Genomic DNA, 57,671 nt, shown 5'->3' on the forward strand with positions numbered 1-57,671 from the left:
TGCCGGTCGCCGCGGTGGTGCCGCCGGCGGTGCCGTTATAGATGACGTTGCTGCTGGCGGTGGCGCTGGCAAAAGAGGTCGTGCCGCGCAGGTCGGCCGCCGTCGCACCGGAGATCGTGGTGGAGACATTCGACTTGGTGGAGTAACCGACCGTGGTCTGCAGCGCCTGGTTGGCGATCGACTTCGCGGAGTCGACGAGCTTCTGCAGCGAAGTGATGCCGGTGTTGGCAGCCTGCAGCACCTGCACGCCGTTGCCGATGTTGTCGAGCAGGTTGTTGATGTCGCTGGCGCGGTTGTCGAGCGACTGGGCGGTGAAGAAGTTGGTCGGATTGTCCAGCGCCGAGTTGACGCTCTTGCCCGTCGACAGACGGTTCTGCGTGGTGGCGAGAAGATCAGCGGTGGACTGGAGGGAGAGCAGGTTCTGACGAACCGATGCGGAAAGAACGATACCGGACATGGGGTGTTACCTTTCTGGTAAACGACGCTACTGTTACGCGTCCTGGGGATCTTGATGACCCAGCGACCGGCGGACGGTGGCCCCGAGACTCTAACGAAGCATGAAATGAAACCGGCACTTTCGGCGAGTCGCGGCGTGATTCGGCTCGCCGAAGCGGTGGCCGCGCCACGCCGCCAGGCAACTTAATCATTGATATGATTGCGCTTTTTCCCAGCCACGACCCGGATTCAGAACTCATTAACTAATGTTGAGGGAGTATTGCGCCCTGATCCGCCACAACTCACGCTCGGTTACGAAAGCGTTGATGGAGAACAGGCAAAATGGCCCTCAAGGTCGAGCTCAGGCCGCACGAACGCATCATTGTCGGTAATTGCGTCATCACCAACACCGACCAGCGCGCCCGCCTTCTGATCGACGGCGAGAACGTGCCGATCCTGCGCGAGCGCGACATCCTCACGCCCGAGACCGCCGATACGCCGGCCAAGCTCGTCTATCTGGCCGTCCAGCTGATGTACATCTCGCCGGATCCGCAGAGCCAGCACGGCACCTATTTCAACCTGGTCCGCGACATCATCACCGCCGTGCCCAGCGCCTGGCCGATCATCGAAAGCATCAACAACAACATCATGAGCGGCGATCTCTACCGGGCCCTGAAGGACGCGCGCAAGCTCATTGCCTACGAAGACAAGCTGCGCGAGCAGTTCGAGGCAACTCATCCCAAAACTGATGCCAAGAACGACACCAATACCGAGCCCGGCAAGAGCGACGTAAGCACGGCGGCCTGATCCGCGCACTCCAGCCCAAACGACGACGGCCCCGGATCATCTCCGGGGTCGTTGTCGTTTCAGCCGTTATCGTTTCAGCCGTTGACGATCACTGCGACGCAAGTGGAGGCGCCTGGACCTCGATCAGTCCACCGGTCCGCTTTGCACCGAACTTGATCACCGCCGACACCAGCGCGTCGATATCCATCTCCGCGGTGCGATGATTGACGATTGCCGCGCGGATCGCGAACTTGCCGTCGAGCGTCGTGCCCGACGGCACGGAGATGCCGGATTCCTGAACGTCGGCGACAATCTCGCGATTGACCGCATCGCCGGCGCGGTAGCGGAAGCAGACGATGTTGAGATTGACGGGCGCCAGCAGCTCGAGCCGCGGCTCAGCGATCACGCGCGTCTCCAGATATTTTGCCAGCGCGCAGTTTCGCGCGATCACTTCACCGAGCCTGATGGTACCGAACGTCTTCAGCGTGAACCAGGTCTTCAGCGCCCGGAAGCCGCGCGACAGATCCGGACCGAGATCGCAAGGCCAGACGCTGCCGGCCGCAAGCCCCCTCGCCTCGCGGCTCAGATAGGCCGCCGGCTGCGCGAAGGCCTGCCGATGACGTTCGCCGTCACGCACCAGCAGGAAGCCGGCGTCGTAGGGCACCTGTCCCCATTTGTGGAAGTCGAGCGCGATCGAATCCGCGAGCTGGATGCCCTCGAGCAACGGCGCGAGCTCCGGCGAGAAGATTGCGAGCGCACCGAAGGCGCCGTCGACGTGAAACCAGATGTCCTCCTCGCGGCACAGCTCTGCGATCGCTTTGAGATCGTCGATCGCACCGATGTCGACGGTGCCCGCCGACGCCGTGACGAGGAACGGTCTGAAGCCGACCGCGCGATCAACGGCGATCTGCGCGCGCAACGCGGCGACGTCGATACGGTGATCGGCATCGACCTCAATCTTGCGAAGCGCATCGGTGCCGAAACCGGCGATGTCCATCGCGCGGGAGATGCAACCATGTGCAGCTTTCGACGCATAGGCCGTGAGCAGCGCGCCGTCATGACCGATACCCTGCTGCCGCACCATCGTGCCGAGCGCGTTCGTACGCGCCACCAGCACCGCCATCAGATTGGCCGACGAGGTGCCGGTGACGAAGATGCCGCTCGCGCCTTGCGGAAAGCCGAACAGACCGCGCATCCATTCGACGATCTGGCGCTCGACCTCGATCGGCATGTGATCGCGTCCGCCGAGATTGGCATTGAGGCCAGCTGCGAGCATCTCCGCGACCATACCGACCGCAGTGCCGCCGCCATGCACCCAGCCCATGAAGCCGGGATGAACATTGCCTGTCGCGTAAGGCGCGACATGCTCGGAAAATTCGCGATAGACCTCGGCGAGATCGGTTGCCTCACGCGGCACGTCGGTTCTGACTGAAGCGCGAACCTCATCCGGAATCGGCTGCCAGACCGGCCGCGCGCGAACATTGGCGATGCCGTCGATCGCCTCGTCCAGCATGCGGTGAGCAAGTGTACGGAACGCGTTCCAGTCCTGGGGGTCGAGCGATCCGTCCGTGACGCCGGCTTGCGGCCTGCGGATGAGCTCGTTCATGCCGCGCTCCCCAGGCTCGCCTTCGCATGTCCCTTGGCATGCCGCGACAGCATCGCGGTGAACGCGGCAAAGATCTTACGCATCTGCGGCGGCTTGTATGGAAACACAACAGGTGAATCCATGTTATGCACGACGGCGGTGTTGTCGGCCTCGAACACCAGAAGCTCGCCATTCTGGTTCTCGGCGCAATCGACGATGAAATAATCGAGACCGACGCGCCGGCTCATCTCGTCGAGTGCGTGTCTGTGGCGAGCCGCGAAGGCACGATCGAAGTCTTGCATGAAGACGGCTTCTTCAGCGCGCTTCTCTTCGCTGAACGCCATGTAGGCATTGAGATACCAGATGTCCCAGCGATCGGCAATCGCCATGTGGCACGCATAAGGTTTGCCGTCGACCATGGTGAGCCGGATCTTGCGATAGAGCCCGTCGGGGCTTGCATAGTTGACGAAGCGCGCAACGAAGAAGTCCTGCTCCTGCCGCTCGGCAAGATAGGCGACGAGCGCCGCCGCATCGTCGAGCTTGGCAAGCCCGACGCCGGCGTGGGTGCCGCGCGGCCGTGCGATCATGGGAAAGTGCAATTCGCCCGTGATCTCCGTGCAGGCAATACGGCCTTCCGCGAGATCAGACAATTGCGCGCGCGTCGCGTGCGCGGTCACGGGAATGTCGAGGCCGGGGATGCCGGCCAGCAAACGGAACAGCTTGTCGCGATCGAGATTGGCGATCAATTCAGGCCGATTGAGCAGCGGCCGCGGCCAGTTCGGCGCGGCCCTTTCGATCAGTGCAAGCGCTTCGCGGCACTCCTCTGAATCGGATGCGACCACGATGGCGACGTCGTGCTCAGGCAGCGCTTCCGGCAGCCCCTTGTCCTTGGTCACATACAGCGTCAGGAGCTCGATGTCGGATCCCTCGAGCAGAAATTCGATCGGGGTGTTGCCGCCCATGTCGATGTCGGCCGCAAGCGCGAGCACGCGCAAGCCCGGCTTCAGGACCGCCGCGGGCGTGCGAAACAATTGGTGGAAGGAGAGCACCTCGGACTGGATCACGAGCCCTGCTTCCTTCTCGCCCATCAGCTGAGCGATCAGCGACAGATCGAGCCCCTCGCCCGCCTGCGCCGTCCCCTCCGCGATCCGCGCCAGCAACTTGTCGCGCAACGGATGCAGATCGACACCCTCGAACGCCTGACGCGTCAGATGCGCAAAGCCGATGCGATCGGCATAATCAGGCGCGGCAAGCGGATTCAACATCTCACACCTCGAATACAGGCTACGCCGGCACGGCGGCGGTACGGTCAAGCAGCAGTTCGATCTTCACCAGGACATGGGCGATGCGATCGAGAATGTGCTGCACATTACGTTGCGCTTGCGCGCTGTCGGCCGACCAGGCCTCGGTGACGAGCCGCGCGCCGACACATAGCCGCAACGCAGCCTGCGGCACACCGTCCGGCCGCTCCAGCCGGACCGGCTGACCAACGAGCGAGCGCTGCGCTGCGACCTGGCGGTCCGCCGTGCTGCCGCCGATATCATCGCCCATGTCGCGCGCGAGCGCGCGATAGACCACGCTGGTATCGGAGATCGACACCGGCTCATTGTGGCGCAAGAGGGTGAACGGAAAGATCGAACGCTGCATAAACTCTTCATCATCGGCATCGGCGGCGTCGGCCGGTGCCGGTACGGCGCGCAGCGACGGTGACAGCGTGATCATGCTGTCGATGCCGGCGGCGAGCTCGGTCATTGTCCCGGCACGGAACGCGCCCGGCACCGCAAAATAGCTGGCGATCTCGGCCAGCGCGGCTTCCCAGCGCAGCCATTGGCCGAAATTCGGACGGCGCTCGAAGCGCGAACGCAGCCCCGTCCACGCCATCGGCCAGTCGCAGCGGCCTGCATAGTCGAAGTAGCCGGGCGCGATCCGATCGATCCGGTCGATCGCCCGCGACAGCCCCTTCGGCACCAGCAATGCACCGCTGAAGGCAGGCCCGCCGAAGAATTTTGAGCCCGTCACCAGCACCATGTAGCCGCGGTCGAGATAGGAGCGCAGCCGCCGTCGGCCGAGCCGTGCCTGGCAGGCATCGACGACGACCTGAACCTTGCGCGGCCAGCGCCGCGCGATCTCATCGAGACAGGCGGCACTCGGAGCACGCCAACCAAGCTTTGACGAATCCATGATGTGCAACAGAACCCGCCGGCCTTGCGCGAGGCTGTCTTCGATTGCACGCATCACCGCAGCATCCGCATCGATGCGCATTGCGAGTCCGGATGTAACGTCGCGCAGCGGCACGGCGATGGAGTCGCCGGCCAGGCCCGCGATCGCAGCGTCCTTACGCACCGCAACACCGCTCGCCGTCCTCGTGCTGAAATGGTGCCCGCGCGCGGTCTGCGCCGTACCGCTGCCGGTCTGGTCGGCGCCGACCACGATCGTCATCGGCGCAGCGCCGAGCACGGCGCCGGCCAGGAACAGGGCATGAAGCTGCGAGTCCGTGCCCGATGGCGAGAACACCACATCGACGCGCGGCGACAGCTGGAAGTGACTGCGCAGTTCATCGCGCATGTCCTCGCAACGCCGGTCGAAGGCGATCTCGACCTCGTCGAACAGCGATTTGTGGACCAGCTCCTCGCGCGCCAGCGCGGCGCGGTCATAGGCAGCCTGGGAGATCGTCGATGCGGTGGACGAGGCGAAATTCCAGATCCCGGGCTCGGGCGACGGCGCGCAGCCATAGGCGTTGACGCGCTCGTTCGGGTCGAGCGCCAGCCGCCCATCTCCGCCGGAGGCGAGCAGCGTGTCCAGCGGCGTGAACAGATCGCGCAGGCGATAGCGCGAGCCGCCCTGGGACGCTCGCTCGATGTCTGACAGGCGGGATGCGCCGATGCTCATCCCGGCAGGCTCACGCCGCGTCGGCGGCCGCGGCCACCGGGGCCGGCGCGAACTGCGAGGCGATGTCGCCGTGGAACACCGACGGGCCGACATGGTCGAGCGAGCTCTGGATATCTGCCCAGATCTCGCCGCCGATATCGGTCCAGCGCTTGCAGAAGGCGAAGTCTTCGGAAAGGTAGGTGCCGGTGGCCGGATCGATCATGCACTCGAACAGCGCGAACCGGTTCGGGCTCGCAACGAGCGTGTCATGCGAATGTTCGCGGAAGAACTGCAGATTGGCATAGTCCGGATGGCGGCACATCGCCTCCAGCGCCTGGCGGCGGATCATCAGGAATCCGGTGCCGGCGTAGCGGACGCGAGTGAAGCCGTTGACCACCACGATGCGATCGGGATCCGCGATCTCGAGCACGTAGTCGAGCGAGGCCGCGGTCACGTCGGTCCTGCCGGCCTGGATCGCCCGCCGCGCCTTGTCCCAGTTGACCCGCTTGATCGGATAGCAGCCGGCGACGACGTCGGCGCCGCATTCGATCAGCCGGAACACCTGCTCCGGCTTGAAGCCGATATCGGCGTCGATGAACAGGAAGTGCGTCGCCTCCGGGTCATCCAGGAACATCGCGACCAGATTGGCCCGCGCCCGCGTGATCAGCGCGTCCCCGTCCCGCAACAGCACCTTGAGCCCGAGGTTGGACATGCCGTGCACGGCGCGCTGGAGCGCGAAGATGGAGCTCGCGTAAATGCTCGACACCTGCCCACCGAAGCAGGGTGTCGCCACCACCAATTGCATCTTGTCCGACATCGACAGCTCCGCCCGCCCAAATCCTCTCCAAGAGGTAAAGAGGCATGGTTAACGGCGCCTTAATGCGCCGTTACAGGTACTTGACCAGCGAGAGATCCGCGAGCTTGGCGGTAGTCTGGTAGGACGCCTGTAGCGCGTTCTGGAGCGACAGGATCTCGCTCGCGACCTGATCGGGCGAAGCCGACTCCGCCTGGTCGATGATGGTCTGGAGCTGCGCCTTGGCCTGGGTCTGGCGCGTGCTCGCGTCCTTCATCGTGTTCTGCGCCATTGCGATGTCGGTCTGGATGTCCTCGATCTTCTGCTGGCCGGGCTGCGGCGTCAGCGCCTGCGTGGTGCGCAGGCTCAGCGCCGCCACCTGCCCCCCCGCATATTGGCCGGTCGGCGAGGTCGAGAACGTGCCGAACACGGCGATCGCCTGCAACTGCTTGCGGATCGCGTCCTCGTCGGCCTGCGCGCCATATTGCACGGTGACGGAATCATCCACCCGCGCCACCGCGGTCGAGCGCGCCGAGCCCGGCCCGTCATTGCCGGTGTACCATTTCACCGTATTGGCCGTGCCGTTCACCAGCGTCGTCGCCGAACTCGCCGGCGAAGGCACGCGCAAAGGCGGCGTTGCCGCCGTGACGGGCGACGTCGTGAAGCCGAGCGCCGCGAACGCCGCGCCGTTCGAGCTCGTGATGTTGAGGCTGCCGGGATCGTCGGTGTTGATCGTGATCACGCCGCCATGGATGGTCGACGGCTTGGTGGTGCCGGTGATCTGATCGATCTTGCTGAGCAGAGTCGAGACGCTGTCGGTAATATTGATCTGGTTTGGGCCTGACGCGCCCGAGGCGACAAAGGTCAGCGTCTGACCGTTCACCGTGATCGTATCGGGGCTGACCGCAGGCGGACCCGCCGACCCCGCCTGGAACGAGGTTGAGAGGACTTCCGGGCCGCCCGTGGTCGCAGGGCCGCTCAGCACCGTTGAACCGGTGATCGGAGGCGTGGTCAGCGCGCTGCCGCGCGTCACGCTGCTGAGACCGAGCGCCGTGACCGCCGCGCCGCCCGTGACGGCCACGTCGGCGGCGGTGCCGGTCGCGATCTGGATATTGCCACTGGCGTTCAAAGTGACGTTAGCAGCGGGGACGCCGGCGGCTGTGGCGATCGCATTCAGGATATCAGATACCTTCGCGGCGCTGCCCGAAGCCAGTCCGATCGTGGTATTGGCGCCGGCCGTCGTGACCGTGGTGGCACTAGGGTCGAAGGTGATGGTGTGGGCGCCATTCGCGCCGGTGATGGTCAGGGTGGTGCCGGTCGGAGCGTTGGCGAGCGCGCTGAGAGTGGCTCCGTTGAGATGGGGTGTCGCAGAAGGATCGAGCGACGTGGCCGTCGACGCAGCCGCCGATGCGCTGTCCTGCAACGCGACCGAGCCCGTCCCGGTCGTCGAGGTATAGGAGCGCAGATTGCCGGCGGGCGCCACATTCGCGGTGGCTGATCCCACCGTATTGAAGAAATTGTCGCCGGCCGTAACCGCGGACGCCGCCACCAGCGAAGTGCCTGCGAGCTTCTTGATCGCGGTGTTCAACGCGGTGTTGAGGTTCGAGGCGGTGATGTTGGGGTTCGGGGGAACCGGCGGAACGGCGTTGGGATTGCCGGGGTCGATCGCAAAGCTGCCGACCGGCGTCGGCGTCGCAGTGGACGCAGTCAGGTTGATCTGCTCGCTCGAACCATCAGGCAGCGTGAACTGCACACTGAGCGTATCGCCATTGCTCGGATTGACGCCGTTGAGATCGACCGAGAAGGACACCGGCGATCCGCTCGGGCCGGTGACCGTCGCAGTCGGCATCTTCGAGGACACCGCGGCGATCTTCAAGCCGAACGGCGATCCCGCGACGTCCTCCGACACCTTCACCGAGCTCGCCGTCGGCTGCGACTGCACCAACCGTCCCATGCCGTTGGCACCGAGGTCGGCGGCCTGACGCTCCGCCATGACCTGCTTCAGCCCCGCCTGCGTGGTGGTGCCGTTGATGATGGTGCCGGCATCGGCGACCGACTGGGTGTTGTAGGCGGTGCCGGAGAACAGATAGCGGTTACCCGACTGCGTGTTGAGCACGCCGACCATCGAGCCGAACTGCGCCGCCGCGGTGTTCTGCGCGATCGTCTGTCCGTTGACGTTGAGATCCTGTGCGGTGCTGGCCGAGCCGGTCTGCACCGTGTTGCGGATCGTCGTCAGCGACTGCAGCGCGGTATTGGCGAGGTTGATGTTGACGTTGACGTTGGTGATCGTGTCCGTATAGGCGGCGATGTTCGAAAGCTGCGCGCGCCCGGCGATCGCGAAGCCCTCGTTCGTGCCCATGCCGGAATAGTTCTGCGACAGCTTGCCGGTCGAGAGCTGTGTCGACAGGTCCGTGAGCTGCTGATTGATGTTGCGGATCTGCGCGCCGAGGACTGACGAGCCGTAATTGATGCTGCTGATTGACATGTTTTCAGAGCCCTACTGATTACCCTTGAGCCTGGAGTAACGTGTTCATCATGCTCTGCACCACACTCATCACGTGCGCGTTGGCAGCATAGGCATTCTGAAGCTGGATCAGGTTCGACATCTCCGAGTCCAGGTTGACGCTGGAGGTCGAGTTGAACTTGGCCTGCAGCGTCGAGACCACGACGCTCTGGCCCTGCTGGAGCTGGGTCGCCTGGGTCGAGGCATTGGCCTGCACGCTCAGGAACTGCTGCAGATAATTCGAGACGCTGCCGGTAAACGGCTGGCTCGCCGAGCCGAGACCGGTCTGCGGCGAATAGGAATACACGGCCGTGGTGAGCTGCGAGTAGAGATAGTCCGAGCGAGTGGTGTCGCCCGTCGGGGTCACCGGCGATGTGCTGTAGATCGACAGTCTGGTCGGATCGGCGGTGAGCTGCGTGTTCACGGCGATGCGGCCGGCAAGGCCGGTCATCTGCGAACCGGAGCCCGTGATCGCGCCGGTATAGAGCGCCTGCCCGCCGTCGGTGAACAGCGGCAGCTGCGGACCGCCTGATGTCAGCGACGAGACCGTCTTGGTGCTCGATGCGGAGTTGATCTTGACGAGGCCGCTGTTGTCGTCGGTGACGCGCAGCGTCGTCGCGGTCGCCGGCGATGGCGCTGCGGAGAACGACACGTGCGAGCCCGGCAGCGCGGTGTTGAGCGCGGAGGCGATCGCGCCCATGCCGCTGGAGAAATTGACGCCGATCTGGATCGGGTTGGCGTTGGTGGCGTTCTGCAGCGGCAGCGCCGTCGGATCGGTCACGTTCACCAGCGTAATCTGGCGCTGCGTGTTGGTGGAATCGGTATAGGTGATGTTGACGGTGTTGCCGGGCTGCGCGCCGGCGAGATCGATGTCGAAGCCGGCGGGCGAACCGGAGACGGGCGTGCCCGCCGTGGTCTTGTCCGACATCGCGCTCGACATCGTCGCGGCGAGCTGATCGACCTGGTTCTGCGCCTGCACCAGGGTCTGGTCGCGCAGCTTCAGGTCGGCCGCAATCTGGCCGGAGGAGACGACGTTGTTGCCGGCGACGTCGATGGACGAGCCGTTCGGCAGCTTAATGGTGAGCGCACCGACCCCGGACTTGGACGGATCGATGTTGTAGAGCGAGGTCGCGCCCAGCGCGCCTGCAGACGTGAAGGAGAATTGCGAGGCGAGCCCCGCGCCGACCAGCTGGATGCCTGTCGTGGTATAGATGTTGGTCTGGTTGGATCCGTCGGTGGTGACGCGGACGTCGACATATTTCGACAGGCTGTTGATGGCCTGGTCGCGCTGATCCATCAGGGTTGCCGCGGCGGGATCGGTCGGCGCGAGGCCCTGCAGCTTGGTGTTGATGTCGGCGATCTGGTTCAGCGCCGCGTTGGCAGCTTGCGAGGAGGTGGCGAGATCCTGCTCGACGTTCGAGCGCAGCGACTGGATGCCGTTGGTAGTGACGTTGAGCTGCGTCGCCAGCGTCTGCGCGGCGCCGAGCGCGACCCTCTGCGCCGACGACGAACCCGCATTGGTGGAGAGCGCCTGGAGCGACGTGGTGAAACTGTTCAGCGCGTTTTCGAGCGTGCCGCTGTTGCCGGGCGTGCCGTAGACACTCTGAAGCTGCTTCAGAATGTTGGCCATCTGGTCGGCATAGCCGCTGCCGCCGGTCTCGGTGCGCAGCTGGTTCTGCACATAGCTGTCGATGTCGCGGCTGACGCCGGTCGTCTTCGCCGTCGAGCCGAAGTCACCGGTGGTAACTTCGATCTGGTTCGGCGTCTGGGCGACGTAACCCGGCGTCTGCGAATTTGCGACGTTCGACGAGACGATCGAGAGCGCGGCCTGGTTGGCACGCAGACCGCTCATCGCACTGGCAAGGGCTGAACTCAAACCCATCTTACTTGCCGCCTTTGGTTACGTTGGGCGCCGATCAGCGCAACACGTTGAGGAGGTCCTGGACCATCGAATTCGCCGTCGTGATCACCTTGGTGTTGGCCGAATAGGCCTGCTGGGTCACGATCAGCTTGGTGAACTCGTCGGCGATGTCGGTGTTGGATCCCTCCAGCGACGAACCGCTAATGGTGCCCGAGGCGCCCGCGATCGCCGGGCCCGACTGGTCGGTCACGGCGTAGGCGCCGCCGTCCATCGCCTTGAGATAGTTGGTGCCGTTGAAGTGCGACAGCGTCACCTGGGCGAGGTCGAGGTTCTGGCCGTTGGAGAAGGTGCCGACCACGAGACCGTTGTTGCTGACGGCGACGGAGCGGAGCTGACCGGCGGCGTAACCGTTCTGGGTGATGGTGTTGATGGTCACCGCGCCGCTGTTGCTGGCATATTGCGTCAGTGCGCCCGAGGAGATGTTGAGGGCGACCGAGCCGAGCGATTGACCGCTGACGGTGACGTTGCTGAGCGTGATGCCCGAGCCGGCCGGCGAGGTCAGCGAGCCGTCCGCGGCGAAGGTGAAGGACTGTCCGGCGTTCACCCAGCCGACCGTCGTCCCCGTCGCATTCGGGTCGGTCTGGTAGAACAGGTTCCAGGTGTCGGCATGGCCGTTGCCGAGCGAGGCGCTGTCCGTCTTGGCCCAGCGCAATTGCAGATTCACCGGCGTGCCCGCAGCATTGTAAGCCGTCACCGCGCCACCGCTGATCGACTCCTTGGTGAAGGTGGCGATGTCGTTGCCGATCACGCCGCCGGTGCCGGACGTGCCGCCACCGCCGCGGTTCTTCTGGATCGCCGACGTGAAGCCGAGCGCGGCCAGAGCGTTGCCGTTTGAGCTGGTGATGTTCAGCTGGGGACTGGCGGTACCGGTCTGCAGCGTGATGACACCGTTGGAGATCGAGGAACCCGAGGCCCCGCTCAGAGCATCGATCTTGCCGAGCAGCGTTGTGATGTCATCGCCCACGTTGATCTGGTTTGCACCGGACGCACCCGACGCCATGAAGGTCAGCGTCTGACCGTTCACCGTGATCGTATCGGCGGCGACGGCAGGCGGACCCGACGATGCCGCGTGGAAGCCCGACGAGAGCACTTCCGAGCCGCCCGGCGTCGCAGCGCCGCCCAGCAACGTTCCGCCGGTGATCGCCGGCGTCGACAGCACGTTGCCGCCGCGCGACACACTGCTGATACCGAGCAGGCCGGCCGCCGTGCCGGCCACGGTGATATCAGCCGTGGTGCTGGTCGTGATCTGGATATTGCCGGCGGAATTCATGACCACGTTGGCGGGGGGAACGCCGGCGGCCGCCGCAACCGCGCTGAGGATACTGCCCACCGTTGCGTTGGTGCCGTTTTGCAGACCGATCGTGGCCGGATTTCCCGCCGTGTAGCCGGTCGCGCCAGAGGTAAAGTTAATGACCTGGGTGCCGTTGATCGTCAAAGACTTGCCGTCCAGGCTGCTGAGAAGCGTGGTGTTGAGGTGCGTGGGGACCGCGGTCGCATCGAGCGGGGTCGCGCTGGTGGCCGCCGCTGAAGAACTGTCCATCAGCGCGACCGTGCCCGTCGCGGTTGTGGCCGTGTAGGCTGAGCGGAGATTTCCCGTCGCCGCCGCGCCGGAGACTCCCACGCTGACAAAGGGCGGCGGGGGCGTGCCGACAATCATCGGGTTGGCGGCGAAATCGGATGGATTGAGGCCGCCGGCCGCAAGCAGCGTACCGCTCACCGCGGTCGACTTCGCCACGGTGTTCGGCACCGACGGCAGGTTCGCCGCGTACTGGATCGAGGTCGTCGCCTGCGCCGGAACGAAGTTGTTCTGGAATTGCAGCACGGTCGGCACGCTGCCGGTCGGGTTGCCAGTCTTCGGGTCGACCGCGACGCCCATCAGGTAATAGCCGGCGCCATTGACGAGGTTGCCGTTGGCGTTGACCTGGAAGTCGCCGCGACGGGTGTAATAGGAGACGCCGTCGAACACCGGCACGTTGTCGACGACGCCGCTCGCCTTCTGCACGGCGAAGAAGCCGTCGCCGGTGATCGCCATGTTGGTGGCGACGCTGGAGGACGAGATCGTGCCCTGGGTGGTGATGGTCGCCTGAGCATGGGCGGTGACGCCGCCGGCGACCTGCTTGCTCGGCACGGACGCGTCGGGGATGAGATCTTCGAATGAGGTCCCGATGCCCTTGTATCCGGTGGTGGACGAGTTCGCGATGTTGCCCGAGATGTTCTGAAGCGCGTAGGACTGCGCCTGCAGACCACCCACCGAGGTGTTCATTGCATCGAAGATACCCATAACTTTGTCTCCAAATCCGGTCTCGGCGGCGGGTCGACCCATGGCCGCAGTCGGGGAGACAGTCGCAAGGCCTATGCCAATGCGGGTATGTGTGTAAAATCAGATACTTAAATAGAAATGCCCCGGTCACATGACCGGGGCACAATTGCCGGTCCGGCAATTCTTGCCGGGACCATACGTCAAGTCGCCGACGGCGTTGCCGGGTGGAAGACCAGCCCGAAACCATCGATGCAATAGCGCAAGCCGGTCGGCTTCGGACCGTCGTCGAAGACGTGGCCGAGATGGCCGCCGCAGCGCCGGCAGTGCACCTCGGTACGCACCATGCCGAAGGTGCGGTCCTCGGTCTTGCCGACATTGCCCTCGATCGGCTGGTAGAAGCTCGGCCAGCCCGTGCCGCTCTCGAACTTGGTCTCGGAGGAAAACAGCGGCAGGTCGCAGCCGGCGCAGGCGAAGGTGCCCTTGCGGTGCTCGTTCAGCAGCGGGCTGGAACCGGGCCGTTCAGTGCCCTCCTTGCGCAGGATCTCATATTGCTGCGGCGTCAATTGCGCCCGCCACTCGGCGTCGGTCTTCTCGATCTCGAATTTCTGCGCGGCTTTCTCTCCAGCCTGCGCCGGACTTGCCCTCAGCCAGCGGAAGGCCGAAAGGCCGAACAGGCCGGCGACAGTCGTTAGCAGGATGCGGCGGTCAAACATCTCATTCTCCGTGCGCGGGGACCACGCCCTGAGATACGGGCTCTAACGGCTGACGTTACACTTCCAGGCGGGATTTTTCTCAACTTATTGCGAGACGCCCTGCTCGTGGGAGGCCGGTTCCGCGGCCTTCGTGGCCGCCGGCTGCGGCGGTGGGGCCACCCGCGGCCGCACTCCGGGCGCCGGACGGCGCGGACCGGTGCCGGCGGCCCTGTTGGCCTCGGCCAGACGCGCCTCGCGCTCCCTGTCCTTCACCCGCGCTCGTTCGCGGTATCGGGCCAGCGACCCCGCGGCGGCGGAACTCGCCCTGCCCCAGATGCCGACCAATTGGCCCGCGACCCGCCCGGTGGTGCCGCCTGCCCAGACCAGTTCGAACGGCGAGAACAGCTTCCAGCGCTCGTCGCCCGAAAGGATGCTGCGCGCGATCAGCTGCCCGGCCATCGCCGAGGTGTTCATGCCCTGACGCCCGAACCCGCTCGCCACCCACAGCCCTTTGCGCAGCTGGCCGATCTGCGGCATGCCGTGCACAGTGTGGCCGGTCGCGCCGCCGAACGTCTCCGCAATCTCCACGTTCCCGAGTTCTGGGAAGATCGATTGAATCCTCCGCCTGATGGGACCGGCAAAGCGCTGCGGACGCGCCGCCCAGGTGGTTTCCGGACTTTCCCACATCAGGCGATCACCATCGACAATACGGAAATGATCGACACCGTCGGAATCCATCACCGAGCCCTTGAAGGCGATGATCTCATGCAGGCGCTCGCCGAGCGGCGCGGTGATGCCGGCATAGCGCCAGACCGGCAGCAACGTCTCCGAGAGCCGACGCAACGGGGCGCCGAGATGGATGTTGCCGGCGAGCACGATGTGGGTGGCGCGCAGCCGTGCCGATGGGGTGACGATGCGTTTGCGGATGCCGGAATGATCGATGCTGACGACCGGCGTGTCCTCGAAGATGCGCGCGCCGGCGCGGCGCGCCAGCGCCGCCAGGCCATGGACATATTTGCGGCCGTCGACCTGGAACGCCCTGGGATAATAGACGCCGTGGAAGTAACGATCGGTCCTGAGCGCCGCGCGGACGCGATCGACCTGCCAGCCCTCGGCTTCGGTGTCGAAATCCTCGTTCAGCATCTGCAGCTGGCTGATCAGCCGGTCGCCGGCATCGACATTGGAGACCTCGAGCACGCCGTCGGTCAGGCCGATGCCAGGGATATTCTCCTCAGTGGCGTTGGTCCGCACGAACTCGGCGCCCTCCTTCGAGAGCGTCCATAACTCACCGGCATCCTCGAAGCCGATCCGCTCGATCAGCTCGGTGAGCGGCAGCGCGAAGCCCGGCATCACAGTGCCGAGCTGGTTGCCCGAGGCGTTCCAGCCGATATGACGGCCCTCGAGCACCGCGACGCTGGCCCCGAGCCGGGCCGCCTCCAGCGCGACGGAAAGGCCGGCGAGCCCTGCCCCGATCACGCAAATGTCGGCGTCGAGATCGAACGACAGACGGGCACGTTCTCGAAAGCCCGCTTCTTCCTGGGACACGCTTGTGAAAGTCTCGCTCATGGCGTTTTCTTAGAGCATGATCCGGAAATCCGTGCAGCGGTTTTGTCACCTTGTCCTCAGCCGGCACCGGTAGATTATTCTGGACCTGGAACGATTCGAGAATGCCATGCGCCGTTTGATGCTGCTGCGTCACGCCAAGACCGAGACCGACGCGCCGAGCGGCCGCGACCAGGACCGCCGGCTCGACGACCGCGGCGATCGGGATGCCGCCGAGATGGGCGACTGGATCGCCAACCATCCGCCTGCCCCCGATCTCGTGCTGGTGTCGCACGCCGTCCGGGCGCGGCAGACATGGGACATCGCCTGGCAGGCGATGAAGGACCGCGTCGCAGCGCCCGAGGTCGAGATCTTGCCGGAACTCTACGGCGCCGATCCCGCGCAAATCCTCGAAGCCATTCGCACTGCAACGATCCCGGCCAACCCAAGGCAGTTGCTGCTGGTCGGTCACAATCCCGGCATGCACGAGGCCGCCCTGATGCTGATGGGCAGCGGCGATCCCGCCAGCGCCAAGGCGCTCGCCGACAATCTTCCCACCGCAGGGCTTGCGATCCTCGACTTTGACGTCAAGGATTGGGGTGACGTGGCCTACCGCCGCGGCAACCTGGTGCTGTTCGTCAGCCCCAAGCTGCTTCGACTGGGATGAGACGCGGAAGCGTCCTCTCCAGGTTGATCCAGCCTGGTCATTAGGGAGGCGCAGATGTTCAAGTCCATTCTCGTGCCCATCGACCTCGCCGACACCGACCTGGCGAAGCCTGCGATCGAGACCGCGGCCACGCTGTCGCAGAACTGGGGCGGGTCGATCCGGCTGCTCAACGTGCTGCCGATGACGCCAGTGATGCTGGCCGAATACGTCCCGGCCGATTTCGACGAGCAGCAGCGCCAGACGTCGGAAGAGGCGCTCGCGATCGTCGCCCGCGAATCCGGCATCGACCCCGCCCATATCTCCAGCGTGGTGCGCCAGGGCGGCATCTATCACGAGATCCTGGAGGAAGCCGCCCACATGAAGGCCGACCTGATCGTCATGACCTCGCACAGGCCTGCGATGCGCACTTATTTCCTCGGCTCGAATGCCGGGCATGTGGTGCGCTACGCCAAGTGTTCGGTGCTGGTGGTCAGGCACTAAACAGGAGCAATGACGTGGAGCGATGGTGGCGAAAATGGACCTACGAGGTCCCGCTCGCGATCGGCGATGCATTGTGGGAGGTGCTGGTCGTGCAATTCGCCGCATGGCTCGACGGGCTGACGATACGGAAGGTCATCGCCTTCATCCCCGTCGTCATCCTCATCGGCGCCTACTATCACAGCATCCCGCTTCCGCCGGAGCTGATGCTGATCGGCGACTTCCTCGCCTATATCGACGTCTTCTCGGTGCTGATCCTGGTCGGCCTGCTGAGCCGTATCAGCACGGTCCTGTTCGTCGTCAAACAGGCGATGGCGCGGATGGCGGCGCTCGCCGCCTGCGTCATGGCTCGGATGCAGCGCCTGGATGCCAGGCATCGGCGGCAGCGCACCGCTTCGACCCGGCCTCGCCCCAAGCCTGACCGCTCCGAGGACGACCGAGCATATGGCAGTATGTGGGGCCAGATCGCGCTGGCTTGACCTACGACACCTTGCGTTACCTGACCACTGCGCAGGGAAGGCCGAATGTTGCGGCTTTACCTGTACGGTGCTGTGCAGCCTGTTTTTGCAATTTCGCACAGTGGACCCCAGGTGCCAGTCGGGCACCCGGTCTTCCCTGCGCCCTCTTTCAGATGAGGGTAAAGAGATCAGCAAAGCTCGGGCGAATGCGCCGCGAGGATGCGAAGGTGTGTCTGTTCCCGAAACCAAAATCCAAGTGCCACCACATGCACAAATCTTCGACCCTCAGCCTGAAGGGCTCTCTATGCGACGCAACGCGTCGGGTGGAGAGCCTCGAAGGGTGACGGCCCGGCTGCATTTCGGCCGTTCATCCTTCGAGGCTCGGCTTGCGATGCTGTCGCATCACAAGCCTCGCGTTTCAGGATGACGGAATACCAGGCCCGCATGACGATGTGGGAGCGATATATGTCACCACGCTTGGAGCTATCGGGCCTCGTGAGACGGCACTCACAGATACCGCGTCAGCTCGGCCTTGAACTGACCGTAGACCGCGTCCTCGATCTGGCTGCGGGTGATGCCGATGTCGCGAAGGGCGCGGTCGTCGAGCTCGTTCAGCGTCTTGACCGCGGAGCGGCGCTCCAGGCGGTCGAACAGCGCAAAGGCGGCATTGACGAGCGTGCCAAAAAATCCGCTCGAGGAGGATGGGCGTAAACTCCGCCCGGCAGTTTGCGAGATCGTGGTCATGTTTCTTCTCCGGCCTTGTGTGCCGCGCGGCGAAGCAGGTGCCGTTGGCGCAAACGCTTTCAGCGTCTGCACCTCATTTGCCGTCGGATTGCTCTCGCTCACCTCGGCTCAATCGCGGAACTTGATGGAACTTAAATGCTCCAGTACATTCCTCGGAGCAAGGAAAACATTGCTCTCGGTGCAATAATGTCCAAGTTCGAGTATTTGAAGCTTGCGGATGCCATTGCCGCAGATATCGCTAAAGGCACGTTAAGACCCGGCGACCGGCTGCCGCCGCAGCGCAATTTTGCCTACGATCGCGGCATAGCCGTTTCGACAGCCAGTCGGGTTTATACGGAGCTGCTGCGCCGGGGTCTCGTCGTCGGCGAGGTCGGCCGCGGCACCTTCATTTCCGGTGACATCAGGCGCCAGGTCGAGAGTGTCGCCGAACCGCGTGACGCGCGCATCGATTTCGAGGTCAATTATCCGTTATTGCCGCAGCAATGGGCGATGATCGCCAAGAGCCTCGCCGGGCTCGAGCGCGTCGATGCGCTGGAAGCGGTGCTGCGTTCCTCGACCAGCACCGGCACCAAGAGCGCGCGCAATGCCGCCGCCGCCTATCTCGCGCGCAAGGATTTCACGCCGCAGGCCGAGCAGATCGTCTTCACCGCCAACGGCAAGCAATCGCTCGCGGCCGCGCTTGCGGCGCTGGTGCCGACCGGCGGCCGCTGCGGCGTCGAGGCGCTCACCTACCCCTACGTTAAGAGCATCGCCGCGCGGCTCGGCATCACGCTGGTGCCGATCCCGATGGACGAGCACGGCGCGCGGCCAGACGCGATCCAGAAGGCGCATCGCGAAGCGCATCTGTCGGCCCTGTACCTTCAGCCCATCATCCAGAATCCGCTCGGCGTCACCATGAACGCGGCACGGCGCGCCGACATCATGCGCGTTGCCGAGAAGCTCGACCTCACCATTATCGAGGACGCCGTCTACGGCTTCCTCGCCGACGACACACCGCTGGCCGCGCTCGGGCCGGACCGCTGCATCGTGCTCGACAGCCTGTCCAAGAAGGTCGCACCGGGCCTTGCGCTCGGCATCCTCGTCGCGCCGCCGCGCTTGCGCGAAAGCGTGATGGGCGCGGTCCGCACCGGGGGCTGGATCGCTTCGGGCCACGCGCTGGCGTCGGGACAGCGATTGATGGCCGACGGCACCGTCGCCGAGTTGACGCGGCTGAAGCGCATCGACGCGGCGCGCCGCCAGCAGACCGCGGCACGGCTGCTGGCCGGCTACCAGATCGCGGCCGACGCACGCTCCTATCATCTGTGGCTGACGCTGCCGCCGCACTGGCGCTCGCAAACCTTCGTTGCCGCGGCGGCGCGGCGCGACATCGCGCTGACGCCGTCCTCGACCTTCGCGGTCGCGCATGGCCATGCCCCGAACGCGGTGCGGCTGGCGCTCGCCCCGCCCTCGTTCGAGCAGCTCGATTCCGGCCTGCGCACCATCGTGTCGCTGCTCGGCACCAAGGAGGAGGATTTCGACTCGACGGAGTAGCGCGCGAGAGCCTCAGCCTTCCGGCCATTCGGCGATAAAACCTTTCGCCTTGTAGGGCTCGATCTTGTCCCATTCGTGCAGGACACGACGGCGAAAGTCGGCGTCGGTATGCCAAAGCGAGCGCGGCATCGCAAAGCTGTCGACAGTGAGCAGCAGCTTGGTCACATCAGGCCAGTGCCGGTGCAGCGTCATCGGGTAGCGCCGCGCAGTCCAGGTGTTGCCGAGACAGATCACGCTGCGGACGTTGTGCAATCCCAGCGCTGCATCGATGACGGGCAGCGAGAAGGTCACGTTCTCGCCGGTGTTCATCGCGCGGTGCTCCTCGAGAATGCGGCCCGCCGGAATGCCCGCTGCGACCATCGCCGCCTTGATGATGGTACACTCGGATTGCTCCGAGCCCGGAGTGACGCCGCCGCTGACAATCGACCAGCGAAAGAAACCCTCGCGCCATAGCCGCGCGGCGGTCGCGACGCGGAGCGCCACATCCTCGCGGGTGCCGAACAGAAACAGCAGGTCGGCCGGGCGGAGCGGCGTGTCGATCAGATGGGTGCGATTGATCTCGGCGATTTCGTCCGCCGTCGGCAGGCGCGTGCTGCGATTCCCTGACGTCATCGTCCCACGATGCGGCACCGCCGCGCCGCTGCGAAGTCAATTTTGATTGCGGCCGATTGCAGACGCTACGGCAGCAGGCCGGCCGGCAACCGGTCAAAATTGTAGCGGCGGGGCTGGTTGCGCCGGACGAAGCCACCGACCTGCCAGGCGAACAGCGCCGCAAAGCCGAGGATGAACAGCACGCCGGCGAATTCGCCTGTCATCAGCGCGCGCATCAGGAGCCCGGCCATCGCCACGGCCAGCAGTGCCAGGAACGCCAGCACGGCCGCATAGGTCCTGGCGCCGAGGCCGGCGGTCAGCTCGGCCCGGCTGCCGGCCTTCGCCATCCGCGCATGCAGCGCGACGATGAAGTCGCGAAAACCATTGTCCTGCGGCGCCATCAGCGCTGCGGTCTGCCAGCTCGTCGATAGGATCGCGATGCGGCCACCCTTGGTGTGGCTGACATCGGCGCGAAAGCGGTGCTGCTGCATCGAGACCGGGCGGAACGACAGCCTGACGGCACTGATCTCGTCATAGCGCCAGAGGCCGGTGCGGCCACCGATGTGCCAGGACAATCCTTCGTCGGTCAGCTCGAAGCGATGCGCCGAGCCGATCAGCGAGGCCTTGTAGGCATAGCTGAGCGAGGCGCCCTGCCCGTCCAAAGCCTGCATCGCGATCACCACTCCCTGTCGCGATCCGCTTGCGCAGTCGCCCTGCCCCATCCTACAAGCGGGGCATGGCTGAGACGATCTATTTTCCGCGCCGCCTGATTCTGGGAGCCGCTGCAATCGCGGGAGTGCTGCTAGCGCTCGCGGTGCACATGCTCGGCGCACGCTACGGGCTCGACCTCGGCGGCCTCTGGCGCGCCGACACCCATGAGTTCATGCCGACCGGGGCAGCGATCGCCTGGTGGCTGATCGCCACGGTCGGATTCTCCGGCGGCTATTTCACGGCGACGCTGATGCAGAGCGCCGTCTCCGGCCAGATCCCGCAACGAATGCGCCAATTCCTGATTGCAGTCGGCGTGCTCCTGCTCGCGGGCGCCGGCCAGGCGGCCTCGGCGCCGAGCCCGATCCCGACCATATCGGGCGTGCTAGCGGGCCTCGCGGCGCTCTGCCTCGGCGCCGTGATGGCGTTCTGCGGCGCGCATTTCGCCCTGCGCGGCGGCAAACCCAAATAAGCCCGAGTTCGATTAAGCCGAGGCGCGCAGCCGCGGCCGATCCAGCATCATCGCGACCTCGGAGGCCGGGCGCGGCTTGCTGAACAGATAACCCTGCGCCTGGGTGCAGCCCTCGCGCCGAAGCAGCTCGAGCTGCGCGTCATTCTCGACGCCCTCCGCCGTGGTGACGATGCCGAGGCTGCGGCCAAGGCCGGTCACGGCGCGGATGATCGCCACCGAATCCTCGCGCGTGGCAAGCTCGGACACGAACGAACGGTCGATCTTGATCTTGTCGAAGGGGAAGCTGCGCAGGTAGCTCAGCGACGAATAGCCGGTGCCGAAATCGTCCAGCGAGATCCGCACGCCCATGGCGCGCAATTCGTGCAGCGTGGTCAGCGTCGCCTCGCTGTTCTGGAGCAGCACGGATTCGGTGATCTCGAGCTCGAGACGGCGCGCCGCAAGCCCGGATTTCTCCAGCGCCTCGGTCACGGACGCGATCAGGTTCGGATTTTTGAACTGGACCGGCGACAGGTTGACGGCGACGCCGACGTCATCGGGCCAGGTCGCAGCATCCGCGCAGGCCCTGCGCAGCACGAGCTCGCCGAGCTGGACGATCAGGCCGGTCTCCTCGGCGAGCGGAATGAAGTTGATCGGCGCGATCAGGCCACGCTGCGGATGATTCCAGCGCAGCAGCGCCTCGAAGGCGACCACGCGGTCGCTGACGACGTCGCGGATCGGCTGATAATAGGGCTGGAATTCGTTGCGCTGAAGCGCCGCCCGCAGATCCATTTCCAGGAGGCGCCGCGCCTGCGCGCGCGCGTCCATGCCGGTCTCGAAGAAGCGATAGGTGCCGCGGCCATCGGCCTTGGCGCGGTACAGCGCGAGGTCGGCATTTTTCAGCAGCTCGTCGGGATGGCTGCCGTCCTGCGGCGACAGCGAGATACCGATCGAGACGCCGATCACGATCTGGTGGTCGTCGATCTCGTAAGGCGCCGAGATCACCTCGACGATATGGCTCGCGAGGGCCCGCGCGGCCGCCTCTTCCGAGCGGCCGATCTGGACCACGGCGAACTCGTCGCCGCCAAGGCGGGCCACCGTGTCGTCCTCGCCGACCGTGGCCTTCAGCCTGCGGCCGACCTCCTTCAACAGCGCATCGCCTATGGGATGGCCGAGCGAGTCGTTGATGTCCTTGAAATGGTCGAGATCGAGGCAGAGCACTGCGAGCTGGTCGTTCGCACCCGCCCGGCGCAATCCCTGTTCGAGCTGCTCGTGGAACAGCACGCGGTTCGGCAGATTGGTCAGCGCGTCATGGCGCGCCATGTGCGTGATCTTGGCCTGCGCCTCCAGCCATTCGGTGATGTCCTCGAAAGTGGCAACCCAGCCGCCGCCCTGCATCGGCTGGTTGACGACGCGGATCGAGCGATCGAACCTGGTCACAACGTCCGTCGTGGTGCGGCCATCGCGCGCATCGGCAACGAGCCGCGCAAAGAATTGGTCCGCATCGCCCTTCCACTGCCCCCTGGCGTGCTCTTCCCTCAGCACTTCGACCAGCAATCGGCCGGTGAGCGGGATGCCGGTGCGCCCCAGCATCGCCGCATAGCGCTCGTTGAACAGCATGATCTTTCCACTGGCGTCGAACATGCAGAGTCCTTGCGACATATTCTCCAGCGCGGTGTCCAGCACGATCTGCTGGCGCCCCAGTTCGCCCTTCGCGCGGCGGTCAAGCAACGCCGCGACCAGTGCGATTGCGATGATCGCTACCGCGGCGCTTGCGGTGAGAAAGGACATCGAGGCTGGCGGGATCGACAACCCGCTGATCGCGACGGCAGGATCGGGCGTCAATTCCAGCGCGCCCATCGCGGTGAAATGATGAGAGACAATGGCAACCGTCAGCAAGATCGTCGCGGCGAGCGCGCTGGACAGGCTATCGCGGCCTGCGACGAAAAGGGCGCAAGATCCAAACACGATGCCGAGCAAGATCGATACCGTCACTATTCCGGCGCTCCAACCGACATGAGCGGGAATCTCGAAAGCCATCATGCCGGTGTAATGCATCGCCGCCACACCGCCGCCAACGACAGCCCCACCAAGCGCGACCAGAGCTCCGCGCCTCGTCGAAACCGAAATGCTGAGACCGATGAAGGTGACCGCGATCGCAAAGATCAGCGAGAGGATGGTCACGGGGATGTTGTAGGCGCCACCGGCGCCCGGCCCGTAGGCCTGCATCGCGATGAAATGCGTTGCCCAGATGCCGCAGCCAGCCACGATGGCATCGAGCGTGATCCACACCAGGCGAGCACCGCCGGTCGCCGCGCGCGCCCGGAGAAACAGGCTGATGGCCGCTGCACTTGCGAGCAGACATACCGCCCCACCGAGTGCGACCAGACGCCAGTCGTGCTGGTCGATGAGACAAAACAGAACTTGATACATTGCCGGCCCCTATTCCGATCGCACTAGAGCCGGCAGAGATGGACAGTCGGTAACCGGCTGCGCCCGGGTTCCCGGAATGGTGAACGGAGAATGTCTGCGGCTGCTCACATTTCTCGCGTATGAGCGATGACGCCAAGGCCGATCACGCCGGCGGCAAGCAGCAGCACCGCAGCCGATATGATTAGCGATTGGTGAAGGCCGGTCATGAACGCGCGATCGGACGCCACCAGCGAGCCGAATAGGGCGACACCAAGCACGCTGCCAGTTTGCCGCGTCGCGTTGAGGACGCCCGCAGCGATACCCGAGCGCGCCTTCTCGACGCTGCCGAGCAAAGTCGAGGTCAGCGGCGGTACCAGGAGGCCAAGCCCGCTGCTGATCGCGATCATCTGCGCAACGATCGCTGAGTAGCTCGTCCCGGCCTCGATCCAGACGAGGCCAAGACAGCCGAACGCAGAAATGCATGCGCCGGCCACGATGGTCGGACACGGGCCGATACGCTCGGCCAGGCGCGGTGCCAGCAGGTTGACCGGCAGCACTACGCCCATCATCGGCACGAAGGCAAGCCCGGTCCACCATGCTGACAGGCCGTTGATCCGCTGGAAGTAGACGCTCAGCACGAAGATCAGGCCATAGATCGCGATGTTGACGAGGAGGCCGACGATCGTGGTCAGCGTAAACAGCCGATGACTGAACAAGGACAGCGGCAGCATCGGCTGCTCGGCGCGGCCCTCGCGCCAGACGAACAGGGCAGCGAGGATGGCGGAGGTCGCGAACGCCGCGATCACCGCCGGATGGTCCCATCCAAGCGCACCGGCTTCGATGATCGCACCAGCGAGCGCGCCCAGCGCTCCGATCGCGGCGAGCTGGCCGGGCAGATCGATCTCGCGCGAGCGCGCCCGCGTGGTCTCGGTCGCATAGCGCCAGCTAAGCCACAGGCCTGCGAGGCCAATCGGCAGATTGACGAGGAATATCGCCCGCCAGCCGACCAGCGTGATCAGCGCACCGCCGACGAAGGGGCCGGCCGTCAGCGCCAGGCTCGCACCTGCGGCCCAGACCGCAACGGCACGGCCGCGCGCGCGATCATCCGTATACGCGTGATTGAGCAGCGCCAGCGAATTCGGCACCAGGATTGCCGCCGCCAGCCCCTGCACCAGCCGCGCCCCGATCAGCACGATGGCGTTGGGAGACAGTGCGCAGGCCAATGAAGCCGCAGTGAAGAGCGCGAATCCCGCCATGAAGATGCGCTTGGCGCCGATGCGATCGCCCAGTGCTCCGGCCGTCAGGATGAACGCGGCAAAAGCGATGGTGTAGGCGCTGACCACCCATTGCAGTTCCGCGACGCCGCCGCCGAGCGTCTTGCTCATGGCGTCGAGCGCAGTGTTGACGATGGTGACGTCGAGCTGCACGACGCCATAGCCGAGGCTCATCGCGGCCAGCGTCAACGAGGTTGCAAGGCGCGATGGGGTGCGGGACGCGCCGGTCGCGAGGGTCTCATATTTGGCGGTATTGGCTTTGGCGGTATTGGCTCGCATGCTGCCACCTCGATTGCAGCCCCATACGACTTAATACGCCGGCTCCGCGCTATCATGTTTCGACATCAGATGAATGATGAAAACCCGAAACACGAGCGCCGCGCGGGAGAACCGCGCGGCGCTATCGAGAACCTCTTAAGGCTTAACTCGCCGCGCGCAGGTTGACCTTGCTCTCGGCCAGCGTCGTCAGCTTCTTGTCGGTTGCCTTCTCTTCCTCGAGCGTCTTGGCGAGCACGGCGGCGCAGTCGCTGCGGCCAAGCTGCTTCGCCCAGGCGATCAGGCTGCCATAGCGGACGATCTCGTAATGTTCGGCGGCCTGCGCCGCGTTGATCAACGCCGCATCGAGCACGGCCTTGTCCGCGACTTCGCCGGCGGTTTCGTCGGCCTCCTCGATGATGCCGTCGATCGCGGGGCAGTCGACCGCCTTCACCTGCACGCCGTGCATCTTGAACACTTCCTCAAGCCGCGTGACGTGTTGCTTGGTTTCTTCAAGGTGCGTCAAAAAGCCCTGTTTCAGCTGCGGATCGGTCGCCTTGTCGGCCATTTTCGGCAGCGCCTTGGTGAGCTGCTGCTCGGCGTAATAGATGTCCTGCAGCTGATGCACGAACAGGTCGTTCATGGTCTTGATGTCTTTTGTGAACAATCCCATCGCTCGGATCCTCGCGAGTTTTCGGGAACACGACCGCTCCGGCTTACACGAAAGCCGCTTGTTTCGCCGTGTTCGGTTGCTGATGGGCGGTAACCTGCACACGGCGCCGTCGTTCCAAACAAAGTCGCCGGGCTTTGCGCTGGAACAATGCTTGTGGGCGCGGGATCTGAAACCATTTAAACACCAAGGGCGCGCCGCCGAAGCACTCCTCTTTCGACTCACATGCTTAACGCGCGCGTGATGTGAACGACGTATGACAAAAACGGCCGATCCGGTGCGATCCTGTTCTTGTCAAGGGCTGCACAAGTCGCTGTTTTTGCCTTAATGAGCTACGAAGATACCTAGCGATCGGCGCCCGTTTTTGGCAACGATCACACCCGACCTGCCAACGGCCCGATCGGGTCGGTTTTGCCCCCCGCCGGGAGGATGAATGCACGGACTGCTGCCCGCGCTGAAACGCGGCTTCAAGAAATGGATCGGCTGGCGACGGCTGGGAATTGCCGCGAGCGTCGTGATCATCGCTTTCGCGGTCACCACGCTTGTGCGGACCCTCCACGGCATCGACAGGGGCGCCATCCTCACGGCGCTGACCGATATCCCTCGCGGCAACATCGGGCTGGCCGCGATCTGCGTCTTCTTCGCGTTCTGCACCCTGACCTTCTACGACTTTTTTGCGCTGCGAACGATCGGCAAGAAGCACGTTCCTTACCGCATTGCAGCGCTATCGAGCTTCACGTCCTATTCGATCGGCCACAACATCGGCGCCACGGTCTTCACCGGCGGCGCGATCCGTTTCCGGATCTACTCGGACTATGGCCTGAACGCGATCGATGTCGCCAAGATCTGCTTCCTCTCCGGCCTGACGTTCTGGCTCGGTAACATCTTCGTGCTGTCGATCGGCATGGCCGTCCATCCGGACGCAGCCTCCTACATGGATCAACTGCCCTCGTCGATTAACCGGCTGATCGCATTCGGCGGCCTCGCCTCGATCGCCGCCTATCTGATTTGGCTCAGCATGGGCGAGAAGCGCCGCGAACTCGGCCAGAAGGGCTGGAAGGTGGTGCTGCCATCGGCGCCGCTGACGCTGGTGCAGATCCTGATCGGCGTGGTCGATCTCGGCTTCTGCGCCTTTGCGATGTATTTGCTGATACCGGCCAATCCCCCGATCGATTTCCTGTCGCTCGCGGTGGTATTCATCCTGGCGACGCTGCTTGGCTTCGCCAGCCATGCGCCCGGCTCGATCGGCGTATTCGACGCCGCCATGCTGGTGGCGCTGCCCGAGTTCGGCCGCGAGCAGTTGCTGGCGACCCTGCTGGTCTTCCGCATTCTCTATTTCGTGATCCCGTTCGGCCTCGCCATCTCCATCATGGGCACGCGCGAGCTCTGGATGAACGTGGTCCAGCCCTGGCAGGAACGGCGACGGCTGGCGGAAGCCTGCGCGCAGGCCAACCTGCCCAAGCAGGTCACGGCGATGGAGCATCAGCGGTCGCTGCGCCAGGCCAGCAAACGTTAACCCGGCCAGCGACCAGGCCGGCCGCCTTACAAGCACGGCGGACAAAGGTTGCGGCCAAGGGAGCTATGCCCTCTTATTTCCGCCTCAACTTTGCCGTTGAAGACGCGGGCCATGATCCCTGTTTCCTTTCGCCGATTTTGTGCGGGCGCCCTGCTGTTGGCCGGACTCCTCGCCATTTTGCCCCCTCAGCCCGCAGCCGCCCAGGATGCCGGCGCCATGCAGATCAATTGGGAGGTCCGCAACCGCTTCCGCCTGTTTCGCGAGGAGCGCGACTTCCTGCTGCATGTCGAGAATGCGCGTAACCGCAACATCCTCGCCGCCGAGCAGTCCCTGGAGCTGCAGAGCGAGGGCCGCGGCTGGGCCCGCAACATGGTCAACCGGCTCTGCATCGACCTCCAAGGCCGGGTCAACCAGCCCTGCACCCGCGACAACGTCAAAGAGAATTACATCACCCCGATCGACCACCCCATCACCGTGCGTCTGACGGGCGCGGTGCCGGTCGGCGCCACCTGTGCATGGTCGTTCGACGACGGTGACGGGGCGCAGACTTCGACCTTCGACTGCGCCGAGCCGATCAATCTGCGGGTGCGCTACGGCAAGCAGACGGTGGCAACCGTCGACGTCGCCTCCGGCTCCGATCCGAGCCAGCGTCTCCAGGCCGAGATCCAGGTCCGCGACATCTTCATCGCCGGCCTCGGCGACAGCATCGCCTCCGGCGAAGGCAATCCGGATCGGCCGCTGGCCCTGTCGGACGAAGGTTTCTGCTTCCGCTCCTATCTCGGCACCGCGGGCGCACAATATTACCGGCCGAGCCGCGCGGGCTTCAAGGGCGGCCGCGCCTGCGAGGCGCCGGACACGCTGGCCAACTGGCAGCATTACAGCGCGCTCTGGTTCAACTCGCCCTGCCACCGCTCGCTCTACAGCTACCAGGCCCGCACCGCGCTCGCGCTCGCGGTGCGCTACACCCATATCGCCGTCACCTATCTGCCGCTCGCCTGCACCGGAGCCAGCATCAGCGACGGGCTACTCGGCTCGCAGCGCGCCCGAGAATGCCCGCCCGGCAAGTCCGGCGTCTGCAACACCAGCGTCAATGCCCAGGTCGCCGAGCTCCGCGAAGCAGTCACGGCAGCCAAGAAGCGCCAGCCCGATCGCAATCTCGATCTCGTCCTGCTCTCGATTGGCGCCAACGACGTCTACTTCTCCGGGCTCGTCGCCGACGTCATCGTCGACACCGCGACCGAGCGCGCGCTGTTCCGCCGCTCCGGCGTGATGGCGAGCGTCGACGATTCCCGCGACGCGCTCCAGCGCGAGCTGCCGCAGAATTTCGTCAAGCTGCGCGAGGCGCTGAAGCCTCTGGTCGGCGGCGATCTCTCGCATGTGGTTTACGTCTCCTATGCCAATCCCGCGCTGGCTGATGGCGGCGTGCCTTGCCGCGGCGGCCGCGGCGGCTTCGACATCCATCCTGCCTTCAACGCCGATCCGCAGCGCCTCGCCCGCGTGTCGACCTTCGTCGACACCGAATTCCTGCCGCAGCTGAAGGGGCTCGCCACCTGCACGCGCGGCGCGTTGTGCCGCGATCCCGAGGCTGACCGCATGACCTTCGTCGATGCGCACCAGACCGCGTTCGCCGATCACGGCTTCTGCGCCCATTCCGGCAACGATCCCGAATTCGATCGCACCTGCTTTGCCGAAAACGGCCAGAGCTTCGATCCGGACATTGTCAGCGCGGCGAGCCAGCCGATGCTGTGCGGCCGCGGCGCCTCGGAATATCGCGCCTATCTGCCGCGGGCACGCTGGATCCGCGACGCCAATGACAGCTATTTCGCGGCAATGACTTATCCGCAAGGCCTACCTGCAGCGAGCCAGCCGACCGACATCCACGACGCGACCTGGGGCGTGCTCTCGGCCGTCTATGGCGGCGCTGTGCATCCGAGCGCCGAAGGCCATGCCGCGATGGCGGATGCCACGCTGCCGGCCGCGAGCGCCGTGCTTGGCCTCGACGCCGTGCCGCCGAACGTCACGCGCGGACTGCTTGTTCCACTCCTGCCGGGCGCTCAGCAATAAGCCGCGCGCGGAATCGTTCAGTTTCCCGCTCGCTAGAAATTGATCCGCTGCCGTCAATTGAGTCTATTCCATTCAGGGCAGGTTCAGCCGGCCGGCGCATGATGACACGCCTCTTGAGATCTGGGCGTTCTCGTACCGTCCGAACCCATCGGGACCGATCGTGGATAGCAGCAGCGGATATCGTCGATGGTCGCGCCTCGCGGCGCTCGTGGCGCTCGCCACCGGCCTGAGCTCGAACATCGCTCGCGCTGAGGATCTCAATCCGCATGATCTCGCCTTGCTCGATCGGCTGACGTTCGGCGTCAGCACCTCGAGCGCCATGCACATGCACGGCATCGGCGCCGAGCGTTGGCTCCAGGAGCAGCTGCATCCGGCCGGCAACCCGGCGCTGCCCGAGGCCGCCAAGTCGCAGATCGAGGTGATGCCCGACGTTCACAGCTTCCCGTTCGACATTGCGGTTGCCTTCGAGCAGCAATCCAAGAGCGCCAACCAGGTCGTCGATCCCGAGCAGAAGAAAGCCGCCCAGCAGGTGTTTCAGCAGGCGATGAACGAGCGCGCCAAGCAGGCCGCGGCACGCACCATCCTGCGCGCGCTCTACGCTCCGGACCAGCTGCGCGAGCGCATGGTCTGGTTCTGGTTCAATCATTTCAACGTCCACCAGTACAAGTCGAATCTGCGCGTGCTGGTGGGCGACTATGTCGACCACGCCATTCGCCCCAATTCGCTCGGCAAGTTTCGTGACCTGCTCGCGGCGACCGTTCGCCATCCCGCGATGCTGCGCTATCTCGACAATGCCGACAACGCCGCCGGTCACCTCAACGAAAACTACGCGCGCGAGATCATGGAGCTGCACACCATGGGCGTCGGCTCCGGCTACACGCAGGCCGACGTCGAGGCACTGGCGAAGATTCTCACTGGCGTTGGCATCGACACCAAACCGGAAGACCCGAAGCTCAAACCGGAATTGCAGTCGCAGCTGGTGCGCGAGGGTGCCTTCGAGTTCAATCCGTCCCGTCACGACTACAGCGACAAGTCCCTTCTTGGTCACACCATCAAGGGACGCGGGCTCGCCGAGGTCGACGAGGCCATCGACATCCTGGTGCACCATCCCGCGACCGCGAGCCATGTCTCGCGCAAGATCGCGACCTACTTCGTCTCGGACAATCCGCCGGAAGCGCTCGTGCAGCGGATGGCGCAGACATTCAAGTCCACCGACGGCGACATTGCCTCTGTCCTCGCCATCATGATCCATTCACCCGAATTCGAGGCCGCGCTGAAGCCCGGCACCCGCTTCAAGGATCCCGTGCAATACGTGCTGTCGGCGGTCCGTCTGGCCTATGACGACAGGGTGATTCTGAACACGGCACCGATCCAGGGCTGGATCAATCGCCTCGGCGAGGGCCTGTTCAATCACGAGACGCCGGACGGCTACGCCCTGACCTCGGCGTCGTGGAGCGGTCCTGGGCAGATGATGGTTCGCTTCGAGATCGCGCGTCAGATCGGATCCGGCTCCTCCGGCCTGTTCAAATCCGACGGTCCCAACCCGGTCGAGCAGCCTGCGTTCCCGCTGCTCCAGAACGCGCTCTACTTCAACGGACTTCGCAAGACGCTCGGCCCGACGACGCTGGCATCGCTCGACCGGGCCATTTCACCACAGGACTGGAATACGCTGTTTCTATCGTCACCGGAATTCATGCACTGAGCCACGGAGATCGCCATGAACCGCCGCAAGCTGATCAAGTCGTTTGCCGCGCTGGCCCCGCTCACGGTGGCGGGCCGCGTTTGGGCTGCGCCGGCGACCGATGCCCGCATGCTGGTCGTGTTCTTGCGCGGTGCCTATGATGCGGCAAATGTCGTCGTGCCGGTCTCGAGTGATTTCTATCGCGCCTCGCGGCCGACCCTCGCCATCGCCAAGCCCGATGTCGGCAATCCCAATTCCGCACTCGCGCTCGACGCCGATTGGGGACTGCATCCGGCCTTGCGCGACAGCATCTATCCGCTCTGGGCCAAGCGCGAGATCGCCTTCATTCCCTTCGCCGGCACCAGCGACGACCTGACACGGAGCCATTTCGAGACCCAGGACACGATCGAGCTCGGCCAGTCCGCCGGCGGCTCGCGCGACTATCGCTCTGGCTTCATGAGCCGGCTCGCCGCCGAGCTGACCCGCGTCAAGCCGATCGCGTTCACCGATCAGCTGCCGCTGATCTTCCGCGGCAAATCGCAGGTGCCAAATACAGGCATCAACAACGTTGCCAAACCCGGCGTCGACGACCGCCAGGCCGATCTGATCAAGAAGATGTATGCCCAGTCCAATCTGGCCTCTTCGGTCTCGGAAGGTTTTCGCGTGCGCGACGACGTCTACCGCTCGGTCTCCGAGGAGATGAATGCTGCCAATCGCGGCGCGGTGTCGCCGCGCGGCTTCGAACTGTCGGCGCGGCGTATCGGCCGCTTGATGCGCGAGCAGTTCAATCTCGGTTTCGTCGACGTCGGCGGTTGGGACACCCATGTCAACCAGGGCGCAGCCACCGGCTATCTCGCCGACCGGCTCGGCGAGCTCGGTCGTGCGCTGGTCGGCTTCTCCGAGGAGGTCGGGCCTGCGGCCTGGCGCGATACGGTCGTCGTCGTGATCTCCGAATTCGGCCGCACCTTTCGCGAGAACGGCGACCGCGGCACCGACCATGGCCATGGCAGCGTCTATTGGGTGCTCGGCGGCGGCATCAATGGCGGCCGCATCCTCGGCGAGCAGGTCAAGGTCGAGCAGCCACACCTGTTCCAGAACCGCGACTATCCCGTGCTGACCGACTATCGCGCGCTGTTTGCCGATCTGTTCGGCCACGTCTTCGGTCTTGGCAACGAGAGCCTGCAGCGCATTTTCACCGGCGTGCATCCGACCAACCTGGCATTGGTTTAGCTGCTCCTGCTGACACGCCGTCCTGCGCTTGACGCGGCTTTCCGGCCGCGTTCGCAGGACCTGCCGTTTCATCAATTCAAAATCGGCATCAATCGATACTCCCTTCAACTTGGACACTTTCCTGCGCGCGCCTCTAGGAGTCGTCGTGAGGAAACAATTCGAGTTCTAAGGAGGCGCCCGATGAGCGCAGTGGTGTCCGCAACGGACGCGAGGAGGTCTCGCGTCAGACTGTTCATCGTGACCATGCTGTTCCTGGTCACTACGGTGAACTACGCCGACCGTGCCACGCTCTCGATCGCCGGCCCCGCGCTGTCCAAGGAACTTCATCTCGATCCCGTCGCGATGGGCTGGATTTTCTCGGCCTTCGGCTGGTCCTATGTGGCCGCGCAGGTGCCGGGCGGCTGGCTGCTCGACCGCTACGGCTCGCGCCTCGTCTATGCCTTCAGCATCATTGTCTGGTCACTGTTCACGATGATGCAGGGCTGGGTCGGCCTCCTCAGCGCCGGTGCCGCCATCATCGTGCTGTTCGCGCTTCGCCTCCTGGTCGGCATCGCTGAAGCTCCGTCCTTCCCCGCCAACGCCCGCATCGTCGCAGCCTGGTTTCCCGGCAACGAGCGCGGTACCGCATCGGCCTTCTTCAATTCGGGGCAATATTTCGCCACCGTGATCTTCGCGCCGCTGATGGGCTGGATCGCGCATGATTACGGCTGGCGCTACGTCTTCTCTGTGATGGGCGCGCTCGGAGTAGTCATGGGCCTCGTCTGGCTCAGGACCGTTTACGGTCCGAAGGAGCATCCTGGTATCAACGAGGCCGAGTTCGATTACATCAGGGACGGCGGCGCGCTGGTCGATCTCGACGCGCCCAAGGAGAAGCGCGCGCCCGAGGCCGGCTCCGGGTGGGACCACATCCGCCAGCTGCTCTCCAACCGCATGATGCTTGGCGTCTATCTCGGCCAATACTGCATCAACACCCTGACCTATTTCTTCCTGACCTGGTTCCCGGTCTATCTCGTCAAGGAGCGCGGCCTCTCGATCCTGCAAGCCGGCTTCATCGCCACACTGCCAGCGCTGTGCGGCTTCATTGGCGGCGTGCTTGGCGGCATCATCTCCGACGCCATCCTGCGCAGGACCGGCTCGCTGACCATGGCGCGCAAGATTCCGATCGTCGGCGGCATGCTGCTGTCGATGTCGATCATCGCCTGCAACTATGTCGAGGGACAGGCGCTGGTGGTCGGCTTCATGGCGCTCGCCTTCTTCGGCAAGGGCATCGGTGCGCTCGGCTGGGCCGTCGTCTCCGACACGTCGCCCAGCGAAGCCGGCGGCGTATCCGGTGGCCTGTTCAATGCCTTCGGCAATCTCTCCTCGATCACCACGCCGATCGTGATCGGCTACATCGTGGCTGCGACCGGCTCCTTCAACGGCGCCCTGGTCTTCGTCGGCATCAACGCGCTGGTGGCGGCGTTCGCCTATCTCGTGGTCGTGGGCAGGATCGAGCGGGTGATGCTCAAACGTTCCTCCTGAGCGCTCCGGAACAAGCGGAGCGGGACAGGCAACTCAACGGCGGCTGTCAAAGGCCGCCGTCTTTGTTTAAGGAGAGATCGATGCTAGAAGTGCCGGAGAAACGCCTTATCCATCTAAGGCATGTATCGATGTTCGACCTCAACCAGCTCCGCTGTTTCGTCACGGTGGCGGAGGAACTGCATTTCGGCCGCGCCGCCGCGCGGCTGAACATGACCCAGCCGCCACTGTCCCGGCAAATCCAGGTGCTTGAGCACATCATCGACGCGCCGCTGCTGGAGCGCACCAGCCGCTCGGTGCGCCTGACACCGGCGGGCCGCAGCTTCCTCCCCGAAGCGCGGCGCATCCTGAAGCTCGCCGAAAGCGCTTCGCAGGTCGCCCGCCGCATCGCACTCGGCAAGACCGGCTCGCTGAAGATCGGCTTCACGGCCGCGGCCGCCTACGGCTTCCTGCCCGAACTGGTCGCGGCCTGCCGCGCCAAGCTGCCGGAGGTCGATTTCTCGCTGAAGGAGATGGTCTCCGGCGACCAGTTCGAAGCGCTGACCTCGGGCCAGATCGATGCCGGCCTGCTGCGGCCGCCGATCGCGCGGCCGGAGCTCGCCAGCCGCCGCGTCGTCGCCGAGCCCCTGCTCGCTGCGATCCCGAAGAAGCATCCGCTGGCCAATGCCGAGAACATCACGGTCAAGGATTTCGACGACCAGCCCTTCGTGATGTATTCGCCCTATGAGAGCCGCTACTTCCACGATCTCCTTGTGGCGCTGTTCACCCGCGCCGACATACTGCCGCGTTATGTCCAGCATTTGAGTCAGATCCATTCGATCCTGGCGATGGTGCGCGCCGGTCTTGGCCTTGCCATCGTACCGGCGGCGGCCGCCGGGCTGAAAATCTCCGACGTCCGGCTGCGGCCGCTGAAGCTGCGCAACCGCGTGCCGGTCGAGCTCTTCATGGTCTGGCGCCGCGACGACGAGAACCCGCTGCTGTCGGCGCTGGTCAAGATCGCCGGTGAATTGTCGTCCGTGGAGGTCGTGGAGGATTGATGCTCAATCCGCATCGGTCGATATAGGCTTTGGCTTGGACGCGCATCGAACGCTTGCCTAAACAGCGGCCATGGACGCGTGCCTCAGTGAGCGTCCCCGACACACACGACAGCAGGGAGCAGCGCCCATGAGCAAGATGACCCCGCAGGAAATGGCCCAGAAGATCGGATCGGGCCTCCTGTCCTTCCCCGTCACGCCATTCAAGGCGGACTATTCCTTCGACGAAGCGACCTACCGCGCCAATATGGACTGGCTGTGCGGCTACAACGTCGCAGGCCTGTTCGCCGCCGGCGGCACCGGCGAGTTCTTCTCGCTGACCCCGACCGAGGTCCCTGAGGTGGTCAAGGTCGCCGTCGACGAGACCAAGGGCCGCGTGCCCGTGCTCGCCGGCACCGGCTATGGCACCGCGATTGCGCGCGAGATCGCCGTCGGGGCGGAGAAGGCCGGCGCGGACGGCCTGCTGCTGCTGCCGCCCTACCTCACCCATTCCGAACAGGAGGGCCTCGCCGCTCATGTCGAGGCCGTCTGCGCCTCCGTGAAGATCGGCGTCATCGTCTACAACAGAGACAACGCCATCCTGCAGCCCGACACGCTGGCCCGCCTCGCCGAGCGCTGCCCGAACCTCGTCGGCTACAAGGACGGCATCGGCGACATCGAGCTGATGACCCGCGTCTACACCAACCTCGGCGACCGCCTGACCTATGTCGGTGGCCTGCCGACCGCCGAGACCTTCGCGCTGCCCTATCTCGACATGGGCGTGACGACCTATTCCTCGGCCGTGTTCAATTTCGTGCCCGAGTTCGCCACCAATTTCTACGCCGCTGTGCGCAAGCGCGACCATGCCACGATCCATGCCGGGCTAAAGGATTTCATCCTGCCGCTGATCGCGATCCGCAATCGCAAGAAGGGCTATGCGGTCTCGATCATCAAGGCCGGCATGAAGGTGATTGGCCGCGATTCCGGACCGGTCCGCCCGCCGCTCACCGACCTGACCGAGCAGGAGATGGCGGAACTGACGGCGCTGGTGCAGAATCTGCCCGCCATCCGATCGTCACAACAGGCTGCTGAATAACAAACGACAACCGGGAGGATCGTGCGATGGCCCAGACTGCAATTTCCGGAGCGCCAGTCGTCACAGCGATGCAGGTGATTCCAGTCGCGGGCCGCGACAGCATGCTCCTCAATCTAAGCGGCGCGCACGCGCCGTTCTTCACCCGTAACATCGTCATCCTCACCGACAATGCCGGCCACACCGGTGTCGGCGAGGTGCCGGGCGGGCAAAAGATCTGGCAGACCCTGCAGGACGCCAGGGATCTCGTGATCGGCAAGACCGTCGGCGCGATGAACAACATCCTCGCCGATATCAGAACGACCTTCGCCGACCGCGACGCCGGCGGCCGTGGCAAGCAGACGTTTGATCTTCGCGTGATGATCCACGCGGTCACTGCGATCGAATCCGCCCTGCTCGACCTGCTCGGCCAGCACCTCAATCTGCCTGTCGCCGCCCTGCTCGGCGAAGGCCAGCAGCGCAACAGCGTCGAAACGCTCGGCTATCTCTTCTTCGTCGGCGATCGGCGTAAGTCCAAGCTCGACTACGTCACCGGCGAGACCGGCAAGGCGGAATGGTTTAACCTCCGCCATCAGGAGGCGATGACCCCGGAGACCGTGGTGCGGCTCGCGGAGGCCACGCAGGACCATTACGGCTTCGCCGATTTCAAGCTCAAGGGCGGCGTGCTCCGCGGCGAACAGGAGATTGAGGCGGTCACGGCCATCGCCAAGCGTTTTCCCAACGCGCGCGTCACGCTCGATCCCAATGGCGCCTGGTCGCTCGACGAGGCCATCAGCCTCTGCAAGAACATGCACGGCATCCTCGCCTATGCCGAGGACCCCTGCGGTGCCGAGGCGGGCTTCTCCGGCCGCGAGATCATGGCCGAGTTCCGCCGCGCCACGGGGCTGCCGACCGCGACCAACATGATTGCCACCGACTGGCGGCAGCTCAGCCACGCCCTGCGCCTGGGCGCGGTGGACATTCCACTGGCCGATCCCCATTTCTGGACCATGCAAGGCTCCGTCCGCGTCGCCCAGACCTGCCGTGACAACGGCCTGACCTGGGGCTCGCACTCCAACAACCACTTCGACATTTCGCTGGCGATGTTCACCCATGTCGGCGCCGCCGCTCCGGGCAAGGTGACCGCGATCGACACCCACTGGATCTGGCAGGATGGCCAGGCGCTGACCAAGGAGCCGCTACTGATCCGCGGTGGCAAGATCGCGGTTCCGGATCGCCCGGGTCTCGGCATCGAGATCGACAGCGCGGCCATCGAGGCCGCGCATGAGCTTTACAAGAAGCATGGACTCGGTGCCCGCGATGACGCTATTGCCATGCAGGATCTGATCCCGGGCTGGAGCTTTGACGACAAGCGTCCCTGCCTCGTGCGTTAGAAACTCTGGAGGAATGAGATGACTGCGATCCTGAAAAACTTCATCGGCGGCGAGTGGGTCGATGGCTCCGGCGTCACCAGGAACATCAACCCCTCCAACACCAACGATCTCGTCGGCGAATACGCCAAGGCCGACAAGGCGCAGACCGAGAAGGCGATCGCCGCCGCGAAGGCCGCGTTCCCCGCCTGGGCGCAGTCGACCCCGCAGGTGCGCTACGACGCGCTGAACAAGATTTCCACCGAAATCCTCGCCCGAAAAGAAGAGCTTGGCAAACTCCTCGCCCGCGAGGAAGGCAAGACGCTGCCCGAGGGCATCGGCGAGGTCGCCCGCGCCGGCCAGATCTTTGCGTTCTTCGCCGGCGAGGCGCTGCGCCTGATCGGCGAGAAGGGCGCCTCGGTCCGCCCCGGGATCGACGTCGAGCTGACGCGTGAGCCGGTCGGCGTCGTCGGCATGATCACGCCCTGGAATTTCCCGATCGCGATCCCTGCCTGGAAGATCGCGCCCGCGCTCTGCTACGGCAACACCGTCGTGTTCAAGCCGGCCGAGCTGGTGCCCGGCTCGGGCCACGCGCTCGCCGAGATCATCACTCGCTCCGGCATTCCCGCCGGCGTGTTCAATCTCGTGGTCGGCTCCGGCTCCGTCGTCGGCCAGACCCTGCTCGAGCACCCTGACGTTGCCGCGATCTCCTTCACCGGATCGGTGCAGACGGGGCGCAAGATCGCGCAGGCCTGCGTGCTCTCGAACCCGATGAAGAAATTCCAGCTCGAGATGGGCGGCAAGAACCCGCTGGTCGTGCTCGACGACGCCGACCTCAAAACAGCCGTCGAGGTCGCCGTCAACGGCGCCTATTTCTCGACCGGCCAGCGCTGCACCGCCTCCTCGCGCCTGATCGTCACCGAAGGCATCCATGATCGCTTCGTCGCTGCTGTGGCCGAACGCCTGAACAGCCTGTCGGTGGACGATGCGCTCAAGGCCGGCGTGCATATCGGCCCGGTGGTCGACCAGAGCCAGCTCGACCAGGACCTGCGCTACATCAAGATCGGCCAGGACGAGGGCGCCAAGCTCGCCTTCGGCGGTGAGCTGCTCAAGCGCGAGAACCCCGGCCATTACCTGCAGCCGGCGCTGTTCACCGAAGCCAACAACAACATGCGCATCGCGCGTGAAGAGATCTTTGGCCCCGTCGCCGCCGTCATCCGCGCCAAGAACTACGAGGAGGCACTCGCGATCTCCAACGACACCGAGTTCGGCCTCGCCTCCGGCATCTGCACATCAAGCCTGAAATACGCCTCGCACTACAAGCGCAACAGCGAGTCCGGCATGGTCATGGTCAACCTGCCGACCGCCGGCGTCGACTATCACGTGCCGTTCGGCGGCCGGAAGGGCTCGAGCTACGGCGCCCGTGAGCAGGGTTCCTATGCCCGCGAGTTCTACACCACGGTGAAGACGGCTTACACCTATCCGGGTTGATGGGCTGACATCGTAGGGTGGGTTAGCGCAGCGTAACCCACCTCTTCTGCTTCCGCGGACAAAGACAATGGTGGGTTACGCTGCGCTAACCCACCTTACAAATCCCGGAATCCTCCATGGACCAGGACGTCGCAGCAAAAGAACAGCCCCGCTACATCAAGCTCAACGCGCGCGACAACGTCGCGATCGTGGTCAATGATTTCGGGCTTCCCGCCGGCTCCCGCTTTGCCTGCGGGTTGACGCTGCGCGCCTTCGTGCCGCAAGGGCACAAGACCGCCCTGATCGATATCGCACAGGATGAGCCAATCATCCGCTATGGCGAGGTGATCGGCTACGCGCTCTCGCCGATATCGGCCGGCGAATGGGTCGACGAGGCCCGCATCCGCATGCCCGAGGCCCCTGCCCTCGACAAACTGGAAATCTCGACTGCCGTCCCCGCGCCGCTGCCGCCGCTCGAAGGCTTTACTTTCGAGGGCTATCGCAATCCTGATGGGTCGGTCGGCACCAAGAACATCCTCGGCATCTCCTCCTCCGTGCAATGCGTCAAGGGCACGATGGAATATGCGGTGAAGCGCATCCGCGCCGAGCTGCTGCCGAAATATCCTAATGTCGATGACGTCGTGCCGCTGACCCACGCTTATGGCTGCGGCGTCGCCATCACCGCACCCGACGCGGTCGTACCGATCCGCACCCTGCAAAACCTCGCGCTCAACCCGAATTTCGGCGGCGAGATTCTCGTCGTCGGCCTCGGCTGCGAAAAGCTCGCGCCGGAGCGGCTGGTGCCGGAAGGCGTCAGCGACGCCATCGTGCGCATGCAGGACGAGGCCTTTGACGGCTTCGGCGCCATCGTCGATGCGATCATGACCCAGGCCGAGGCACGGCTGAAGGTGCTCAACACCCGCAGGCGCGAGACCCGTCCGGCGTCCGACCTCGTCATCGGCCTGCAATGCGGCGGCAGCGATGCCTTCTCCGGCGTCACCGCCAATCCCGCCGTGGGCTTCGCCGCGGACCTCCTGGTGCGTGCCGGCGCCACCGTGATGTTCTCGGAAGTCACCGAAGTGCGCGACGCGATTCAGCTGCTCACCAGGCGCGCCATCAACGAGGATGTCGGCCGCGCGCTGGTGCGCGAGATGGCCTGGTACGATTCCTACCTCGCCCGCGGCGGCGCCGACCGCAGCGCCAACACGACGCCTGGCAACAAGAAGGGCGGCCTCGCCAACATCGTCGAAAAATCATTGGGCTCGATCGTCAAATCAGGCTCATCAGCCATCACGGGCGTGCTCTCGCCCGGCCAGAAGGCAACGCAGAAGGGCATGCTGTTCGCGGCAACGCCGGCGAGCGACTTCATCTGCGGCACGCTCCAGCTCGCCTCCGGCATGACGTTGCAAGTGTTCACCACCGGACGCGGCACGCCCTATGGCCTCGCGGCTGCGCCTGTGATCAAAGTCGCAACCCGCACCGAGCTGGCGCGTCGCTGGAAGGACCTGATCGATTTCGACGCGGGCGGCATCGCCACCGGTGCCAAGACCATCGAGGAAACCGGCTGGGATCTGTTCCGCCTGATCCTCGACGTCGCCTCCGGCCGGACCAAGCCGTGGTCGGATCGCTGGGGCATCCACAACGACCTCACGCTGTTCAATCCGGCGCCAGTGACGTGAGCGCCGGCATCCGGTGAAACCAGCCTGAAACAAAGGCGCGAAAAGCGTCGCCTTCACTTCATGATGGTCGCGCCACGCAACCAAATAACTCCGTCATTGGACACGAATGTTCGCACACAAGCGAACCTCTCGCAGCCGTGTTGCGACCAAACCTCCGATTGATATCTTCAACGGAGATTTTGAAATGCGTGTTCTTTCGATGATGGCCGTTGCCGGCGCGGTGATTGCAAGCACAGCCAGCGCGTTTGCCGGCGAGTTGCCCTCTTACGAGTCCAAGTCGTTTCCGATCTCGGCAGTGCAGGTGCAAGTGCTCGGTGCCACCGATGTCGAGCAGCAATCGACCCCGGCCGCGATGACCGTCGCTGGGATGCCGGCCTCGCCCGCGCAAATCTCGGTGCTGTCGCCGCGCGTCAAGCGGCTCGCCAGCGCGAGCTCCGACGGCAAGCCGCGCTAGGCATCGCTCTCGGCTGCAGCGTCCGCATCCATTGCGGGCGCCGTCAGCGCCTCAGGTCATGCTTCCTGGCATGAAGCAGCGCACGCGCGGATGACCGTCGATATAGTGCTTCCACACCATGGTGCGGCCGATCTTGTTCGGCTCGGTGATCACGGCACCGTCGGGCACGACGACCCACTCCTCGTCGAGGTGCACGCGGTAATGTCCCTTGTCGGACTCCCAGTCGACATCGGCGACGACATAGCCGTCGGCGTCCGAGCAGCACTGCCCGTACTCGCTGCGCAGGCTCTCGAACCAGGGTTTGAGCGGCGAGTTGGCATAGCGCCCGTCATCGCGCGCGAGCGCCGATGTTGCGAGCGCCGTCATCAGCCCAAGCAGGCTCGCCGCACACAGTCTTGCAAGTCTCATAGCGTCATCTCACCGATCGAAGGCGGCGCCGCGAGGACCAGCCGGCGTCCCCTCACGCCCTCGAACGGGCGCGGAAACGACGACTCGTTCCTCCGGCAGCTTTGCCGACAGCTATGCAAATCCGGCGCCAGCGCGCATTCCGGGGAACTACTGGCGCATGTGCGCCCGGCGTTCGTCCTTCGACGAACGCATCTCTGCCGGAAATGACGGTTGCGTGCGGCAGAAGCCGCGACGGCCGCGCGCCGAGCCTACTGCTTCGGCGCCGGCGCCATTGCGCCGCCCTTCTTCGCGGCGGGTGCCGGCTTCGGCACGGTCGCGGCCGCCTGGGCGGGCAGGTATTTGGCGACGATCGCCGGATCGACCTGCGCGATGTTGGCGTCCGGCAGGCGCGTCCAGGTTTCGTCCTTGCCGAACAGGGAGATGCCGAGGAAGCCTCGCATGGTCAGGGTCTGGCCATCCGGGCTCACCGTCATCTTGGCCTTCCAGATGTTGCCGTCGCGTGGATTGACGACGTTGCCGCCCTCATACTTCAACCCGTCGCGTTTCATGTCGCGAATGAAGGAGAGGCCGAGCACCGGCTGGTCCTTGCGATCGTCGGTACATTTCGAGCAGACCTCGTTCGGGTCGTCGCCGGGGCGCGGAAAGGTCTTTGCGATCACGCCTTCGAAGATGCCGTTGTGGTCGATGAAGAGGAACCATCCCACCGTCTTGCCATTTTCGACCTTCTGCCAAAGGCCCGCGGCAGTCGGCTGCGGGGCTTGCGCCGCGACCGGGCTCATCGCCGCGAGCGCGAACGCGAGGAACGGCAGCAGCCGAAAGCTGGAAAAGAGAGTCCGCATTATCATCACCTTGCTATTCCACGACTGGAATGGCCGCAGACTACGGCGATTTCGCGAACCATTCCAGCACCAGAAACATGGGATCCGATCCGCGGCGGCTGCCGCCGTCAGTTGACTCCGAGCTTCTTTTGCAGGCTGGAGGACGAGGTCGTGTATTGGAACACCAGCCGCTTCTCCGGATAGACATAGCGGTGGGCTTTTTGCGACATCAGCGCGCCCTCGTGGAAGCCGCACAGGATCAGCTTGATCTTGCCGGGATAGGTGTTGATGTCGCCGATGGCGAAGATTCCGGGCACGTTGGTCTCGAACGCCGACGTTTCGACCGGCACCAGATTGTTCTCGAGCGCAATGCCCCAGTTCGCGACCGGCCCGAGCTTCATGGTGAGGCCGAAGAACGGCAGCAGGGTGTCGCAGGCAATCTCGGTGACGCTGTTGTCGTTGCCCTTGACGGTGGCGCCGGTGAGCTTGCCCTCGCCGCCGGCGAGCGCGGTGACCTGGCCGAGCCGCAGATCCATCTTGCCGTCGGCAACCAGCGCGCGCATCTGCTCGACGCTATGGGGCGCGGCGCGAAATTCGTCGCGCCGATGCAGCAGCGTGATGCGCTTCGCGATCGGATGCAGGTTGAGCGTCCAGTCGAGCGCGGAATCGCCGCCGCCGACGATCAGCACGTTCTTGTCGCGGAACGTCTCCATCTTGCGCACGGCGTAGTGAACCGAGGTGCCTTCATAGGCTTCGATCCCCGGCACCGGCGGACGCTTCGGCTGGAACGAGCCGCCGCCGGCGGCGATCACCAGCACCTTGCACTCGAACACCTTGCCCGCGTCGGTGGTGCAACGGAAGGCGGGATCGCCGATCTTCTCCACGGTCTCCACCATCTCGCCGAGATGGAAGGTCGGGTGGAACGGCTTGATCTGCTCCATCAGCGCGTCGGTGAGCCCCTGCCCCGACACCTGCGGAATGCCGGGAATGTCGTAGATCGGCTTCTCCGGATAGAGCTCGGCGCATTGGCCGCCGACCTTGTCGAGGATGTCGACGAAATGCGCCTTCATGTCGAGAAGGCCAAGCTCGAAGGCGGCGAACAGACCGCAAGGGCCGGCGCCAATAATCAGCACATCGGTTTTGATCACGTCGCTCATGTCGTCTCTTTATCGGTCGTTATCGGTTGGACGGCGCCCGTCGGGCAGAGGTGACCCTGCCTGTCTAGCCAACGGGGATGGATCAGGGAAGGCATAAAAGCGGGAGCGCCCCGCGAGCACACCCACTTGCCGGGTCAGGATAACTGGGCTGTAACGGGGCTGGATATGACGGAGATCAATCAGGTGAACGCACCAAGCCGCCTCGATACGACGCCGCGCCTTGAGGACTTCCCCTTTCGCCTCAGCGATATTGTCCGCTTCGGTGATCTCGACCCCAACCAGCACGTCAACAATGCGGTCTACGCCACCTATTTCGAGACCGGCCGCGTCACGCTGATGAAGCTTCCCCAATACGGGCTGACACCGCCTGGCCTCGCCTGGATCATGGTGCGGCTCGACATGCATTTCCGTGCCGAACTGCACTGGCCGAACACGATCGAGCTCGGCCTCGGCGTGGTGAAGCTCGGACGTACATCCGTGACCTTCGAGCAGGTCGTGTTTTCGAACGGGACGTGCATTGCGTCGGCAACGTCGGTCGGCGTGCTGCTCGACGAGGCGACGCGCCGGCCGGCTCCGCTGACCGCGGAGGTGATCGCGAAATTCAAACCCTGGCACAAGCGCGGCATCGAGGTCGCACCGCCGGGCAGCTGATTATCCAGCTACGGGAGAGGCGATCAGGCCTGACGTTCCGGCGTCGAGACGACCAGCCCGTCGAGCTCGTCGGAGACCTTGATCTGGCACGACAGGCGCGAGTTCGGGCGCACGTCGAAGCCGAAGTCGAGCATGTCCTCTTCCATCGGAGTCGGGCTGCCGACCTTCTCGCGCCAGGCTTCGTCGACATAGACATGGCAGGTTGCGCAGGCGCAGGCGCCGCCGCACTCGGCCTCGATGCCGGGAATGCTGTTGCGGATGGCGGCTTCCATCACGGTTGCGCCGTTCTCGATTTCCACCGTGCGGGTTTCGCCCTTGTGGTCGACAAAGTGAATTTTGGCCATGTGTTCTCGTGCTGCCGCGATCTGGGGAAAAAGGAGGGTCCGGGTTGTCCTATAACGGGTCGCTCAGGACCGCGCCATAGCGTTTTCGGGCGAAGTGGATCCCGGTCCTCGTCGAGAAAACGCGTCAAAACAAAAGACTAGTGCGCAAGGCCATTCCGGCGTCTTGGAAAGACGCGGCCTAGTGCTTGAGGATCGCCGCAATGGCGGCGCGAGCCTCGGCAACCGCCTCTTTCAGCGCCGCGAGGGCGTGGGGCCGGTTGTGGCCGGTTCGGACCGCGGTCTCCAGGCTGGCTGCGGCATCCGCGACCGCAAAGGCGCCGATTCCGCGCGCCGAGCCCTTGAGCTTGTGCGCGAGCGCACCGGTCTCGGCCGGCAGCGCCGTCATCGCCGCGAGCAGCCGGGCCGCCTGCTCGGCAAACATGGCGAGCACTTCCTGCTCCAGTTCGGCGTCGCCGAGCGTCATGCGGGAGAGGTGGTCGAGATCGAGCGGGCTGTCGATGGGCGCAAGCGGGGGCGAGGGCATCCAGTCCATCCGTTGCAATTCAGGCGTCATGGCGTAGGCCCCGGCATCGCGCGACGGTCCGCCGGTCCGGCGGTTCCTCTTACCGAAGCACGGAAATGGTTAACGAAGTGTTTGGGCCGTTTTACGCAAATCCGCCCGTTTATTGACGAAAAGTTGCCGCAATCGGCCGAGTCCGGTGGAGAATTTCATTTAGGCCTAAGGTGTTACGGCCCATTCCTGTTAACGATGATTAAGAATGTCTTAATCGCGGGCATTTCATTCGCGACGCTCTGCCAATAGGATGTTGCGGAAATTGGCGGACAAGCCATCCGGGTGGGGATGGCTCGGAGATCCGCGCAAGCGGCATATTCCGGTCTGTGGGCTTGCGTAGCGCGCAGGGCTCGCGGGGGGACGCGTAAAAGTAACGAGGGCTCGGACTGAACATGGCCAATACTCCCAAAAAGGTCAAAGACCCCACAGAAGTTGCGCTTTCTGCAATCCAGGAAGCCCTCAACATCAGCGATACGGCTGCCGATACCAGCCGCAACGCATCGATGCGCAACGAAACCGCGCCGCCGGTTGCGCCGCCCGCGCCTCCCGTGTTCGACGACCCGGCCTTCGAACCGCGGCCCGCTGCCAACGAGCGTGCCACCGTGTTCGACCCGATCGAGGAGCCGCGCAGCTCGCGGCGCGCCGCCAATGACGATCGCGAGACCATCGGCCAGCTGCTCCAGTCCCTGCAGACGGGCCGCCCCGCCCGCAACATCTACACCGGTGCGACCATCTTCACCGTGGTCTGGCTTGCCGCCTGTGCTGCGCTGACGGTCGGCTTCCTGCCCTCGATCCGGGCCGCCATGGGCGAGAGCGGCGGCGTGCTGGCCATCGCCGGCCTCGTCACGATGTTCTTCGCGCCGATCATGCTGTTCTACTTCCTCGCCAGCCTCGTCTGGCGCGGCCAGCAGATGAGCCAGGTTGCCCAGGCGATGGCGCAGGTTGCGATCCGCTTCTCCGAGCCCGAAGGTTCGGCCTCCGATTCCATGGTCACCGTCGGCCAGGCCATTCGCCGCGAAGTCGCGGCGATGGGCGATGGCATCGAGCGTGCGATCGCGCGCGCCGGCGAACTCGAGACGTTGGTCGCCAACGAGGTCGCAGCGCTCGAGCGCGCCTATTCCGACAACGAAGTACGGATCCGCGCCCTGCTCCAGGACATCGCGCATCAGCGCGACAATCTGGTCGGCCAGGCCGAGCAGGTCCGCAGCGCCATTTCCGGCGTGCAGATCGACCTGCGCCACGACATCGCGCTGATCTCGGACGCGATCGCCTCGCGCGTCGACGAGGTGGCGAAATCCATCACCGGCGCGCTGGAAGAGCGCGGCGCGCACATCACGGGCGCGCTGAGCCATGCCGGCGACAACATGATCCTGGCGCTCGGCGAGCGCGGCGGCGACCTGCTCGACCGCCTCGAGGAGGCCAGCGCCGAGACGACGCGCGCAGTGCTCGACGCCAGCGAGCGGCTGACCACCAGCCTCAACTTCAAAACCGGCCACGTCCACGACGAGTTCGTCGACCTCGCCGACCGTGTCCACGAGATGCTGAACGAGCGCATCGACCGCATCACCGGCGAGTTCGAGCAGCGTTCCGCCGCGATCGTCGACGGCATCTCCGAGCGCACCGAGCAGGTGCACGACAGCCTGAAGAACTCGTCGGACTCGCTGCTGCTCGAGCTCGAGCTGCGCTCCAACGACCTCTCCGCCAAGATCGACGACGCCGGCAACCGCCTCGCCGGCCATATCATGACCTCCGGCGACAAGGCGAGCGAAGCGCTCGACGCCACCGTCAACACCCTCGTTGCCAAGGTCGTCAGCCAGACCGAGACCGCGCACGATTCGCTGTCGCTGCAGATGAGCGCGTTCGACGAGCTGGTGAAGAACCAGGGCGCCGAGCTGGTCGAGAAGTTCGCCCGCGATTCCGGCACGCTGGGTGCCCTGATCACGCGCCATATTTCCGAATTCGACCGCACCGTGAAGACCTTCGGCGGCGAAATCGTCGAGCGGATGGGCCAGCGCACGCAGGATATCCATGAATCGCTGAAGACCTATGTCGACAATTTCGACACCCGCTTCACCTCGAACGGCGGCGCGATCACGGCCGTGCTCGACCAGCGCCTGGCGCAGTTCGAGACCACTATCGGCGAACGCGTGTCCAACTTCGACGCCTCGCTGAACGGCAAGATCGCCAGCCTCGACGGCACGATCGAGGGCCACATCAGGACCTTCGACGAGCAGCTCGGCGGCCGCGTCGGCGCGCTCGAGCAGTCGTTCGACGCCCGTGCGAAGTCCGTCACCGAGACCATCGATAACAGGCTCAACTCACTGTCCACGACGCTGACCGACGGTGCGACGCAAGCGATCCAGTCGATCGACTCGCGCCTGACCCATCTCACGACGACCCTCACCGGCGGTGCGGCGCAGGCCCTCGAATCCATCGATGGCCGCCTCACCCACCTCACGACGACGCTGACCGACGGCGCTTCGCAGACCATCCAGTCGATCGATACCCGCCTGACGCACCTCACCACGACGCTCACCGGCGGCGCCTCGCAGGCGCTCGAGTCCATCGACTCCCGCCTGACCTACCTGACGACCGCGCTGACGAATGGTGCCTCGCAGGCCGTGCAGTCGATCGACAACCGCCTCACTCTGCTGACCTCGACGCTCACGGACGGGACCGCGCAGGCGATCGAAGCGGTCGACCGCCGCATCACCAGCGTCTCTGAACTGATCGACGGCCGAAGCATGCACCTGACCGACACGGTCACGGCGCGCTTCCAGGACATCCAGCAGGCGATCGAGACCAAGGTCGGTGCGGTCGCGAGCGATATCGACGTGCGCGTGGCGCAGTTCGAAGACCTGCTCGGCTCGCGTGTCGAGGCCGTCGCCGGCCGCATCGAGAGCAGCGGCCGCCAGGCCAGCGAGGACATGATGTCCCGCGCCGAGATGATCTCGACCGCGATCCGCTCGCATGTCGAGGACGCCGAGCGCTCGCTCACCAACCTCGTGGTCAACACCAGCGAGACGATCCAGACCGGTGCGCGCACCGCCCAGCAATCGCTGATGACGGTCTCCTCCGACGTCAATGCCCAGCTCAAGATGACCTCCGCCGAGGTCGAGCGCGCGCTGACCGCAGTCGGCACGGGCGCTGCGAACTCCATCCTGACCAGCGCCCGAGAGGCGCAGTCGTCCCTGGTCGCGGCGTCGGGCGATGCCTCCAACCAGATCAAGGGCCTCGCCGCCGATGTCGAGCGCACGCTGTCCGCGGCCGGCTCGGCCACCGCGGCCTCGATCCTGGCCGGCGCCCGCGAGGTGCAGACCACGCTCGTCACCGCCTCCTCGGATGCGGCCAACCACGTCAAGACGCTCACCGCCGACGTGCAGCGCTCGCTGTCGCTGGCCGGCACCACCACGGCGGAATCGATCACCGCCGGCGCTCGCGACGCGCAGAGCACGCTGATCGCCGCTTCGACCGAGACCGCCAACCAGATCAAGGCGTTGTCCTCCGACGTGCAGCGCTCGCTCTCGATGGCGGGCACCGCGACGGCCGAGACCATCATGACGGGCGCGCGCGAGGCCCAGACCACGCTCGTCGCCGGATCGACCGATGCGGCAAACCAGGTCAAGGCTCTGACCGCCGACGTTCAGCGTTCGCTCTCCATGGCCGGCAGTTCGACGGCGGAGAGCATTCTGGCCGGCGCCCGCGAAGCTCAGAGCACGCTGGTGAATGCGTCCTCGGAGGCGGCAAGCCAGGTCAAGTCGCTCGCGGCCGAAGTGCACCGCTCGCTCTCGCAGGTCGGCCAGACCACCGCCGAGACGATCACGAGCAGCGCCCGCGACGCCCAAAACACCCTGCTCGCGGTCTCTGCCGAGCAGACCGGCCAGGTCCGCTCGCTCGCAGCCGAGATGCAGCGCGCGCTGGCGACCGCCGGCGGTGCCACCATCGAGGCGCTCACCAGCGGCGTACGCGAGGCCCAGGGCACGCTGATCTCCGCCTCGACCGACGCGGCGAGCCAGATCAAGTCGCTGACGACCGACATCGAGCGCACGCTGACCGCTGTCGGCGCCGATACCGCCTCGACCATCCTCAGCAGCGCCCGCGAGGCCCAGACCTCGCTGACCTCGACCTCGGCGGATGCCGCGAGCCAGATCCGCATGATCTCGACCGAGATCGAGCGGACGCTGAGCACGGCCACGTCGAACGCGACCAACGACATCCAGACCAGCGCGCTCAACGCGCAGAACGCGCTGATCTCCGCCTCCAACGAGGCGAGCTCGCGGGTCAAGTCGAGCTCGGCCGACGTCGAGCGCTCGGTGCTCGCCGCCTCGAGCAGCTTCGGCCAGGCCATGACCGGCAAGACCGACGAGATCGTCACCTACGTGCAGCAGCAGGCCGACCGTCTCGCGAACATGATCGATGCCAAGCGCGGCTCGCTCGTGGATGCGATCGGCTCCAAGACCAGCCAGCTCACGCTCGACATCGACCGCGTCACCTCCGACGCGCTGAAGTCGATCGAGACGCGCGGCCACGCCTTCTCGCAGACCATGATGGGCAACGGCAACGAAGTCGCCCGCACCATCAACGCGGCGAGCGAGGTCGCGACCAGCGCGGTCGGCCGGTCGCTCAAGGACCTCGAGGCGGCCTCGCGCGCTGCGATCGACCAGTCGCGCCAGGTCTCGATCGCGGCCGTCACCGAGATGCAGGAGACCAGCAAGATCCTGCGCACCGACACGGTCGCCCTGTTCGAGCGTCTGCGCGAAGGCAACATCCTGCTCCAGGAGGTGCTGACCGGTGCGCACGACAACCTCAACTCGCTCGAGCGGGCGCTGGTGACGCGCGTTGCCGACTTCGTCTCGGCGATGAACGACGTCACCTCGCGCAACGGAGCTGCGACGCAGAACCTGGAAGACCAGCTCAACGTGTTCAACAGCAAGACCACGAAGGCGCTGCAGGATCTCGGCGAGCTGTCGACCCAGTTCGACGCACACGGCAAGGCGCTGGTCGATGCCGCCCAGGTGGTCGAGCAGAGCAACAAGAACACCACCGCCTCGCTCGCTGAACGCAAGGCGGCGCTGGAATCGCTCGTCACCACCATCGACCTGCGCACCGCCGATCTCGACCAGCGCCTGTCGCGCTTCACCGGGCTGCTCGATGAATCGCTCGCTGCGGCCGAAGAGCGTGCCCGCGACATCGCCCGCGTGGTCGCCGAGACCGCCGGCGCAGGGTCGGCCGCGATCACCCGCCAGTTCGAGGCGGTGCGGTCGGCGTCCGAAGAGGAGCACCGCCAGACCATCGAGGCCATGCACGACATCTACCGCCAGACCACGGACGAGGCGGATGCGATGTTCAAGCAGTCGACCGAGAAGTTCGGCAACCTCGTCGCCAGCATGAAGCAGATGGCGTTCGAGATGCACAACGAGCTCGAAGCCACCCGCAACGAGCTGCGCCGCGGCGTGCTCGAGATGCCGCAGGAGGCCGCCGAGAGCACCGCGCAGATGCGCAAGGTGATCGTCGACCAGATCGAGGCGCTCGCCGAGCTCAACCGCATCGTGGCCCAGCACGGCCGCGGCCTCGACGTCACCACGACGGGCCGCGCCTCCGTCGCCGTCCAGCGCCAGGAAGAGCCGGTGATGGCAAGCGTCGGCGGTCGTGGCACCGAGACCCGCATGCGCGACACCGGCAGCGCCTCGACGCTGCCGCCGCCGGACCTCGGCATGCCGGCTCCCTCGCGCCGGACCGAGGCGCCGCCGGTTGCTCCTGGCGGCAACGATCAGGGCCGCGACGGCTGGCTGTCGGACCTGCTCAACCGCACGGACGCCAACCAGGGCGCACCGACTGGTCGCGAGGCTCCGCGTCGTCAGGCCGCCGCGCCGCAGCCTCAGGCCCCGCAAGGGAGCAGCAATCCGCTGGAATCGCTGACGCTCGACATCGGCCGGCTCATGGACCGCAACCTCGCCGCCGAGATGTGGGACCGCTACCAGCGCGGCGAGAACAAGGCCTTCACCAAGCGCCTTTACACGCCCGCCGGCCAGAAGGCTTTTGACGAGGTCGCCCGCAAATATCGGGCCGATCGCAACTTCAAGGGCACGGTCGACCGCTACGTCGCCGAATTCGAGCGCCTGCTCGACGAAGTCGCCCGCGACGGCCGCGGCCCGCAGGAGCTGCGCAGCCACCTAACCTCGGAAACAGGCCTGGTCTACACCCTGCTCGCGCATGCGGCGGGCCGGTTGGGGTAAACCGCAAGAATAGCACTAAGAAAGCGGAGGCCTCACGGCCTCCGTTTTTGTTTCGAGGCAACGCGTTTGATAGGCAATTGACGATGGTCTTCATTCTCTCGGACGACGGCCGCGACGAGAAATACCCTGCCGTTAAACTCGCGTTCGAGCGCTACGAAACCTATGTTGCGAACAACAAGTCGGCCTTTCCGCCGCGGGCTTACGAGCTCGCAACGTCCGACTGGTTCTACAACCCGCGAGACCACCGTTGCCCACACGACGCTTGGCTCGAGTCGCTGCAGATATTGGAGAAACCCAACGCTCAGCCGCGCCAGCGATCCTGCTCAATCGCGCTTCGTTTACTCGGCGCGTTCCACGATGGACACATCGAGATTGCGTATCCGACGGTGTACGCCTACTCGCTTCAGGAGCTTTCGCCGAATGCGCCGTCCCACGGCGATTGGCGCTACGACGAGTTTCGAGTTTCAGATCGCGGCCACTTGGTTCATGAGATCGAGTGGGCCTATGGCGCTCAGTGCAAGGCATTCGTATGGGTCATTGAGGCCGACGATATCGATTTCCGGTGGATACCGAAGGAGTGATCGTAGCCCGCATGGAAGCGCAGCGGAATGCGGGACAGGTCCCGGATTGCGCTGCGCTCCATCCGGGCTACGACGCCGGCGCAATCCAGTCGACCTCCACAGAGACAGTTGCCGCTGCGGCGCTTCTCTTCCTTCTCCCTCCCCTTGCGGGAGAAGGAAGAGAAGCGCCGGATGAGGGGTTGCATCCTCATATTCAACTGAGAGAGATGAGCGGGTCGAGAGAGACCCCTCATCCGGCGCGCTACGCGCGCCACCTTCTCCCACAAGGGGAGAAGGGAAGAAGACGCCCTACTGCCGCCTGCGCTCGGGCGCGGGCCCGGGCTTCGGCGGCTCGGGCGGCGGGGCGGCGGCTGGGGCGCTGTTGCTGGCGCCGAACAGCACGCGGGTCGGGTTGCGGTCGAAATTGTTCACGGCGCGGCTGATGTCGCCGAGCGTGCGGCGTCCGTCCGTCATCAGCGCGCCGGAGCGCTTGTCGAAATCCTCGGCGAGCTCGCGGATCGACTTCACCGTCTGGAACAATTCGCCGCCATCCTTGCCGCCGGCGAGCGTGTTGAGCCCGAGCATGAGGTTGTCGGCCTTGAGCATGACGCCGTCGACCTTGGCCATCACGCCGTCGATCTTCTCGGAGTTGCGTGCGAGCGAGCTCGTGAAGGTCTCGAGGTTCTTGAGCGACTTCTTCACCGACTCCTGATTGTCGGCGACGATCTTGTTGATGTTCTGCAGCGTGCCACGGATCGCCTCGGTGACGTCCTGGAGCTTGTTCGGATCGGCCGTCAGCGTCGGGATGCCGTCCTCGTCGAGCGGCGGCGGTGGCGCGGCCTCGTCGCCGCCCTTGAGCGAGATCGCAGCGACGCCGGTGAGGCCCTGGAATTCGAGGCCGACCAGGGTGTCCTTGCGCAGCGGCGTGTTGTTCTCGACCATGGCGAGTGCGACAACCCGCCGCGGATTGTCGAGCTTCACCGAGACCACCTCACCGACCCGGATACCGTTGAAGTTGACGCTGCCGCCGTTGCGCAGGCCCGCCGCCGGACCCTCGAACACGACGCGGAACGGGCTGCGCTGCTTGGTGGTGTGCCGCGACTGGAACCACAACACGAAGCCGATCGCCGCCGCGATCACCGCCAGCGTGAAGGATCCGATCAATAGGTAACTCGCCCGCGTTTCCATCAGCTGCTCCGGCACCTCAAGTCACGACCGCGCGGGCGCGCTTGCCATGGAAATACTGCCTCAGCCAGGGATGCTGCGAGGCCTGCATGTCGGCGATCGACCCTGCCGCAATGATCTTACCGTTCCCTAAAACGGCGATGCGATCGCAAGCGGTGTAAAGGCTGTCGAGGTCGTGGGTTACCATGAAAACGGTCAGCCCCAAAGTCCGCTGCAGCGTCCGGACCAGGTCGTCGAAGTCGCCGGCGCCGATCGGATCGAGGCCGGAGGTCGGCTCGTCCAGGAAGACGAGGTCGGGATCGAGCGACAGCGCGCGCGCCAGTGCGACGCGCTTGATCATGCCGCCGGAGAGTTCCGAAGGGAAACGCTCGGCCACCTCGGGCTTGAGGCCGACCATCGCGAGCTTGGCCATGGTGATCTCGTCCATCAGCCGCTGCGACACGCGAAGATATTCGCGCATCGGAAACTGGATGTTCTGCCTGACCGTGAGCGAGGAGAACAGCGCGCCCTGCTGGAACAGCACGCCCCAGCGCCGCTCGACATTGCGACGCTGCGACGAGTTGGAGGAATCGAGATCGACGCCGAACACCTCGATCGAGCCGGCGACCTTCGGCACGAGGCCGATGATGGTTCGCGTCAGCACCGATTTGCCCGCGCCGGAGGGGCCGACAAATCCCAGGATCTCGCCGCGCTTGACGTCGAGGTCGAGGCCGTCGAGCACGCGTGTGCTGCCGAACTGCACGGTGATGTCGCGCACGCGGATGATGGGATCTTGGATCGCGCCTTGAGCTTCTTGTGCCATCGTCACATCCCGATCGAGGCGAAGAAGATGGCGAAGACGCCGTCCATCACGATGACGAAGAAGATGCCCTTCACCACCGATGCGGTGGTGTGCTGCCCGAGGGATTCCGCGCTGCCCTGCACCGCGAGCCCCTCGACGCAGGCAACGATGCCGATCACCGCGGCCATGACCGGTGCCTTGACCATGCCGACGATGAAATGATCGATCGAGATGGCGTCGCGCAGGCGCAGCAGAAACGCCTCGGGATCGACGCCGCCATAAAGCCAGGCGACGAGGCCGCCGCCATAGAGCGCGGCCATGGCGCCGAGGAAGGCGAGGATCGGCAGCGCCAGCACCAGCGCCAGCATGCGCGGCAGCACCAGCACCTCGATCGGGTCGAAGCCCATGGTCCGCAGCGCGTCGATCTCCTCGCGCATCTTCATCGAGCCGAGCTCGGCGGTATAGGCGCTGCCGGAGCGGCCGGCGACCATGATCGCGACGAGCAGCACGCCGATCTCGCGCAGCACCAGTACGCCGAGCATGTCGACGACGAAGATGTCGGCGCCGAAGCGACGGAAATGGAAGATGCCCTGTTGCGAGATGATGCAGCCGATCAGGAAGGTGATCAGCACGATGATCGGCACCGCGCGCCAGCAGACCTGCTCCATGTGATGCACGGTCGAAGTCAGGCGGAACGAGCGCGGATGGATCAGCACATGCGCGACCGCGGCAAGCACCGCGCCGAGCATGTCGACCAGGCCCGCGACGGTGCCGCCGAGGCCGGCGACCGTGCGACCGATCTGCTCCAGCATGCCGCTGATGGTGATCGTGGAGGTTTCGACCACCGGGGTCGCGCTGACCCGGCGCACCTCGTCGACGAGGCTCGAATAGTTCGCCGACAACCCTGCGATCTGCGCCTCGACCGTCCCCTTGGTCAGGCTGCGGCGCAGCCGCTCGATCAGCCAGGCGCCAAAGGTATCGAGCTTGGCGACCTCGGAAACGTCGATGAAGATGTTTTGGGGGCCGCCGGCAAGCTTCTCGGCGTCGGCCACCATCCGCTCCAGAGCCGGCGCGAAGCTCGCGGTCCAGGTTCCGGTGGCGCAGAGAGCCAGCGCGTTGCCTTTGGCAATCCGTTCCAGCTTCGGATCGCCGCTCAAAGTATCCACTCCTGTACGACCAGGGCGGAGGAAATCAGAGTATTGCGCACACGCCCGTACCCAGAAAAGGTATCCCCAACTGGTTAATGTTAGTTGCTAGAGGTAACCAGCAGGTTCAGATTTCGCCAGAGTTCAAAATGACTTCCAGCAAAGTTCCTGTCCTCGCCGCCCGAATCGAGCGGTTTCCCATCGCCGGTAGTTTCACCATCAGCCGGGGTGCCAAGACCGAGGCCGTGACCGTTGTGGCCGAACTGAGCCGGAACGGCCTCACCGGACGCGGCGAATGCGTGCCCTATCCTCGCTATGGCGAGACGCCCGAGGCGACGCTCGCCGCGATCCTGACCATGCAGGAAGCGGTCCGGGGCGGCCTCGACCGGCAGGCCCTCCAGGCCGCGATGAAACCCGGCGCGGCCCGCAATGCCCTGGATTGCGCTTTCATCGATCTTGAAGCCAAGCAGGCCGGGGTGCGGGCCTGGAACCTGCTGGACCGCCCCTCGCCGGGGATGCGCACCACCGCCTTCACGATTTCGTTGGGCACCCCCGAGGCGATGGCGGCGGCGACCGCCAGGGCGGCGCACCGGCCCCTGCTCAAGATCAAGCTTGGCGGCGATGGCGATCCCGAGCGGATCGCGGCCATCCGCAAGGCCGCCCCTGAATCGGAGCTGGTGGTCGACGCCAACGAGGCGTGGACGCCAACCAATCTGGAGGCCAATCTCGCGGCCTGCGCCGACGTCGGCGTCACGCTGGTCGAGCAGCCCCTGCCCGCAGGTCGGGACGATGCGCTCGCAATGATCAAGCGGCCGGTTGCGGTCTGTGCCGACGAGAGCGTGCACACGCGCGAAACCCTCGCCTCGCTCCGCGGCCGCTACGACGCCGTCAACATCAAGCTCGACAAATCAGGCGGGCTCACCGAGGCGCTCGCCATGGCCGATGCCGCGCAGGCGCTCGGCTTCGAGATCATGATCGGCTGCATGGTCGCGACCTCGCTCTCGATGGCCCCCGCCATGCTGGTGACGCCGCAGGCGCGGTTCGTCGATCTCGACGGGCCCCTGCTGCTCGCGCGCGATCGCGACCACGGGCTTCGCTACGACGAGAGCCTGATCTATCCGCCCGACGCCTCGCTGTGGGGATGAGCCGTCAGCCGATGCCGCGCCGACCAGATCAGGACAGCGCCGGCAGCCGCCATCGCCGCCATGACGTAATACAGGCTGTCGCCGATGCGGGCGTAGATCGCGCCTGAGGCGATCGAGGTCGCGGCGCCCAACAATCCGCTGCATGCGGCGTAATAGCCCTGGCCGCGCGCGATCTGATGCGAGGGGACGCGCTGCACCAGCAGGGTCATGGTGCCGACCATGGTCATTCCGAAAGTGAGGCCGTGGCCGAGCTGCGCGATTGCGAGCAGCGCCAGCGGCGGCTCGTTCGCCGTGACGATCCAGCGCAGCATCGCGCTGAGCCCTCCGATTGCCATCAGCGACGAGGGATGCAGCGAGAAGCGCGGCGACAGCGCGAACACGACGATCTCGGCGATCACACCCAGCGTCCACAGGCCCGCGATCGTCAGCCCGCCAAGGCCCTGCAGCTGCCAGTTGATGGCGGAGAAGGTGTAATAGGCGACGTGGCTGCCCTGGATCAGCGCCGCCGAGGCGATCACCGCCCAGAAGCCCGCATCGCGCAGCAGCGCCTTGCCCGCATGCGCCTCCGTCGTCCTGCGCCTGACATCGTCGAGCGGCCGAAGCAGCAGGCTGGCAAGCACCGCTATCACGGCCCATGCGACGATGATCCAGATCAGGTCGCGCGCCGCGATGATATCGACGAGATAGCCGCAGGCGAGCGAGCCCGCGGCGAAGGCCGCCGAGCCCCACAGCCGCAAGGGTCCGTAGTCGAGCGCGTAGCGCGCGACGCCGCGCAGCGCATAGGCATCGGTCAGCGGCGTCGTCGGCGTCCACATGATGCAGGTGAGCGCATAGATCAGGAACAGGGCCAGCGGCTGCTGCTGCAGGCCAAGGGTCGCAAAGCCGATCGCGGTGGCCAGCACCGAGATCATCATGCCGGCGCGAATCGCCTGCCGCTTTTCGGCAAGGGCGGTGATCTGCGGCAGCGTCGTGAAGCGCGTCAGCGCCGGCAGCGCATTGATGAGGCCGATCCAGGAGGCGTCGATGCCGATCGCCTTCAGCCACACCGGAAAGAACGGCAGATGCGTCCCTGAGACCGCGAACACGGCCGAATAGAACAGCGCCAGGCTCACGGCGAATCGCCGCTTGACCGATGCTGGTGTGGGGATTTGTGATTCGGCTGCCATCAAACCAATTGCGATTCGGTCGATATCGTGGTGATCGTTACAGTAACGCGCACTGATTTGCGCGACGAGATTGTCATGGCCAACGAAGCATTCGCCCTCTCGCCCATGTCTGCCCGCGCGGCCGAGCCGAACGAGCAGGATTACGACGCGATCCGCGAAGCCTTCATGGAAACCGCGCGCGGCCGCTGGTTCCTCGGCGAATACGCCAAGCGTAACCGCAATGCCGACACCCGCATGGTGCTCGACGCGGTCGCGAAAATCGAAGAAACCCTTGCGGCGCAGCGACAACCTGTCGTCGAGGATCGTCTGCCCGAAGCGTTGGTCGCGATCCGCCGGGCGGTCGAGGACGCGGAAAGCGCCGCGGCCAAGGCCTTCGATCCCGCTGCGATCGAGGCGACCCTCGCACCGATCCCTCGCGGCGTGCGCATCATCAAGGAGATCTCCTGGCGCTGGCGCGAGATCGGCGCCGACGGGCGAATCTGCGACCTGATTGATTCGCAGCTCGCCTCGATCGAGGCGGCCTGCGCGCAAGTTTCAACCATCGACCCACGCGGCGACCTCAAGGCCGCCTTCGACCTGCTCAAGGACCGGGTCGAGCAGACTGACGCCAGTGGCGGCGTGGCGCCGCAAGCCGCCGCGCAGCCCGCGCCAGTTCCGGTGCAGCCGACGCCGACGGTCGCGGAAACGCCCATTGCCGAAGCACCCGCCGCGATGGCGAGCGAAGCTCCCGTGGCTTTTACGGAGACGCCGCAGGAGATCGCGCCGGCTCCCGAGCCAGTCGTCGAGGCGAGCGGCCTCGCCGAAGCCGCGATGGACATCGCCATCGAGCCCGAGAC

General features: G+C 65.2%; 47 protein-coding genes (1 of these 47 running past the window's edge). 22 read left to right on the forward strand and 25 right to left on the reverse strand.

Going from position 1 to position 57,671, the window contains the following annotated elements; translation table 11 throughout:
- Positions 1-457: flagellin N-terminal helical domain-containing protein (locus G8O24_RS08505; protein WP_497717817.1), on the reverse strand; the 457-nt coding region annotated here is incomplete at its 3' end.
- Positions 458-777: 320 nt separating this feature from the next.
- Here G8O24_RS08505 and flbT point away from each other — a divergent pair.
- The gene (gene flbT, locus G8O24_RS08510; protein WP_188098311.1) at positions 778-1,242 is read left to right on the forward strand and encodes a flagellar biosynthesis repressor FlbT; all 465 of its coding nucleotides are present in this window, start codon (positions 778-780) and stop codon (positions 1,240-1,242) included.
- Positions 1,243-1,330: 88 nt separating this feature from the next.
- Here flbT and G8O24_RS08515 read toward each other — a convergent pair whose 3' ends face one another.
- From G8O24_RS08515 to G8O24_RS08555, 9 genes are all read right to left on the reverse strand, one after another.
- Entirely contained in the window at positions 1,331-2,827 is a 1,497-nt protein-coding gene (locus tag G8O24_RS08515) for a pyridoxal phosphate-dependent decarboxylase family protein (protein WP_188098313.1), read from the reverse strand.
- On the reverse strand, positions 2,824-4,071 hold the full coding sequence (locus G8O24_RS08520; RefSeq protein ID WP_188098315.1) for an ATP-grasp domain-containing protein: 1,248 nt from the start codon (positions 4,069-4,071) through the stop codon (positions 2,824-2,826). The genes G8O24_RS08515 and G8O24_RS08520 overlap by 4 nt, the downstream gene beginning before the upstream one ends.
- Before the next feature lie 19 nt (positions 4,072-4,090).
- On the reverse strand, positions 4,091-5,695 hold the full coding sequence (locus G8O24_RS08525) for a hypothetical protein (protein ID WP_188098317.1): 1,605 nt from the start codon (positions 5,693-5,695) through the stop codon (positions 4,091-4,093).
- 10 nt (positions 5,696-5,705) lie between these two features.
- Positions 5,706-6,491, reverse strand: a complete 786-nt coding sequence (locus G8O24_RS08530; RefSeq protein ID WP_188098319.1) for a hypothetical protein — start codon at positions 6,489-6,491, stop codon at positions 5,706-5,708.
- A 70-nt stretch (positions 6,492-6,561) separates the two neighbouring features.
- Complete coding sequence (locus G8O24_RS08535) at positions 6,562-8,952, reverse strand: flagellar hook associated protein (RefSeq protein ID WP_188098320.1); 2,391 nt, start codon at positions 8,950-8,952, stop codon at positions 6,562-6,564.
- Between the two features lie 19 nt (positions 8,953-8,971).
- Complete coding sequence (gene flgK, locus G8O24_RS08540; RefSeq protein WP_188098322.1) at positions 8,972-10,852, reverse strand: flagellar hook-associated protein FlgK; 1,881 nt, start codon at positions 10,850-10,852, stop codon at positions 8,972-8,974.
- 34 nt (positions 10,853-10,886) lie between these two features.
- Positions 10,887-13,172: a flagellar hook-basal body complex protein gene (locus G8O24_RS08545; RefSeq protein WP_188098324.1), complete on the reverse strand. Its 2,286-nt coding sequence runs from the start codon at positions 13,170-13,172 to the stop codon at positions 10,887-10,889.
- A 179-nt stretch (positions 13,173-13,351) separates the two neighbouring features.
- The gene (msrB, locus tag G8O24_RS08550; RefSeq protein WP_188098325.1) at positions 13,352-13,864 is read right to left on the reverse strand and encodes a peptide-methionine (R)-S-oxide reductase MsrB; all 513 of its coding nucleotides are present in this window, start codon (positions 13,862-13,864) and stop codon (positions 13,352-13,354) included.
- Between the two features lie 84 nt (positions 13,865-13,948).
- On the reverse strand, positions 13,949-15,409 hold the full coding sequence (locus G8O24_RS08555; protein WP_188098326.1) for an NAD(P)/FAD-dependent oxidoreductase: 1,461 nt from the start codon (positions 15,407-15,409) through the stop codon (positions 13,949-13,951).
- A gap of 106 nt (positions 15,410-15,515) precedes the next feature.
- Here G8O24_RS08555 and G8O24_RS08560 point away from each other — a divergent pair, with 106 nt between their 5' ends.
- Genes G8O24_RS08560 through G8O24_RS08570 form a run of 3 tightly spaced genes read left to right on the forward strand, consistent with a single transcriptional unit; the run spans position 15,516 to position 17,008 of the window.
- The gene (locus G8O24_RS08560) at positions 15,516-16,052 is read left to right on the forward strand and encodes a SixA phosphatase family protein (protein WP_188098328.1); all 537 of its coding nucleotides are present in this window, start codon (positions 15,516-15,518) and stop codon (positions 16,050-16,052) included.
- A gap of 54 nt (positions 16,053-16,106) precedes the next feature.
- A complete protein-coding gene (locus G8O24_RS08565) occupies positions 16,107-16,532 on the forward strand; it encodes a universal stress protein (RefSeq protein WP_188098330.1) in 426 nt (141 codons plus the stop codon).
- Positions 16,533-16,546: 14 nt separating this feature from the next.
- Complete coding sequence (locus G8O24_RS08570) at positions 16,547-17,008, forward strand: hypothetical protein (protein WP_188098332.1); 462 nt, start codon at positions 16,547-16,549, stop codon at positions 17,006-17,008.
- 486 nt (positions 17,009-17,494) lie between these two features.
- On the opposite strand, the gene G8O24_RS08575 is transcribed toward G8O24_RS08570, so the two are convergent.
- Entirely contained in the window at positions 17,495-17,731 is a 237-nt protein-coding gene (locus tag G8O24_RS08575; RefSeq protein WP_188098334.1) for a DUF1127 domain-containing protein, read from the reverse strand.
- Between the two features lie 186 nt (positions 17,732-17,917).
- Here G8O24_RS08575 and G8O24_RS08580 point away from each other — a divergent pair, with 186 nt between their 5' ends.
- The gene (locus G8O24_RS08580; RefSeq protein WP_188098336.1) at positions 17,918-19,261 is read left to right on the forward strand and encodes an aminotransferase-like domain-containing protein; all 1,344 of its coding nucleotides are present in this window, start codon (positions 17,918-17,920) and stop codon (positions 19,259-19,261) included.
- Between the two features lie 12 nt (positions 19,262-19,273).
- On the opposite strand, the gene G8O24_RS08585 is transcribed toward G8O24_RS08580, so the two are convergent.
- Positions 19,274-19,873 carry a YdcF family protein gene (locus tag G8O24_RS08585; protein ID WP_188098338.1) on the reverse strand — a complete coding sequence of 200 codons (600 nt, stop codon included), beginning with the start codon at positions 19,871-19,873 and terminating at the stop codon, positions 19,274-19,276.
- A gap of 65 nt (positions 19,874-19,938) precedes the next feature.
- Positions 19,939-20,523: a hypothetical protein gene (locus G8O24_RS08590; RefSeq protein ID WP_188098339.1), complete on the reverse strand. Its 585-nt coding sequence runs from the start codon at positions 20,521-20,523 to the stop codon at positions 19,939-19,941.
- Positions 20,524-20,588: 65 nt separating this feature from the next.
- Between G8O24_RS08590 and G8O24_RS08595 the strand changes: the two genes are divergently transcribed.
- Positions 20,589-21,032 carry a hypothetical protein gene (locus G8O24_RS08595; RefSeq protein ID WP_188098341.1) on the forward strand — a complete coding sequence of 148 codons (444 nt, stop codon included), beginning with the start codon at positions 20,589-20,591 and terminating at the stop codon, positions 21,030-21,032.
- 12 nt (positions 21,033-21,044) lie between these two features.
- On the opposite strand, the gene G8O24_RS08600 is transcribed toward G8O24_RS08595, so the two are convergent.
- From G8O24_RS08600 to G8O24_RS08610, 3 genes are all read right to left on the reverse strand, one after another.
- On the reverse strand, positions 21,045-23,441 hold the full coding sequence (locus tag G8O24_RS08600) for a bifunctional diguanylate cyclase/phosphodiesterase (protein ID WP_188098343.1): 2,397 nt from the start codon (positions 23,439-23,441) through the stop codon (positions 21,045-21,047).
- A 104-nt stretch (positions 23,442-23,545) separates the two neighbouring features.
- Positions 23,546-24,973, reverse strand: coding sequence for an MFS transporter (locus G8O24_RS08605; RefSeq protein ID WP_188098344.1), 1,428 nt, complete (start codon positions 24,971-24,973; stop codon positions 23,546-23,548).
- A 142-nt stretch (positions 24,974-25,115) separates the two neighbouring features.
- Positions 25,116-25,622, reverse strand: coding sequence for a YciE/YciF ferroxidase family protein (locus G8O24_RS08610; RefSeq protein ID WP_188098345.1), 507 nt, complete (start codon positions 25,620-25,622; stop codon positions 25,116-25,118).
- 430 nt (positions 25,623-26,052) lie between these two features.
- On the opposite strand from G8O24_RS08610, the gene G8O24_RS08615 reads away from it, so the two are divergent.
- The 11 genes from G8O24_RS08615 (at position 26,053) to G8O24_RS08665 (ending at position 40,686) form a co-directional block, all read left to right on the forward strand.
- Entirely contained in the window at positions 26,053-27,135 is a 1,083-nt protein-coding gene (locus tag G8O24_RS08615; RefSeq protein ID WP_188098346.1) for a lysylphosphatidylglycerol synthase transmembrane domain-containing protein, read from the forward strand.
- 111 nt (positions 27,136-27,246) lie between these two features.
- Entirely contained in the window at positions 27,247-29,199 is a 1,953-nt protein-coding gene (locus G8O24_RS08620; protein ID WP_188098347.1) for an SGNH/GDSL hydrolase family protein, read from the forward strand.
- Positions 29,200-29,359: 160 nt separating this feature from the next.
- Complete coding sequence (locus G8O24_RS08625) at positions 29,360-30,901, forward strand: DUF1800 domain-containing protein (RefSeq protein ID WP_188098348.1); 1,542 nt, start codon at positions 29,360-29,362, stop codon at positions 30,899-30,901.
- Between the two features lie 15 nt (positions 30,902-30,916).
- The gene (locus tag G8O24_RS08630) at positions 30,917-32,110 is read left to right on the forward strand and encodes a DUF1501 domain-containing protein (protein WP_188098349.1); all 1,194 of its coding nucleotides are present in this window, start codon (positions 30,917-30,919) and stop codon (positions 32,108-32,110) included.
- A 180-nt stretch (positions 32,111-32,290) separates the two neighbouring features.
- Positions 32,291-33,631, forward strand: a complete 1,341-nt coding sequence (locus G8O24_RS08635) for an MFS transporter (protein WP_188098350.1) — start codon at positions 32,291-32,293, stop codon at positions 33,629-33,631.
- A gap of 128 nt (positions 33,632-33,759) precedes the next feature.
- Positions 33,760-34,665, forward strand: a complete 906-nt coding sequence (locus tag G8O24_RS08640) for a LysR family transcriptional regulator (RefSeq protein WP_188098352.1) — start codon at positions 33,760-33,762, stop codon at positions 34,663-34,665.
- Positions 34,666-34,792: 127 nt separating this feature from the next.
- The gene (gene kdgD, locus G8O24_RS08645; RefSeq protein WP_188098354.1) at positions 34,793-35,737 is read left to right on the forward strand and encodes a 5-dehydro-4-deoxyglucarate dehydratase; all 945 of its coding nucleotides are present in this window, start codon (positions 34,793-34,795) and stop codon (positions 35,735-35,737) included.
- Between the two features lie 26 nt (positions 35,738-35,763).
- Positions 35,764-37,107, forward strand: a complete 1,344-nt coding sequence (gene gudD, locus G8O24_RS08650; protein ID WP_188098356.1) for a glucarate dehydratase — start codon at positions 35,764-35,766, stop codon at positions 37,105-37,107.
- 18 nt (positions 37,108-37,125) lie between these two features.
- Complete coding sequence (locus tag G8O24_RS08655; RefSeq protein WP_188098358.1) at positions 37,126-38,574, forward strand: aldehyde dehydrogenase family protein; 1,449 nt, start codon at positions 37,126-37,128, stop codon at positions 38,572-38,574.
- Positions 38,575-38,690: 116 nt separating this feature from the next.
- Positions 38,691-40,232: a galactarate dehydratase gene (garD, locus tag G8O24_RS08660; protein ID WP_188098360.1), complete on the forward strand. Its 1,542-nt coding sequence runs from the start codon at positions 38,691-38,693 to the stop codon at positions 40,230-40,232.
- Positions 40,233-40,416: 184 nt separating this feature from the next.
- A complete protein-coding gene (locus G8O24_RS08665) occupies positions 40,417-40,686 on the forward strand; it encodes a hypothetical protein (protein ID WP_188098362.1) in 270 nt (89 codons plus the stop codon).
- A gap of 51 nt (positions 40,687-40,737) precedes the next feature.
- Here the strand turns inward: G8O24_RS08665 and G8O24_RS08670 are convergent, their stop codons facing one another.
- The 3 genes from G8O24_RS08670 to G8O24_RS08680 all read right to left on the reverse strand — a co-directional run bounded on the left by G8O24_RS08670 (position 40,738) and on the right by G8O24_RS08680 (position 43,069).
- Positions 40,738-41,094, reverse strand: a complete 357-nt coding sequence (locus tag G8O24_RS08670; RefSeq protein WP_188098364.1) for a hypothetical protein — start codon at positions 41,092-41,094, stop codon at positions 40,738-40,740.
- 248 nt (positions 41,095-41,342) lie between these two features.
- Positions 41,343-41,933 (reverse strand): DUF2147 domain-containing protein, encoded by a 591-nt coding sequence (locus tag G8O24_RS08675; RefSeq protein ID WP_188098365.1) that lies wholly within the window; start codon positions 41,931-41,933, stop codon positions 41,343-41,345.
- Positions 41,934-42,040: 107 nt separating this feature from the next.
- The gene (locus G8O24_RS08680) at positions 42,041-43,069 is read right to left on the reverse strand and encodes an NAD(P)/FAD-dependent oxidoreductase (RefSeq protein WP_188098367.1); all 1,029 of its coding nucleotides are present in this window, start codon (positions 43,067-43,069) and stop codon (positions 42,041-42,043) included.
- A 183-nt stretch (positions 43,070-43,252) separates the two neighbouring features.
- Here G8O24_RS08680 and G8O24_RS08685 point away from each other — a divergent pair, with 183 nt between their 5' ends.
- Entirely contained in the window at positions 43,253-43,720 is a 468-nt protein-coding gene (locus G8O24_RS08685; protein WP_188098567.1) for an acyl-CoA thioesterase, read from the forward strand.
- Between the two features lie 23 nt (positions 43,721-43,743).
- Here the strand turns inward: G8O24_RS08685 and G8O24_RS08690 are convergent, their stop codons facing one another.
- A complete protein-coding gene (locus G8O24_RS08690) occupies positions 43,744-44,064 on the reverse strand; it encodes a 2Fe-2S iron-sulfur cluster-binding protein (RefSeq protein ID WP_011088626.1) in 321 nt (106 codons plus the stop codon).
- A gap of 178 nt (positions 44,065-44,242) precedes the next feature.
- Positions 44,243-44,617 (reverse strand): Hpt domain-containing protein, encoded by a 375-nt coding sequence (locus tag G8O24_RS08695; RefSeq protein ID WP_188098369.1) that lies wholly within the window; start codon positions 44,615-44,617, stop codon positions 44,243-44,245.
- Between the two features lie 392 nt (positions 44,618-45,009).
- Here G8O24_RS08695 and G8O24_RS08700 point away from each other — a divergent pair, with 392 nt between their 5' ends.
- Positions 45,010-50,853, forward strand: a complete 5,844-nt coding sequence (locus G8O24_RS08700; protein WP_188098371.1) for an apolipoprotein A-IV repeat region-like domain-containing protein — start codon at positions 45,010-45,012, stop codon at positions 50,851-50,853.
- An 83-nt stretch (positions 50,854-50,936) separates the two neighbouring features.
- The gene (locus G8O24_RS08705; RefSeq protein ID WP_188098373.1) at positions 50,937-51,434 is read left to right on the forward strand and encodes a hypothetical protein; all 498 of its coding nucleotides are present in this window, start codon (positions 50,937-50,939) and stop codon (positions 51,432-51,434) included.
- A 288-nt stretch (positions 51,435-51,722) separates the two neighbouring features.
- Here G8O24_RS08705 and G8O24_RS08710 read toward each other — a convergent pair whose 3' ends face one another.
- From G8O24_RS08710 to G8O24_RS08720, 3 genes are read right to left on the reverse strand one after another with little or no spacing between them, the layout of a single operon-like run.
- Positions 51,723-52,601, reverse strand: coding sequence for an MlaD family protein (locus G8O24_RS08710; protein WP_188098375.1), 879 nt, complete (start codon positions 52,599-52,601; stop codon positions 51,723-51,725).
- A 16-nt stretch (positions 52,602-52,617) separates the two neighbouring features.
- A complete protein-coding gene (locus G8O24_RS08715) occupies positions 52,618-53,400 on the reverse strand; it encodes an ABC transporter ATP-binding protein (protein WP_188098377.1) in 783 nt (260 codons plus the stop codon).
- Positions 53,401-53,402: 2 nt separating this feature from the next.
- Positions 53,403-54,536 carry an MlaE family ABC transporter permease gene (locus tag G8O24_RS08720; RefSeq protein WP_188098379.1) on the reverse strand — a complete coding sequence of 378 codons (1,134 nt, stop codon included), beginning with the start codon at positions 54,534-54,536 and terminating at the stop codon, positions 53,403-53,405.
- 137 nt (positions 54,537-54,673) lie between these two features.
- Between G8O24_RS08720 and dgcA the strand changes: the two genes are divergently transcribed.
- Positions 54,674-55,669 (forward strand): N-acetyl-D-Glu racemase DgcA, encoded by a 996-nt coding sequence (dgcA, locus tag G8O24_RS08725; RefSeq protein WP_188098381.1) that lies wholly within the window; start codon positions 54,674-54,676, stop codon positions 55,667-55,669.
- Here the strand turns inward: dgcA and G8O24_RS08730 are convergent.
- Complete coding sequence (locus tag G8O24_RS08730) at positions 55,639-56,835, reverse strand: MFS transporter (RefSeq protein ID WP_188098383.1); 1,197 nt, start codon at positions 56,833-56,835, stop codon at positions 55,639-55,641. The genes dgcA and G8O24_RS08730 overlap by 31 nt on opposite strands.
- Before the next feature lie 75 nt (positions 56,836-56,910).
- On the opposite strand from G8O24_RS08730, the gene G8O24_RS08735 reads away from it, so the two are divergent.
- On the forward strand, positions 56,911-57,671 hold the 5' portion of the coding sequence (locus tag G8O24_RS08735) for a hypothetical protein (protein ID WP_188098385.1). The gene runs 607 nt beyond the window's last position; only the first 761 of its 1,368 coding nucleotides appear in the window; the start codon lies at positions 56,911-56,913; the stop codon falls past the right edge of the window.

The organism is Bradyrhizobium campsiandrae (assembly GCF_014529705.1).
Classification (GTDB): Bacteria; Pseudomonadota; Alphaproteobacteria; order Rhizobiales; family Xanthobacteraceae; genus Bradyrhizobium; species Bradyrhizobium campsiandrae.

What these genes read in the sequence shown, in the direction of transcription:
- flbT (WP_188098311.1), top strand. Translation starts at nt 778, where the DNA reads ATGGCCCTCAAGGTCGAGCTCAGGCCGCACGAACGCATCATTGTCGGT.
- G8O24_RS08515 (WP_188098313.1), bottom strand. Translation starts at nt 2,827, where the DNA reads ATGAACGAGCTCATCCGCAGGCCGCAAGCCGGCGTCACGGACGGATCG.
- G8O24_RS08520 (WP_188098315.1), bottom strand. Translation starts at nt 4,071, where the DNA reads ATGTTGAATCCGCTTGCCGCGCCTGATTATGCCGATCGCATCGGCTTT.
- G8O24_RS08525 (WP_188098317.1), bottom strand. Translation starts at nt 5,695, where the DNA reads ATGAGCATCGGCGCATCCCGCCTGTCAGACATCGAGCGAGCGTCCCAG.
- G8O24_RS08530 (WP_188098319.1), bottom strand. Translation starts at nt 6,491, where the DNA reads ATGTCGGACAAGATGCAATTGGTGGTGGCGACACCCTGCTTCGGTGGG.
- G8O24_RS08535 (WP_188098320.1), bottom strand. Translation starts at nt 8,952, where the DNA reads ATGTCAATCAGCAGCATCAATTACGGCTCGTCAGTCCTCGGCGCGCAG.
- flgK (WP_188098322.1), bottom strand. Translation starts at nt 10,852, where the DNA reads ATGGGTTTGAGTTCAGCCCTTGCCAGTGCGATGAGCGGTCTGCGTGCC.
- G8O24_RS08545 (WP_188098324.1), bottom strand. Translation starts at nt 13,172, where the DNA reads ATGGGTATCTTCGATGCAATGAACACCTCGGTGGGTGGTCTGCAGGCG.
- msrB (WP_188098325.1), bottom strand. Translation starts at nt 13,864, where the DNA reads ATGTTTGACCGCCGCATCCTGCTAACGACTGTCGCCGGCCTGTTCGGC.
- G8O24_RS08555 (WP_188098326.1), bottom strand. Translation starts at nt 15,409, where the DNA reads ATGAGCGAGACTTTCACAAGCGTGTCCCAGGAAGAAGCGGGCTTTCGA.
- G8O24_RS08560 (WP_188098328.1), top strand. Translation starts at nt 15,516, where the DNA reads ATGCGCCGTTTGATGCTGCTGCGTCACGCCAAGACCGAGACCGACGCG.
- G8O24_RS08565 (WP_188098330.1), top strand. Translation starts at nt 16,107, where the DNA reads ATGTTCAAGTCCATTCTCGTGCCCATCGACCTCGCCGACACCGACCTG.
- G8O24_RS08575 (WP_188098334.1), bottom strand. Translation starts at nt 17,731, where the DNA reads ATGACCACGATCTCGCAAACTGCCGGGCGGAGTTTACGCCCATCCTCC.
- G8O24_RS08580 (WP_188098336.1), top strand. Translation starts at nt 17,918, where the DNA reads ATGTCCAAGTTCGAGTATTTGAAGCTTGCGGATGCCATTGCCGCAGAT.
- G8O24_RS08585 (WP_188098338.1), bottom strand. Translation starts at nt 19,873, where the DNA reads ATGACGTCAGGGAATCGCAGCACGCGCCTGCCGACGGCGGACGAAATC.
- G8O24_RS08590 (WP_188098339.1), bottom strand. Translation starts at nt 20,523, where the DNA reads ATGCAGGCTTTGGACGGGCAGGGCGCCTCGCTCAGCTATGCCTACAAG.
- G8O24_RS08595 (WP_188098341.1), top strand. Translation starts at nt 20,589, where the DNA reads ATGGCTGAGACGATCTATTTTCCGCGCCGCCTGATTCTGGGAGCCGCT.
- G8O24_RS08600 (WP_188098343.1), bottom strand. Translation starts at nt 23,441, where the DNA reads ATGTATCAAGTTCTGTTTTGTCTCATCGACCAGCACGACTGGCGTCTG.
- G8O24_RS08605 (WP_188098344.1), bottom strand. Translation starts at nt 24,973, where the DNA reads ATGCGAGCCAATACCGCCAAAGCCAATACCGCCAAATATGAGACCCTC.
- G8O24_RS08610 (WP_188098345.1), bottom strand. Translation starts at nt 25,622, where the DNA reads ATGGGATTGTTCACAAAAGACATCAAGACCATGAACGACCTGTTCGTG.
- G8O24_RS08615 (WP_188098346.1), top strand. Translation starts at nt 26,053, where the DNA reads ATGCACGGACTGCTGCCCGCGCTGAAACGCGGCTTCAAGAAATGGATC.
- G8O24_RS08620 (WP_188098347.1), top strand. Translation starts at nt 27,247, where the DNA reads ATGATCCCTGTTTCCTTTCGCCGATTTTGTGCGGGCGCCCTGCTGTTG.
- G8O24_RS08630 (WP_188098349.1), top strand. Translation starts at nt 30,917, where the DNA reads ATGAACCGCCGCAAGCTGATCAAGTCGTTTGCCGCGCTGGCCCCGCTC.
- G8O24_RS08635 (WP_188098350.1), top strand. Translation starts at nt 32,291, where the DNA reads ATGAGCGCAGTGGTGTCCGCAACGGACGCGAGGAGGTCTCGCGTCAGA.
- G8O24_RS08640 (WP_188098352.1), top strand. Translation starts at nt 33,760, where the DNA reads ATGTTCGACCTCAACCAGCTCCGCTGTTTCGTCACGGTGGCGGAGGAA.
- kdgD (WP_188098354.1), top strand. Translation starts at nt 34,793, where the DNA reads ATGAGCAAGATGACCCCGCAGGAAATGGCCCAGAAGATCGGATCGGGC.
- gudD (WP_188098356.1), top strand. Translation starts at nt 35,764, where the DNA reads ATGGCCCAGACTGCAATTTCCGGAGCGCCAGTCGTCACAGCGATGCAG.
- G8O24_RS08655 (WP_188098358.1), top strand. Translation starts at nt 37,126, where the DNA reads ATGACTGCGATCCTGAAAAACTTCATCGGCGGCGAGTGGGTCGATGGC.
- garD (WP_188098360.1), top strand. Translation starts at nt 38,691, where the DNA reads ATGGACCAGGACGTCGCAGCAAAAGAACAGCCCCGCTACATCAAGCTC.
- G8O24_RS08665 (WP_188098362.1), top strand. Translation starts at nt 40,417, where the DNA reads ATGCGTGTTCTTTCGATGATGGCCGTTGCCGGCGCGGTGATTGCAAGC.
- G8O24_RS08670 (WP_188098364.1), bottom strand. Translation starts at nt 41,094, where the DNA reads ATGAGACTTGCAAGACTGTGTGCGGCGAGCCTGCTTGGGCTGATGACG.
- G8O24_RS08675 (WP_188098365.1), bottom strand. Translation starts at nt 41,933, where the DNA reads ATGCGGACTCTCTTTTCCAGCTTTCGGCTGCTGCCGTTCCTCGCGTTC.
- G8O24_RS08680 (WP_188098367.1), bottom strand. Translation starts at nt 43,069, where the DNA reads ATGAGCGACGTGATCAAAACCGATGTGCTGATTATTGGCGCCGGCCCT.
- G8O24_RS08690 (WP_011088626.1), bottom strand. Translation starts at nt 44,064, where the DNA reads ATGGCCAAAATTCACTTTGTCGACCACAAGGGCGAAACCCGCACGGTG.
- G8O24_RS08695 (WP_188098369.1), bottom strand. Translation starts at nt 44,617, where the DNA reads ATGACGCCTGAATTGCAACGGATGGACTGGATGCCCTCGCCCCCGCTT.
- G8O24_RS08700 (WP_188098371.1), top strand. Translation starts at nt 45,010, where the DNA reads ATGGCCAATACTCCCAAAAAGGTCAAAGACCCCACAGAAGTTGCGCTT.
- G8O24_RS08705 (WP_188098373.1), top strand. Translation starts at nt 50,937, where the DNA reads ATGGTCTTCATTCTCTCGGACGACGGCCGCGACGAGAAATACCCTGCC.
- G8O24_RS08710 (WP_188098375.1), bottom strand. Translation starts at nt 52,601, where the DNA reads ATGGAAACGCGGGCGAGTTACCTATTGATCGGATCCTTCACGCTGGCG.
- G8O24_RS08715 (WP_188098377.1), bottom strand. Translation starts at nt 53,400, where the DNA reads ATGGCACAAGAAGCTCAAGGCGCGATCCAAGATCCCATCATCCGCGTG.
- dgcA (WP_188098381.1), top strand. Translation starts at nt 54,674, where the DNA reads ATGACTTCCAGCAAAGTTCCTGTCCTCGCCGCCCGAATCGAGCGGTTT.
- G8O24_RS08730 (WP_188098383.1), bottom strand. Translation starts at nt 56,835, where the DNA reads ATGGCAGCCGAATCACAAATCCCCACACCAGCATCGGTCAAGCGGCGA.